The 52,468-nt window shown below is 77.4% G+C and carries 46 protein-coding genes and 1 pseudogene (1 of these 47 running past the window's edge); 23 read left to right on the forward strand and 24 right to left on the reverse strand.

What is annotated here, in order from left to right:
* On the forward strand, positions 1 to 110 hold the final stretch of the coding sequence (locus tag WDV85_RS12385; RefSeq protein WP_339570910.1) for a hypothetical protein. The gene continues 190 nt to the left of window position 1, outside the view; 110 of the gene's 300 nt are visible here — the last part of the coding sequence; the start codon falls outside the window, past its left edge; its stop codon occupies positions 108 to 110.
* A 135-nt stretch (positions 111 to 245) separates the two neighbouring features.
* Here WDV85_RS12385 and WDV85_RS12390 read toward each other — a convergent pair whose 3' ends face one another.
* The 5 genes from WDV85_RS12390 to WDV85_RS12410 form a co-directional block, all read right to left on the reverse strand.
* A complete protein-coding gene (locus tag WDV85_RS12390; RefSeq protein WP_339570911.1) occupies positions 246 to 1,151 on the reverse strand; it encodes a metal ABC transporter permease in 906 nt (301 codons plus the stop codon).
* Positions 1,144 to 1,878 carry a metal ABC transporter ATP-binding protein gene (locus tag WDV85_RS12395; RefSeq protein ID WP_339570912.1) on the reverse strand — a complete coding sequence of 245 codons (735 nt, stop codon included), beginning with the start codon at positions 1,876 to 1,878 and terminating at the stop codon, positions 1,144 to 1,146. Before WDV85_RS12395 ends, WDV85_RS12390 begins: the two co-directional genes overlap by 8 nt.
* Positions 1,875 to 2,786 (reverse strand): metal ABC transporter solute-binding protein, Zn/Mn family, encoded by a 912-nt coding sequence (locus WDV85_RS12400; RefSeq protein ID WP_339570913.1) that lies wholly within the window; start codon positions 2,784 to 2,786, stop codon positions 1,875 to 1,877. The genes WDV85_RS12395 and WDV85_RS12400 overlap by 4 nt, the downstream gene beginning before the upstream one ends.
* 144 nt (positions 2,787 to 2,930) lie before the next feature.
* Entirely contained in the window at positions 2,931 to 4,046 is a 1,116-nt protein-coding gene (locus WDV85_RS12405) for a GTP-binding protein (protein ID WP_339570914.1), read from the reverse strand.
* A gap of 38 nt (positions 4,047 to 4,084) precedes the next feature.
* Entirely contained in the window at positions 4,085 to 4,345 is a 261-nt protein-coding gene (locus WDV85_RS12410) for a type B 50S ribosomal protein L31 (RefSeq protein WP_339570915.1), read from the reverse strand.
* Between the two features lie 105 nt (positions 4,346 to 4,450).
* On the opposite strand from WDV85_RS12410, the gene rpmB reads away from it, so the two are divergent.
* The 7 genes from rpmB to WDV85_RS12445 all read left to right on the forward strand — a co-directional run bounded on the left by rpmB (position 4,451) and on the right by WDV85_RS12445 (position 8,482).
* Positions 4,451 to 4,687: a 50S ribosomal protein L28 gene (gene rpmB / locus WDV85_RS12415; RefSeq protein ID WP_339570916.1), complete on the forward strand. Its 237-nt coding sequence runs from the start codon at positions 4,451 to 4,453 to the stop codon at positions 4,685 to 4,687.
* Positions 4,687 to 4,854 carry a 50S ribosomal protein L33 gene (gene rpmG, locus WDV85_RS12420; protein WP_339570917.1) on the forward strand — a complete coding sequence of 56 codons (168 nt, stop codon included), beginning with the start codon at positions 4,687 to 4,689 and terminating at the stop codon, positions 4,852 to 4,854. Before rpmB ends, rpmG begins: the two co-directional genes overlap by 1 nt.
* Positions 4,854 to 5,159 (forward strand): 30S ribosomal protein S14, encoded by a 306-nt coding sequence (gene rpsN, locus WDV85_RS12425; protein WP_339570918.1) that lies wholly within the window; start codon positions 4,854 to 4,856, stop codon positions 5,157 to 5,159. The genes rpmG and rpsN overlap by 1 nt, the downstream gene beginning before the upstream one ends.
* A gap of 115 nt (positions 5,160 to 5,274) precedes the next feature.
* The gene (locus WDV85_RS12430) at positions 5,275 to 5,541 is read left to right on the forward strand and encodes a DUF2277 domain-containing protein (RefSeq protein WP_339570919.1); all 267 of its coding nucleotides are present in this window, start codon (positions 5,275 to 5,277) and stop codon (positions 5,539 to 5,541) included.
* 147 nt (positions 5,542 to 5,688) lie between these two features.
* Positions 5,689 to 6,723 carry an LCP family protein gene (locus tag WDV85_RS12435; protein ID WP_339570920.1) on the forward strand — a complete coding sequence of 345 codons (1,035 nt, stop codon included), beginning with the start codon at positions 5,689 to 5,691 and terminating at the stop codon, positions 6,721 to 6,723.
* Between the two features lie 47 nt (positions 6,724 to 6,770).
* Entirely contained in the window at positions 6,771 to 7,178 is a 408-nt protein-coding gene (locus WDV85_RS12440) for a YchJ family protein (protein WP_339570921.1), read from the forward strand.
* A complete protein-coding gene (locus WDV85_RS12445; protein ID WP_339570922.1) occupies positions 7,175 to 8,482 on the forward strand; it encodes a glycosyltransferase in 1,308 nt (435 codons plus the stop codon). Before WDV85_RS12440 ends, WDV85_RS12445 begins: the two co-directional genes overlap by 4 nt.
* A gap of 7 nt (positions 8,483 to 8,489) precedes the next feature.
* On the opposite strand, the gene WDV85_RS12450 is transcribed toward WDV85_RS12445, so the two are convergent.
* From WDV85_RS12450 to WDV85_RS12465, 4 genes are all read right to left on the reverse strand, one after another.
* Positions 8,490 to 9,317 (reverse strand): alpha/beta fold hydrolase, encoded by an 828-nt coding sequence (locus tag WDV85_RS12450; RefSeq protein ID WP_339570923.1) that lies wholly within the window; start codon positions 9,315 to 9,317, stop codon positions 8,490 to 8,492.
* Positions 9,318 to 9,519: 202 nt separating this feature from the next.
* Positions 9,520 to 10,491: a glycoside hydrolase family 26 protein gene (locus WDV85_RS12455; protein WP_339570924.1), complete on the reverse strand. Its 972-nt coding sequence runs from the start codon at positions 10,489 to 10,491 to the stop codon at positions 9,520 to 9,522.
* A 31-nt stretch (positions 10,492 to 10,522) separates the two neighbouring features.
* Positions 10,523 to 10,687 carry a hypothetical protein gene (locus WDV85_RS12460; protein ID WP_298806886.1) on the reverse strand — a complete coding sequence of 55 codons (165 nt, stop codon included), beginning with the start codon at positions 10,685 to 10,687 and terminating at the stop codon, positions 10,523 to 10,525.
* Between the two features lie 115 nt (positions 10,688 to 10,802).
* Positions 10,803 to 11,918: a glycosyltransferase family 2 protein gene (locus WDV85_RS12465; protein WP_339570925.1), complete on the reverse strand. Its 1,116-nt coding sequence runs from the start codon at positions 11,916 to 11,918 to the stop codon at positions 10,803 to 10,805.
* A 300-nt stretch (positions 11,919 to 12,218) separates the two neighbouring features.
* On the opposite strand from WDV85_RS12465, the gene WDV85_RS12470 reads away from it, so the two are divergent.
* Positions 12,219 to 14,246, forward strand: a complete 2,028-nt coding sequence (locus tag WDV85_RS12470; RefSeq protein ID WP_339570926.1) for a beta-galactosidase — start codon at positions 12,219 to 12,221, stop codon at positions 14,244 to 14,246.
* A gap of 86 nt (positions 14,247 to 14,332) precedes the next feature.
* On the opposite strand, the gene WDV85_RS12475 is transcribed toward WDV85_RS12470, so the two are convergent.
* Positions 14,333 to 15,511, reverse strand: a complete 1,179-nt coding sequence (locus tag WDV85_RS12475) for a Gfo/Idh/MocA family protein (RefSeq protein WP_339570927.1) — start codon at positions 15,509 to 15,511, stop codon at positions 14,333 to 14,335.
* Positions 15,512 to 15,735: 224 nt separating this feature from the next.
* Between WDV85_RS12475 and WDV85_RS12480 the strand changes: the two genes are divergently transcribed.
* From WDV85_RS12480 to WDV85_RS12510, 7 genes are all read left to right on the forward strand, one after another.
* Positions 15,736 to 18,051 (forward strand): diguanylate cyclase domain-containing protein, encoded by a 2,316-nt coding sequence (locus tag WDV85_RS12480; RefSeq protein WP_339570928.1) that lies wholly within the window; start codon positions 15,736 to 15,738, stop codon positions 18,049 to 18,051.
* 222 nt (positions 18,052 to 18,273) lie between these two features.
* Positions 18,274 to 19,665, forward strand: coding sequence for an ABC transporter substrate-binding protein (locus WDV85_RS12485; RefSeq protein ID WP_339570929.1), 1,392 nt, complete (start codon positions 18,274 to 18,276; stop codon positions 19,663 to 19,665).
* 104 nt (positions 19,666 to 19,769) lie between these two features.
* The gene (locus WDV85_RS12490; RefSeq protein ID WP_339570930.1) at positions 19,770 to 20,753 is read left to right on the forward strand and encodes a carbohydrate ABC transporter permease; all 984 of its coding nucleotides are present in this window, start codon (positions 19,770 to 19,772) and stop codon (positions 20,751 to 20,753) included.
* On the forward strand, positions 20,750 to 21,691 hold the full coding sequence (locus tag WDV85_RS12495; RefSeq protein ID WP_339570931.1) for a carbohydrate ABC transporter permease: 942 nt from the start codon (positions 20,750 to 20,752) through the stop codon (positions 21,689 to 21,691). The genes WDV85_RS12490 and WDV85_RS12495 overlap by 4 nt, the downstream gene beginning before the upstream one ends.
* A 108-nt stretch (positions 21,692 to 21,799) precedes the next feature.
* On the forward strand, positions 21,800 to 22,855 hold the full coding sequence (locus WDV85_RS12500; RefSeq protein ID WP_339570932.1) for a LacI family DNA-binding transcriptional regulator: 1,056 nt from the start codon (positions 21,800 to 21,802) through the stop codon (positions 22,853 to 22,855).
* A gap of 120 nt (positions 22,856 to 22,975) precedes the next feature.
* Positions 22,976 to 26,215 carry a TIM-barrel domain-containing protein gene (locus WDV85_RS12505; RefSeq protein WP_339570933.1) on the forward strand — a complete coding sequence of 1,080 codons (3,240 nt, stop codon included), beginning with the start codon at positions 22,976 to 22,978 and terminating at the stop codon, positions 26,213 to 26,215.
* Between the two features lie 157 nt (positions 26,216 to 26,372).
* The gene (locus tag WDV85_RS12510; RefSeq protein WP_339570934.1) at positions 26,373 to 27,803 is read left to right on the forward strand and encodes a GH1 family beta-glucosidase; all 1,431 of its coding nucleotides are present in this window, start codon (positions 26,373 to 26,375) and stop codon (positions 27,801 to 27,803) included.
* A 130-nt stretch (positions 27,804 to 27,933) separates the two neighbouring features.
* Here the strand turns inward: WDV85_RS12510 and WDV85_RS12515 are convergent.
* The 3 genes and pseudogenes from WDV85_RS12515 to WDV85_RS12525 form a co-directional block, all read right to left on the reverse strand.
* Positions 27,934 to 28,140, reverse strand: a pseudogene (locus tag WDV85_RS12515) (nucleoside hydrolase); the annotation flags it as partial.
* 181 nt (positions 28,141 to 28,321) lie between these two features.
* Positions 28,322 to 29,575 carry an aspartate aminotransferase family protein gene (locus tag WDV85_RS12520; protein ID WP_445263313.1) on the reverse strand — a complete coding sequence of 418 codons (1,254 nt, stop codon included), beginning with the start codon at positions 29,573 to 29,575 and terminating at the stop codon, positions 28,322 to 28,324.
* 173 nt (positions 29,576 to 29,748) lie between these two features.
* Positions 29,749 to 30,357, reverse strand: a complete 609-nt coding sequence (locus tag WDV85_RS12525) for a DivIVA domain-containing protein (protein ID WP_339570937.1) — start codon at positions 30,355 to 30,357, stop codon at positions 29,749 to 29,751.
* A gap of 159 nt (positions 30,358 to 30,516) precedes the next feature.
* On the opposite strand from WDV85_RS12525, the gene WDV85_RS12530 reads away from it, so the two are divergent.
* A complete protein-coding gene (locus WDV85_RS12530) occupies positions 30,517 to 31,338 on the forward strand; it encodes an SDR family oxidoreductase (RefSeq protein WP_339570938.1) in 822 nt (273 codons plus the stop codon).
* Between the two features lie 93 nt (positions 31,339 to 31,431).
* Here the strand turns inward: WDV85_RS12530 and WDV85_RS12535 are convergent, their stop codons facing one another.
* A complete protein-coding gene (locus WDV85_RS12535) occupies positions 31,432 to 31,782 on the reverse strand; it encodes a hypothetical protein (protein WP_339570939.1) in 351 nt (116 codons plus the stop codon).
* Between the two features lie 81 nt (positions 31,783 to 31,863).
* The gene (locus WDV85_RS12540; protein WP_445263302.1) at positions 31,864 to 33,453 is read right to left on the reverse strand and encodes an amidohydrolase; all 1,590 of its coding nucleotides are present in this window, start codon (positions 33,451 to 33,453) and stop codon (positions 31,864 to 31,866) included.
* 202 nt (positions 33,454 to 33,655) lie between these two features.
* Here WDV85_RS12540 and WDV85_RS12545 point away from each other — a divergent pair, with 202 nt between their 5' ends.
* Both WDV85_RS12545 and WDV85_RS12550 read left to right on the forward strand, forming a co-directional pair.
* The gene (locus WDV85_RS12545) at positions 33,656 to 35,047 is read left to right on the forward strand and encodes an ATP-binding protein (protein ID WP_339570940.1); all 1,392 of its coding nucleotides are present in this window, start codon (positions 33,656 to 33,658) and stop codon (positions 35,045 to 35,047) included.
* A gap of 108 nt (positions 35,048 to 35,155) precedes the next feature.
* Positions 35,156 to 36,238, forward strand: coding sequence for a sensor domain-containing diguanylate cyclase (locus tag WDV85_RS12550; RefSeq protein ID WP_339570941.1), 1,083 nt, complete (start codon positions 35,156 to 35,158; stop codon positions 36,236 to 36,238).
* Positions 36,239 to 36,277: 39 nt separating this feature from the next.
* Here the strand turns inward: WDV85_RS12550 and WDV85_RS12555 are convergent, their stop codons facing one another.
* Positions 36,278 to 37,195, reverse strand: coding sequence for an NADP-dependent oxidoreductase (locus tag WDV85_RS12555; RefSeq protein WP_339570942.1), 918 nt, complete (start codon positions 37,193 to 37,195; stop codon positions 36,278 to 36,280).
* A 134-nt stretch (positions 37,196 to 37,329) separates the two neighbouring features.
* On the opposite strand from WDV85_RS12555, the gene WDV85_RS12560 reads away from it, so the two are divergent.
* Positions 37,330 to 37,848 (forward strand): GNAT family N-acetyltransferase, encoded by a 519-nt coding sequence (locus WDV85_RS12560; RefSeq protein WP_339570943.1) that lies wholly within the window; start codon positions 37,330 to 37,332, stop codon positions 37,846 to 37,848.
* Entirely contained in the window at positions 37,845 to 38,666 is an 822-nt protein-coding gene (locus tag WDV85_RS12565; protein ID WP_339570944.1) for a hypothetical protein, read from the forward strand. Before WDV85_RS12560 ends, WDV85_RS12565 begins: the two co-directional genes overlap by 4 nt.
* A 42-nt stretch (positions 38,667 to 38,708) precedes the next feature.
* Here WDV85_RS12565 and WDV85_RS12570 read toward each other — a convergent pair whose 3' ends face one another.
* Both WDV85_RS12570 and WDV85_RS12575 read right to left on the reverse strand, forming a co-directional pair.
* The gene (locus WDV85_RS12570) at positions 38,709 to 39,893 is read right to left on the reverse strand and encodes a serine hydrolase (protein WP_339570945.1); all 1,185 of its coding nucleotides are present in this window, start codon (positions 39,891 to 39,893) and stop codon (positions 38,709 to 38,711) included.
* 45 nt (positions 39,894 to 39,938) lie between these two features.
* Positions 39,939 to 41,078: an App1 family protein gene (locus tag WDV85_RS12575; RefSeq protein WP_339570946.1), complete on the reverse strand. Its 1,140-nt coding sequence runs from the start codon at positions 41,076 to 41,078 to the stop codon at positions 39,939 to 39,941.
* Between the two features lie 166 nt (positions 41,079 to 41,244).
* Here WDV85_RS12575 and WDV85_RS12580 point away from each other — a divergent pair, with 166 nt between their 5' ends.
* The gene (locus WDV85_RS12580; RefSeq protein ID WP_339570947.1) at positions 41,245 to 43,647 is read left to right on the forward strand and encodes a putative bifunctional diguanylate cyclase/phosphodiesterase; all 2,403 of its coding nucleotides are present in this window, start codon (positions 41,245 to 41,247) and stop codon (positions 43,645 to 43,647) included.
* Here WDV85_RS12580 and WDV85_RS12585 read toward each other — a convergent pair.
* The 3 genes from WDV85_RS12585 to WDV85_RS12595 all read right to left on the reverse strand — a co-directional run bounded on the left by WDV85_RS12585 (position 43,640) and on the right by WDV85_RS12595 (position 47,752).
* The gene (locus tag WDV85_RS12585) at positions 43,640 to 44,266 is read right to left on the reverse strand and encodes a CBS domain-containing protein (RefSeq protein ID WP_339570948.1); all 627 of its coding nucleotides are present in this window, start codon (positions 44,264 to 44,266) and stop codon (positions 43,640 to 43,642) included. The genes WDV85_RS12580 and WDV85_RS12585 overlap by 8 nt on opposite strands.
* Before the next feature lies 1 nt (position 44,267).
* A complete protein-coding gene (locus WDV85_RS12590; protein WP_339570949.1) occupies positions 44,268 to 45,269 on the reverse strand; it encodes a universal stress protein in 1,002 nt (333 codons plus the stop codon).
* 62 nt (positions 45,270 to 45,331) lie between these two features.
* Positions 45,332 to 47,752: a phosphoketolase family protein gene (locus WDV85_RS12595; RefSeq protein ID WP_445263314.1), complete on the reverse strand. Its 2,421-nt coding sequence runs from the start codon at positions 47,750 to 47,752 to the stop codon at positions 45,332 to 45,334.
* 274 nt (positions 47,753 to 48,026) lie between these two features.
* Between WDV85_RS12595 and WDV85_RS12600 the strand changes: the two genes are divergently transcribed.
* Entirely contained in the window at positions 48,027 to 48,500 is a 474-nt protein-coding gene (locus tag WDV85_RS12600; RefSeq protein WP_339570951.1) for a universal stress protein, read from the forward strand.
* A 53-nt stretch (positions 48,501 to 48,553) separates the two neighbouring features.
* Here the strand turns inward: WDV85_RS12600 and WDV85_RS12605 are convergent, their stop codons facing one another.
* The 3 genes from WDV85_RS12605 to WDV85_RS12615 all read right to left on the reverse strand — a co-directional run bounded on the left by WDV85_RS12605 (position 48,554) and on the right by WDV85_RS12615 (position 52,442).
* Complete coding sequence (locus tag WDV85_RS12605; RefSeq protein WP_339570952.1) at positions 48,554 to 49,198, reverse strand: response regulator transcription factor; 645 nt, start codon at positions 49,196 to 49,198, stop codon at positions 48,554 to 48,556.
* Positions 49,199 to 49,296: 98 nt separating this feature from the next.
* On the reverse strand, positions 49,297 to 51,045 hold the full coding sequence (locus tag WDV85_RS12610; RefSeq protein WP_339570953.1) for a GAF domain-containing sensor histidine kinase: 1,749 nt from the start codon (positions 51,043 to 51,045) through the stop codon (positions 49,297 to 49,299).
* A 140-nt stretch (positions 51,046 to 51,185) separates the two neighbouring features.
* Complete coding sequence (locus WDV85_RS12615; protein WP_339570954.1) at positions 51,186 to 52,442, reverse strand: amidase family protein; 1,257 nt, start codon at positions 52,440 to 52,442, stop codon at positions 51,186 to 51,188.
* Positions 52,443 to 52,468 lie beyond the last annotated feature (26 nt).

Genomic DNA, 52,468 nt, shown 5'->3' on the forward strand with positions numbered 1-52,468 from the left:
CGCACGGCGAGGGCTGCGGCCACGAGACCGTCGAGCACGGCGACCACGTGGACTACGTCCACGGCGCGCACCGCCACGCGGCCCACGACGGGCACTACGACGAGCACTGAGCCCGTCACGGGCCCCGGGGCGAAGACGTCCACGAGCGTGACCGTGCACGGTCACGCTCGTGGACGTCTCTCGGCGGTGCGCCGACCGGCGGGGGGTCTCGCCGTCCGTCCGCCACCGCAGCCGCCTCGCTCGCGTCAGCCGGGCGACGCCGCGCCGACGTGCTCGTGCGGCCGTCGCGGGTCCCCACCGGGGGCGGCTCCGGCGTGCGCGGGTGCCGCGCCGGCCCGGCGGTAGGCGCGCCCCACGACGGCGGTGGTCGCGACGACGAGCAGGTACGCGGCGGCGGTGACCCCGACGACGGCGGGCCCGGAGGTGACGTCGGCGCGGTAGGAGACGACGAGCCCGGCCATCGTGCAGAGCGCAGCCACGGCGCCGGCCAGGGCCATCGTCGCGCCGACCGTCCGGGTCAGGCGCCCCGCCAGCGCGGCGGGCAGCGTGAGCATCGCGATGAGCAGCACCAGGCCGGTCACCCGCATGAGCACGACGACGGTGAGCGCCACCAGCAGCAGCGTCAGCAGGTCCAGCACCATCGACGGCAGACCGCGGGCGCGGACGAACACCGGGTCGAAGGCCTGCGCGACGAGCAGCCGGTGCCCGACGACGGCGATGGCGACGATCACGACGTCGAGCACCGCGATGAGCACGAGGTCCGACGTCGGCACCGTGAGCAGGCTGCCGAACAGGAAGCTGCGGGCGTTCGCCGTGTACCCGGGCGTGAGGTCGACCAGCAGCACGCCCGACGCCATGCCGATCGCCCACATCGCCCCGATGAGGGTGTCGGTGCGCTGGGAGGAGACGCGTCGCACGAGGCCCATCGCCATCGCGAGCGCGACGCCGACGACCATCGCCATGAGCGAGGGGTCGAGGGACAGGAAGAAGCCCAGCCCCACGCCCCCGTAGGAGGCGTGGGCGATGCCCGCGCTGACGAAGACCTCGCGCTTGACGACGACGAGCGTGCCCACGACCCCGAGCGCGACGGCGGCGAGCAGCCCGGCGGCGACGGCGTGCTGGACGAACTGGAGCGAGAGGACGTCAAGCACGCGCCACCCCCGCGCCCGCCGGGCTCCCCTCGCGGGCGCCCCGCTCCTCGAGCCCGCCGTCCACCCGGACGGTGCGCGGGCACAGGTCCTCGACCTCCTCGAGGTCGTGGCTGACGACGAGCGCCGCCACCTCGCCGGCGTCGCGCAGGCCGACGAGCTGGGCGTGCAGCATCGAGGCGGCCTGCGGGTCGAGGCCGGTGGTCGGCTCGTCGAGCACCAGGAGCGCAGGCCGGGAGACGAGCGCGCGCAGCAGGAGCACGCGCTCGCGCTGCCCCCCGGACAGCTGGCCGAGCCGGGAGCCCGCGACGTCCTCGAGCCCCGCCTCCCCGAGGGCGTCGTCGACGGCGCGACGGCGCTCCCGCCGGCCGCCGGGCAGCCAGTCGCGGGGGCTCGGGCTCAGGAGCCCCATGCCGACGACGTCGCGCACCGTCACGGGGAAGGCCGGGTCGTGGTCCGGCGTCTGGGGCAGGTAGCCCACCTCGTGCCGGGCCCGCGACGGCGTCCGCCCGAGCACCCGGACCGTGCCGGCCGAGGGGCTCAGCAGCCCGAGGACGACCTTGAGCAGCGTGGACTTGCCCCCGCCGTTGGGGCCGACGACCCCGCAGAACTCCCCGGGGGCGACCCTCAGGTGGACCCCCTCCACGACGGTGCGGCCGTCGTAGCCGGCGGCGACGCCGCTCAGCTCGAGCGCGAGGTCCGACGGGGGCGGCGCGGCGGCGCCGCTCACGCGCCCTGCTCGAGGGCGCCCGCCAGGGTGTCGCCGATGTCGCGCATGTTCGACGCCCAGTCCTGCGACAGGGGGTCGACCTCCTCGACCGGGACGCCCAGCTGGTCGGCGATGGTGCGTGCGGAGGTCTGGGAGAACTGCGGCTCGACGAGGACCGCGGAGACCCCGGCCTCCCGGCCCGCCTCCACGAGGCGCCGCAGGTCGGAGGCGCTGGGCTCGTCCCCGCCGGCCTCGATGTTGATCGGCTGGAGGTCGTACTCCTCGGCGAAGTAGTCCAGCACCGGGTGGAAGATCATGAAGGACTCGCCCGCGTAGGGGGCCAGCTCCTCGCCCAGCTCGGCGTCGACCTCCTCGACCGTCCCGGTGAAGTCCGCGAGGCCCTGCTCGTAGTCCTCGGCGTTCTCCGGGTCGACCTCGGCGAGGGCGTCGGCGTAGGCCTGCGCCTGCTCCTCCACCAGGTCGGGGGCGAGCCAGATGTGCGGGTCGGGCTGGCCGCCGTCCAGCTCCTCGCGGTCGACGCCCGCGGTCGTGTCGACGACCTCGAGGTCGCCCGCGGCCTCGCGGAAGCGGGGCAGCCAGGCGCGCTCGAAGGGCACGTCGATGCTGAAGTACACCTCGCTCTCCGACAGCGCGGCCACCTGCTGGGCCGTGGGCTCGTACGTCGCCGGCTCGCTGCCGGAGGGGACCATCACGGTGACGTCCACGTGGTCGCCGCCGATGGCCTCCACGAAGGCCGCCTGCGGGGCGATGCTCACGGTGACGGGGACGGCGCCCGTCGCCGCGGTGCCCTCCTCGTCGCCCGCCCCGCCGGAGCAGCCGGCGACGAGGGCCCCGAGGGCGAGGGTGAGGGTGAGGGCGGCGGTGCGGGAGGGGCTGCGGACGCGGGTCGATGTCGTGGCTCGAGGCATACGACCACCGTAAGCGGGAACGGTTCTCACATGCACGCCAGGAGGTGCTCAGGGACGCCGTGCTCGCGGTCGCGACGGACCACCCGGGGCGAGGGCGGTGGACCGTCCGCCGAGGAGGAGCGGGGTGGCGGGGGCGCACCGCGGTCACGTCGTGCGGCCGCGCCCGCCGTCGGGTGCGCCGGTGCTCCCGGTCTCCGGGCGCACCTCGCCGAGCCAGGCGGAGAAGCCGTCCTCCTCGGCCCCGGGCCACCCGCCCCGGGCCATCTCGGCCGGCGTCGCGAGCGCCTCGGCGAAGGCGCGCTCCACCCGCGCCGCGCCGCCGTCGCCCCGCCCGGTGACGAGCAGCCGGGTCCGGCGGTCGCCGTCGCCCCAGGCGCCCAGGCGGCCGACGGCGAGCTGCCCGCCGCCCGCGTCCCAGGCGCAGGCCGTGGTGGGGCGCGTGGGCAGCCAGAAGCTCCCCCGCGCGCGGAGCGGGCTGCCGCCCAGCTCCGCGGTCCGCTCGAGCAGGCGCTCCGGGTGGAGGGGCAGGGGGGAGTCGAGCAGCGTCGTCCACACGCCGTGCTCGTCCTGCGCCCCGGGGTGCTGGAGCCCGAGCAGCCCGGCGCTGCGGGCGCCGCCGGCGGCCGCGGGACGGCGGCGGCGGAGCACCTCGAGCCCGGAGGTCTCGTGCAGCGGCAGCTGCTCCGTGCGCGGGCCGGCGAGGTGCCGGACGGCGGCGGCCCCCGCGGCGCTCGGCGCTCCGCCGAGGAGGACGGCGTCCGCCTCCTCGAGCTGGCGCGCCACCGTCTCGCCCACCGACCGGGCGTCCGCCTCGTCCAGGCCCTGCCCGCGCTCGACCCACAGGTCGTCGCCGAAGAGGTCCTCCTCGAGCGCGGGGCCGTGCGCGACGGCGACGACCCCGTCGACGTGGGCCCACGCCGAGACGGGCCGCCCGCCCACCGCGCCCGAGGTGAGCGCCTGGACGGCCGCGACGGGCTCCGCCGTCACGGGCAGCGCCAGCACGACGCGGCGCCACCGCCCCGACGCCGCGGCGGCCACCACGGCGGGCAGGGCGTCCTCGCGGAGGGCGCAGCCGAGGCAGGAGCGGTCGAGGCGCAGCCGCGCGTCCTCGACGACCCCGCCGGCGTCGAGCACCGTGCGGCGCAGGCCGTCGTCGCGCCGCGGCCCGAGGGCGTGGCGGACGACGACGACGCCCGGCTCGTCGCAGAGGACGCCCGCGAGCGCCGCGTCCCGCAGGACGGCGTCGCAGGAGCTGACCACCGTGACCGGGGTGGTCGGCCGCCGGGGCCGCAGGGTCCTCACGACCCGTTGCGGCCGTAGCGCCGGCGGAACTTCTCCACGCGCCCCTCGGTGTCGAGCACGCGGGCGTTGCCCGTCCAGAAGGGGTGGCTCGCGGCCGAGACGTCGACGTCGACGACGGGGTAGGTGGCGCCGTCCTCCCACTCGACCGTCGGGCCGCCGCGACGACCCGACAGCGTGGAGCGGGACAGGAACGACACGCCGGCGCCGCGGTCGCGGAAGACCACGGGGCCGTACTCGGGGTGGACGTCGGGCTTCACGGCAGCTCCTCGGACGAAGGTGAGAACGGTTCCCGTTACGCTACCGTCTCGACGTCCACCGGTCGACGCCCCGCTGCGCCGACCGCCCTGCCGAGGAGGAGCGCCATGCCCGCCCGCTGCCAGGTGACCGGAGCCGTGCCCGGCTTCGGCCACTCCATCTCGCACTCGCACCGCAAGACCAAGCGTCGGTGGGACCCGAACGTCCAGCGGCGCCGGTACTTCGTGCCCAGCCTCGGCCGGACGGTCCGCCTCGACGTCAGCACGAAGGGCATCAAGACCATCGACCGCCGCGGCATCGACGCGGTGGTCGCGGAGATCCAGCGGCGCGGGGAGAAGGTCTGATGGCGAAGGCGCAGGACGTCCGCCCGATCATCAAGCTGAGGTCCACGGCGGGGACGGGCTACACCTACGTCACCCGCAAGAACCGCCGCAACGACCCGGACCGCCTGGTGCTGAGGAAGTTCGACCCGGTCCTCCGCCAGCACGTCGACTTCCGCGAGGAGCGCTGATGGCCAAGAAGAGCAAGATCGCGAAGGACGCGCAGCGGCGCGAGGTCGTCGCCCGGCACGCCGAGCGGCGCGCGGAGCTCAAGCGCACCGCCGTGTCGCCGCACGTGGGCGCCGACGAGCGGGCCGCCGCGCAGCTCGCGCTCCAGCGCATGCCGCGCGACGCGAGCCCCACGCGCCTGCGCAACCGCGACGCCGTCGACGGCCGTCCCCGCGGGCACCTGCGCACCTTCGGGCTCTCGCGCGTCCGCTTCCGGGAGCTGGCCCTCGACGGGCAGCTGCCCGGCATCACCAAGTCGAGCTGGTAGCCCGGCGCCCTCCGGCGCGCCGTCGCGGGGCGGCGGGGTCTTGACCCCCCGCCCCCGGCGGCGGAGCCTGGCGCCACCCGAGCGGCCCGCCGCCGGCTCGGTGGAGGGAGGGGCCGTGTGCCGCAACATCCGCCCGCTGCAGAACCTGGCGCCGCCCGCGACAGCGGGTGAGGTGCACGAGGCCGCGCTGCAGTACGTGCGCAAGATCGCGGGGACGACGAGGCCCTCGCGCGCCAACGAGGAGGCCTTCGCCCGCGCCGTCGCGGAGGTCGAGGCGGCCACCGCGCGCCTGCTCGAGGAGCTCGTGACGAGCGCGCCCCCGCGCGACCGCGCGGTCGAGGCGGAGAAGGCCCGGCAGCGGAGCCTCGCCCGCTTCGGGTGAGCCCCGGCGGCTCCCCGGCTGACCCGGGCGCGTGACGGCGCCGAGGCGCGCCTCCCGTCCCGGCGCGGGCGCCTACCCTCGAGGGTCCCCGCGCGCGGGCGCCCGAGCCGGCGCCCGGTGAGCGCGGCCCCCTCCCGGAGGTAGCCCGTGCCGTCCCACCCCCGCCGCCGCGCCGCCGTCGCGCTCGGCGCCGCCGCCCTGCTCGTGCTCGGTGCCGGAGGCCTGGCCGCCACCGTGGGTCGCGACGCCCTGGCCTCGGCCGCGCGCGGCGGCATCAGCGGCGTCGACGTGGCGCTGGACGAGCCCACGGCCGCGCCGGCGGAGGCGAGCGGGACCACGGCGCCCTCGCCCGGCGACGGCGCGGACGACGCCGCGGCGAGCCTCGCCGACGGCCGGGCGTTCCTGCTCGTCGGCTCCGACGCCCGCGGCGAGGCGCAGCAGCCCGGGGACGGCGACTGGGTCGAGGGCGCCCAGCGCAGCGACGTCATGATGCTCGGGCGCGTCACCCCCGAGGGCGAGGTCCTCGTCGTCTCCCTGCCCCGCGACCTGTGGGTCGACGTCCCGGGGCGCGGTCCGGCCAAGCTCAACGCCGCCTACTCCTGGGGCGGGCCCGACCTCCTCGTCGAGACGCTGCGCCAGGAGACGGGCGTGCGCGTCGGCCGCTTCGCCGCGCTCGACTTCGCCGGCGTCGTCGCCCTCACCGACGCGGTCGGCGGGGTCACCGTCGAGTCGCCGTACGCCTTCACCTCCCGCGGCGTCGACGTGGTGGCCGGGGAGAACACGCTCGACGGCGCGGAGGCTCTCGCCTTCCTGCGCGAGCGGAAGAGCCTGCCCCGCGGCGACCTCGACCGGGTGGCGAACCAGCAGCGCTACCTGCTCGCCATGTTCGACGACGTCCTGTCCCAGCAGACGTTCTCCGACCCCCGTCGCGCCGCCCGCGTGCTGTCCGCGGTGCGCGAGCACGTCGCCGTGGACTCCGGGACGTCCTTCGGCGACCTCGAGGCCATCGCCCGGGCCCTCGGCGGCACCCGGCCCGACGCCGTCGTGGCGGGCACCGTGCCGGTCGCCGGCGACGGCACCGAGGACGGCCAGTCCGTCCTCTACGTCGACGCGCCGGCGGCCGACGCCGTCTGGGCCGCCTTCCGCGACGGGGACGCCGACCGGCTGCGCGAGCTGCTCTGACCCCGGCGTCGCCCGCCGGCCGGTCCCGTGCGGGGGACACTGCGGGCGTGGAGGTCCTCGACGGCGCAGCGCCCTGCCCGTGCGGGCGGGGCGAGCCGTACGCCGCGTGCTGCCGCCCGCTGCACCGCCGCGAGCGGGAGGCGCCGACCGCCGAGGCGCTCATGCGCTCGCGGTACAGCGCCTTCGCCGTCGGCGACGCCGCGCACCTGCTGCGCACGTGGCACCCGAGCACCGCCCCCTCCGGTCCCGGGGGCGGGCTCGACCTCGACGACGACGTCCGCTGGCTCCACCTCGCCGTCACGGAGGTCGAGCGCGGCGGCCCCTTCGACGACGAGGGCGTCGTGGCCTTCGAGGCCGTCGCCCGCGCCGGTGGGCGCCGGCACGTCCAGCGCGAGCGCAGCGCCTTCGTCCGGGAGGGCGGCCGCTGGCTCTACGTCGGCGAGGCGGCGCGGTGAGCACGGTCCGGGTGCTGCTGGCGACCATCCCCATGGCGGGGCACGCGTCGCCCGCCCTCCCCGTCGCCGCGGAGCTCGCCGCCCGAGAGCACGACGTCCGCTGGATGACGGGCGCCCACCTCGCCGGGGCGGTCGCCGCGACGGGCGCGCGGCACGTCCCGCTGCGGTCCGCCCACGACTACGCCGACACCGCCTGGCTCGAGGCGCTGCCGGGCCGCCGCCCGCCGGGCCCGCGGCGCCTCGCGCAGGACTTCGAGCACCTCTTCCTGCGCTCGATGCCCGGCTGGGTCGCCGACCTCGAGGCGGAGCTCGCCGCCGCGCCCGCCGACGTCCTGCTCGTCGACGTCGGGCTCGTGGAGGCCGCGCGGGCCGTGCACGAGCGCGGGGGGCCGCCCTTCGCCGTCTTCGGGGTCTCGCCCCTGCTGCTGCGCGACGACGACACCGCCCCCTACGGGCTCGGGCTGCCGCCCGCGCTCGGCCGGCTGGGCCGCGCCCGCAACCGCCTGCTGCAGGAGGCGGTCTGGCGCACGCTCCTGCGCCCGGCCGTCGTCGCCCTGCGCGAGGAGCGCACCGGGCTCGGCCTGCCGGCGGACTCCCCAGCCCAGGCCGTCGGACCGGTCTCGCCCTTCCTCCACCTGCAGTCCGGCGTCCCGTCGCTGGAGTACCCGCGGCGGGCCATGCCGGCGTCGGTGCGCTTCGTCGGCCACCTCGCCCCGCCGCTGGGGGACGCGCCCCGGCCGCCGTGGTGGGACGACGTCCACCGGGCGCGGGCGGACCGCCGTCGGGTGGTCGTCGTCACGCAGGGCACGGTCGCCACCGAGCCCGAGGACCTGCTGCTGCCCGCGGTCCGCGGGCTCACCGGCGCGGGGCACCTCGTCGTCGTCGCGACCGGACGGCGGGACGCGCCGGCGCTGCCGGCCGGCGCGCTGCCCGGCGGAGCGGTGCCCGCGGACGTGCGCGTCGGCGGCTTCCTCCCCTTCGGCGAGCTGCTGCCGCTGGCCGACGCCGTCGTCACCAACGGCGGCTACGGCGCGGTGCAGACGGCGCTCGCCGCGGGCGTGCCCCTCGTCGTCGCGGGCCGCACGGAGGAGAAGCCCGAGGTCGCCGCCCGGGTCGCCTGGTCCGGCGCCGGCGTCGACCTCCGCGTGCAGCGCCCGACCCCGGAGCGGGTGCGCCGCGGCGTCGACGCCGTGCTCCACGAGCCGCGGTACCGCGCGGCGGCCCGGCGGCTCGCGGCGGAGTACGCGGGGCTCGACGCGCCGGTGCTGTGCGCGGACCTGCTCGAGGAGCTCGTCGGAGCCTGAGGTGCCGTCACGGGGGAGGCTCGTCCGGGCGCCACGTGCGCAGGAGGGGGCTCGCCACGTCGTCGGGGTGGGTGAGCGCCACGTCGTGCCCGGCGCCGTCGACGACCGTCGTCCGCACGTGCGGCAGCCAGCGGGCGACCGTGGCGGAGACGCCGGCGAAGAGGGGTCCCGAGGCGCCGCCGGCCACGAGCAGCGCGGGGGCGCGCACCTCGCGCAGCCGTCCGACGTCCGGCCGCCAGCTCAGGAGGGCGGGCACGTCGCGGTCGAAGAAGGTCGGGGCGTCGCGCTCGACGCGGTCGACGGCGCCGGGCAGCAGGGCCTCGAGCTCCGCGCGCCAGCGCGCGCCGGCCAGGTCGGTCTGGAAGCGCTCGAGCGCGGCGGGCACCCCGACCCGCTGCCGGAGCGCCAGGAGCTCCGCGTTGAGCTCGCGGAAGCGGACGTCCGTCGGGCCGCCGAGCGGCGGGGGCTCCACGAGCCCCAGGGACCGCACGCGGTCCGGTGCGACGACCGCGAGGTCCAGGACGACCAGGGCGCTCCAGGAGGCACCGACGACGTGGGCCCCGGGGGCGTCGGCCGCGTCGAGGACGGCGAGCGCGTCTCGCACCTCGTCGACGACCGCCCAGCCCTCGGGGGACGCGGAGCTGGAGCCGTAGCCGCGCCGTCGCGGGTGGAGCACGCGGTGGCCCGCGTCCGCGAGGCGGCGCGCGAGCGGGAGGAGCTCGTCAGCGACGAGCGCCGTGGGCACCACGAGGACCGCGTCACCGGCGGGGTCGCCCAGCTCCTGCAGCCCGAGGTGGCCGCCGGTCACCTCGACCCGTCGCTCCGTCGACCGCACCCGGTGCCCCCTGCCCTCGACCTCCGCGTGGGACGGGGCGCGGCCCTCGCGGGCGTCCCCGCTCTCGAGTGTGCTCCTCGGCGTCCGGCGTCCGGCGTCCGGCGTCCGGCGTCCGGCGTCCGGCGTCCGGGGAAGGTGCTCGCCCGGACCTCACGGGCGGACCGGGGACGTCGACCGTCGGGCGGGGCGTCCCGGCCCGCGGTCAGCGCTCCCCGAAGCGCTCCGGCACCGGCAGCGGCGCCGTCCCGACCTCGGCGACCGCCGCGCCCAGCGCCTCCTCGGCCTCGGGCGAGCTCGCGACGCGCCAGTCGGCCTCCTTGTCGAGGTCGAACCACACGACGCCGGCGAGCCCGCGGTCGGAGGCGAGGTCGAGCAGGTCGCCGACCCACGCCGCCTTGTCGCCGCCCTGCTCCGCGCTCGCGACCTCGGTGAGCAGGACGGGCCGGTCCGTGAGCTCCTCGAGGTCGTCCAGGCTCGGCCCGAGCAGCTCCTCGGGGCTGCGCCACCCGCCCCAGGGCAGCGCGTCACCGGCGTTGTAGCCGTCGAGGCCGACCCAGTCGACCGCGTCGTCGCCCGGGTGCAGCGGGGCGTAGGCGGCGCTGCCCGGCGCGTGGACGTTGACCGACCACACCCACACGACGTCCGCGCCCTCCTCGGCGAAGACCCCGCGGAGGTGGTGCCAGGCGGCGACGAGGTCCTCGGCCGTCGTGCCGCCGACCCCGACGCCCCACGGGTAGTGGTCGGCGTCCTGCTCGTGGAAGGGGCGCAGGGCGAGGACGCCGCCCCACGCCCGCACCTGCCGGGCGAAGGCGCGCAGGTAGGCGTCGTGGTCGCCGCGGGCGACGGCGGCCGGCGCGTAGGCCGGCTGCACCGCCCCGCCGGCCGGGTCCCACGGCTCCCACGTGAGCATCGGCACCGCGCCGCGGGCCACGGCGGCGTCGGCGCGGGCGGCGTCGAAGGCGGGCTCGCCGGCCCACGCCTGGTACCAGCCCACGAGCGCGGGCGCGGCACCCGCGGCCTCGGCGAAGGCGTCGACGGCGGCGGGGGCGTCCGCGACGACGCCGACGGCCACGGGACCGCCGCCGGCGCACGCGGTCGCGCCGGCGACGAGGCAGGTCGCGGCGAGGACGGCGCCCGCGGCCCGTCGCGGGCGCGGGGGGCGGGCGGGGGTCACCTCGCCAGGATGACCGACGCGCCGGACGTCGTCAGGGGCGGTGCGCCCGCGCCGGGCGCACGAGCTGCACGACGGCGGAGAGCGCGAACAGCACGGTGATGGCGGCGAACACGACCCAGACGCCGGCGCCCGTGGCCATGGTCGTGCCCGTGGCGCCGGCGCTGGCGGTGGCGAGGGTGGTCTTGGCTCCGTACACGGGGGTCCTCCGGGAGGGCAGGGGTGGGAGCGCCACCGGGCGGTGGCGCAGGAGGTGCAGGGGGGACGGGGGGCTCGCCGGCTCAGGCGGCGACGGCGGACGGGGGCTCGCCGGCTCAGGCGGCGACGGCGGTCTCCGCGGCGTACTGGGCGGCCCAGCGGTCCTTCTTGCGGCCCGTGACGTACCGGGAGACGAGGCACTCGACCCAGGCGCGCGTGAACCAGGCCGCCCGCATCCAGGCGAAGAGCTCCTGGGGGACGAGCAGGGCGGCGAGGAGGACATCGATGCGGTCGCGGTGCGGCACCCGCAGCGACTGCTTGACGTCGTTGGCGATGAACAGCAGCGGCACGACGAACCAGACCCAGTGGAAGGACAGCACGCCGAGGACCGCGTAGAGCGCCGTCGTCGCGACCCAGCCGACGCGGACGGCGGCGGCGAGGAGGCCGAGGGCCTGCTGGCCCCAGTCACGCAGCGTGAGGCGGGTGACGCCGATCGAGAGGAGGTCCTCGACCGTGCCGCCCTGCCACTTCATGCGCTGGGCCCACAGCGCGCGCAGGCTCGTCATGGCGTCCGTGTAGGCGCGCACGGTGAAGGAGACCTTGGTCTCGAAGCCGAGGCGGCGCAGGCGGTAGGTGAGCTCGAAGTCCTCGACGTCGGAGGCGTAGCTCCACGGGCCGGTGGTGACGCCCTCGGCGCAGCGCTCGGCGTGGAGCACCTCGAGCGCGCTCATGCGGAGCATGCAGGCCGTGCCGGCGAGCACGCTGGTGCGGCCCCCGCGGTTCAGCGCGGTGTCGGTCCAGCGGGCGAACTCGGCCTTCTGCAGCCGGGCGAGGAGGTTGCCCCAGCGGGTGTTCCCGGGAGCGGGCTGCATGGTGAAGCGGGCGCTGATGCCGGCGGTCCCGGGCTCGGAGTCCATCTGGGCCACCCACTGCGCCACCGACTCCGGCGGGATGATCGTGTCGGCGTCGAGGCAGGCGACGTGGTCGACCCGCCCGCGCAGCAGCTGCCAGGCCTCGTTGAGGGCGCCGGCCTTCTTGTGCCGGTTGCCGACCGTCTCGATGACGGTCACGCCGGGGAAGCTGCGGGCGATCTCGACCGTGCGGTCCGTGCAGTTGTCCGCCATCACGACGACCGCCGCGAGCGGGTGCGTCTGGGCGGTGGCGGCGGCGAGGGTCGGACCGATGCAGTCCTCCTCGTCGTGCGCGGCGATGAGGATCGCGACCTCAGCCACGGGGTGACGTGACCACGCGGGCTGCCTCCTGACGGTGTCGGCGGGACCTCGTGGCCCCGGCTCCGGCGGGCGGACCGAGCGGCCGCCCCGGAGGAGAGCATCACCCCGGGATGTCACTGCCCGTGACCACCGCGGGCCACAATGACTCTGATGGCCCAGTGACATGACACCGAGTGACTACGGCCGTCCGGGCGTCGAGGGAAGTTCCGGCGGGTGCGCCCGGTCCGGGCGCCGCGCCCGCCAGGTCGCCTGCTCTACGGTGAGCAACCGCTTTCCGACACCGTCGTCCGAGGAGACCGCATGCCGTCCACCGTGGTGCCGACGCTCGACCGCCTGGCCTTCGGCGGCGACTACAACCCCGAGCAGTGGCCGGAGGAGGTGCAGGCGGAGGACGTCCGCCTCATGGTCGAGGCCGGGGTCACGATGGTGACGGTCGGCGTCTTCTCCTGGGCGCTGCTCGAGCCGGAGGAGGGGCGGTACGAGACCGCCTGGCTGCGGCGCGTCCTGGACCGCCTGCACGAGGCGGGCGTCCGGGTCGACCTGGCGACGCCGTCCGCCTCGCCCCCGCCGTGGTTCGCGCACCGGTACCCCGAGTCGCTGCCGATGACGCGCGCCGGCGTCCGGCTGGGGATCGGTGCGCGAGAGCACTACTGCGCCAGCAACCTCGACTACCGGAGGGCCGCGCAGGCCCTCGCCTCCCACCTCGCGGGCGAGCTGGGCGACCACCCGGCGCTCGCGCTGTGGCACATCGGCAACGAGTTCGGCGCGCAGGTGGGCCAGTGCTTCTGCCCGGTCAGCGAGGAGGCGTTCCGCCGCTGGCTGCAGGAGCGGTACGGCGACCTCGACGCCCTCAACCGGGCCTGGGGCACCGCCTTCTGGAGCCAGCGCTACGGCGCCTGGGAGCACGTGCGGGCGCCCCGGGTCGCCCCCATGCCGGTGAACCCGGCGCAGCAGCTGGACTACCGGCGCTTCTCCTCCGACGAGCACCTCGCGTGCTACCGCGGCGAGCGCGACGCCGTCCGGGCGCACGCCACGGGCGCGCCGGTGACGACGAACTTCATGGCGACGACGAGCGACGACCTCGACTACTGGCGGTGGGCGCCCGAGGTGGACGTCGTCACGAACGACCACTACCTGACGGCGGAGGCCGAGCGCCCGCACGTGGGCCTCGCGCTGTCCGCCGACGTGACGCGGGGGCTGGCCGGCGGGGGCCCGTGGCTGCTGCTCGAGCACTCGACGAGCGCGGTCAACTGGCAGCCGCGCAACGTCGCCAAGCGGCCGGGGGAGATGCGGCGCAACGCGCTCGCGCACGTGGCCCGCGGCTCGGACGGCGCGATGTTCTTCCAGTGGAGGGCCTCCCGCTCCGGCGCGGAGAAGTTCCACTCGGCGATGGTCCCGCACGCCGGCGAGGACTCCGACCTGTTCCGCGACGTCGTGGCGCTCGGCGCCGACCTCGGCCGGCTCGCCGAGGTGGCGGGCAGCGTGGTCGTCGAGGACGTCGCGATGGTCTGGGACTGGCCGTCGCGGTGGGCCCTCGAGCTCGAGTTCCGCCCCACGGTCGACCTCCGGTACGCCGAGCGCGCGGAGGCCACCTACGAGGCGCTGCACGACCTGCACCGGACCGTCGCCGTCGTGCCGCCCGACGCCGGCCCGGAGCGCCTCGCCCGCTTCCCGGTCCTCGTCCTGCCGCAGCTCTACCTCGTCACCGACGAGGCCGCGGCGGGTCTGCGCGCCTACGTCGAGGGCGGGGGGCACCTCGTCGTGCCCTTCTTCTCCGGCGTCGTCGACGCGACCGACCGCGTGCCGGACGGCCCCTACCCCGGGCAGCTGCGCGACGTCCTCGGGCTCGACGTCGAGGAGTGGCACCCCCTGCGCGCGGGCGAGCGGGTCGCCCTGTCGGGCGACGGCGAGGGCCTCCGGGGCCCGGTCGGCGACGTCTGGTCCGAGCGCGTGCGCCTGCGCGGCGCCGAGGTGCTGCGGACCTTCGCCGAGGGCCCGGACGCCGGGCACCCCGCCGTCACCCGCCACGACCTCGGCGCCGGTGCGGCCTGGTACGTCGCCACGCGCCTGGGCGCCCCCGACCTGCGCGCGCTCCTCGCCGAGGTGGGGGCCGCGGCGGGGCTGCCCCCGCGGGACCTCCCGCACGACCTCGAGGTGGTCCGCCGCCGGGGCGACGGCGTCGACTTCGTCGTCGCGCTCAACCACGCCGCCGCGCCGGCCCGCCTGCCGGAGGGCGGCACCGACCTCCTGACGGGCGCGCACCACGACGGCGCGGTGGACGTGCCCGCCGGAGGGGCGGTCGTGCTGCGCGTGGAGCACGCCTCCTGACGCGCCGACGCCGCCCCCGTGCCGTGCGCCGGGGGCGGCGTCCGCGCCCGCGGCCCCGCCGGGGACCGCCCGCGCCGCGGGCCGGGCTAGAGGGCCTGCCAGGCGCACCCCTGGGCCGACGACGCCTCGACGGCCGCCATGACCCGCTGCACCTGCAGGCCGTCGGCGAAGGTGGGCTCGGGGTCGCGGCCCTCGGCCAGGGCGCCCAGGAGGTCGACGACCTGGTGGGTGAAGGCGTGCTCGTAGCCGAGGCCGTGGCCGGCCGGCCACCACGCGCCGCCGTAGGGGTGGTCGGGCTCGGTGACGTAGATGCGGCGGAAGCCGGCGACGACGGGGTCCTCGGTCGCGTCGTAGTGGTGGAGGACGTTCATGTCCTCGAAGTCGAAGGCCAGCGAGCCCCGCGAGCCGTTGACCTCGAGCCGGATGGCGTTCTTGCGGCCGTGGGCGAAGCGGGTCGCCTCGAAGGTCGCGAGGCCGCCCCCGGCCAGGCGGGCGGTGAAGACGGCCGCGTCGTCGACCGTCACGCGCCCCGTGCCCTCGCCGGCCGTGCCGCGCAGGTCGCCGCCGCCGTCGCCGGGCAGGGGGCGCTCGTGGACGAAGGTCTCGAGGAGCCCGCTGACGCCCGTGAGCAGCTCGCCGGTGACGTGCTGGGCGAGGTCGACGACGTGGGCGCCGATGTCGCCCAGGGCGCCCGACCCGGCGCGCTCCTTGTCGAGCCGCCAGGACATGGGGGCGCTCTCGTCGGCGATCCAGTCCTGCAGGTACTGCGCGCGGACGTGCCGCACCGTCCCGATGCGCCCGTCGGCGACGAGCCGGCGGGCGAGGGCGATGGCCGGCACGCGCCGGTAGGTGAAGCCGACCGTCGCCCGGACGCCGCGGGCCGCCGCGCGCTCGGCGGCCGCGACCATGGTCTCGGCCTCCTCGACGGAGTTGGCGAGGGGCTTCTCGCACAGCACGTGCTTGCCGGCGTCGAGCGCGGCCACGGCGATCTCCGCGTGCGTGTCGCCCGGGGTGCAGACGTCGACGAGGTCGACGTCGTCGCGCGTCAGGACGGAGCGCCAGTCGGCGGTGCTCGCGGCCCAGCCGTACCGGCGCGCGGCGGCCTCGGCCGCGTCGGGGCGCCGGCCGGCGACGACGACCATCCGCGGGGCCAGCGGGAGGTCGAAGAAGCGCGGCGCGACCGACCACGCCTGGGAGTGGGCGGCGCCCATGAAGGAGTGGCCGACCATCGCCACGCCCAGCGGGGGAGTGCTCTCAGCTGCCATGCCGGGATCCTGCCGCCTCTCGGCCCGCGGCGGTGGTCACGGGCGACCCGCCCGCCGCCCGCCGCCCGCCGCCCGCGGGCGCCGCGCACGTGCCGGCCCGGGCGTGCGCCGATCGGGTGATCCCGCGGCGGCTCCCGCGGGACGCGGCGCCGACGGCCGACAGTCCCAGGGGACGCGTCCAGCCGGTGGCGCACCCGGACGAGCGGTGCGAGGCGGAGGACGGCATGACGGTGGACGAGGGTGCGGGGCCGGTCGAGCTGCGCGAGGTGCTCGACGGCGGGGTCCGCAGCGTCTTCCAGCCGATCGTGGACCTCGACAGCGGCCGGGTGGTCGCCTACGAGGCGCTCGCGCGCGGCCCGCGGGGCAGTGAGCTCGAGCGCCCGGACCACCTCTTCGCCGCGGCCCGCGCGCAGGGCCTGCTCGCCGAGCTCGACGCCGCCTGCCGCGAGGCCGCCTTCCGCGGCGCGCTCGAGCAGCAGCTGCTGGCGCCGCTGACCCTCTTCGTCAACGTCGAGCCCGAGGTGCTCGACAGCGCACCGCTCGACGACCTCCTCGCCATCGCCGCCGACGCTCCGGGAGACCTCCGCGTGGTCGTGGAGATCACCGAGCGGGCGCTCGCCCACCGGCCGGCGGAGCTCCTGCGCACGGTCGACCGGGTCCGGGAGATCGGCTGGGGGATCGCGCTCGACGACGTCGGCGCGGACGCGCTCTCCCTGGCCTTCATGCCGCTGCTGCGCCCCGACGTCGTCAAGCTGGACCTGCGCCTCGTGCAGGAGCGCCCCGGGCCCGCCGTGGCGCAGATCATGAACGCCGTCAACGCCTACGCCGAGTCCTCGGGCGCCCTCGTCCTCGCCGAGGGCATCGAGGACGAGCGGCACCTGCGGGTCGGCCGCGCCCTCGGGGCGCGCCTCGGCCAGGGCTGGCTCTTCGGGCGGCCCGCGCCGGGCCCGGCCCCCGCCTTCGAGGTCGGCGAGCTCGTGCTGCCGCCCCGCGCGGCCGTCGACCTCGCCGCGACGTCGCCCTTCGCCCTGCTGCAGGCGCACCACGAGCTGCGCCGCTCGCCCAAGCAGCTGCTCATCGAGCTGAGCAAGCAGCTCGAGCGGGAGGCGCTGCGCCTCGGCGAGACCGCCGTCGTCGCCTCGACCTTCCAGGAGGCCAAGCACTTCACGCCCGCCACGGCCGCCCGCTACCGCGACCTCGTCGAGCGCACGGGCTTCGTGTGCGCGCTGGGGGAGGGCCTGCCCGAGGAGCCCATCCCGGGCCTGCGGGGCACGACGCTCGCGGCGGACGACGCGGTCCGCGGCGAGTGGGACGTCGTCGTCCTCGGCCCGCACTTCAGCGCGGCCCTGCTCGCCCGCGACCTCGGGGACACCGGCCCCGACGCGCAGCGCACCTTCGAGTACGCGCTCACCTACGAGCGCGCCACCGTCGTCGACGCCGCGCGGTGCCTGCTCTCGCGGGTGGTCCCGCGCGAGGCCGTCCCCGTGCCCACCGGTGCCGAGCAGCGCGCCTCCGTGGCCGCCGACGCCGGCACGGCGGGGCCCGCGCGCTCGCCCGGCGAGGTCCGCACCACCCCCGCCGGCGAGGCGCTCCTGCACCGCGCGCTCGCCGCCACGACGAGCGGCGTGACCATCGCGGACATGCGGCGCCCCGACCAGCCGCTCGTCTACGCCAACAAGGCCTTCGAGCAGCTCTCCGGCATCGCCGTCGAGGACGTCCTGGGCCGCAACTGCCGCTTCCTCCAGGGCGAGGACACCGACCCGGGGGTCGTCGACGCCATCCGCGCCGCCATCCGCGCCGGCCAGGAGTGGCGGGGGACGCTGCTCAACCACCGGGGTCCGGAGCGGGCGCCGTGGTGGAACGAGATCTACCTCGCTCCCGTCCTCGGCGCGGACGGGAAGGTGCTCCAGTACATCGGGGTCCAGAACGACGTCACGGCGCGGGTCGAGGCCCAGCGGGCGCTCGAGACCGAGCGCGACCGCGCCCGGGCCCTCGTCGAGCAGGTCGAGCGCCTCGCCTACACCGACCCGCTGACGGGGCTCAAGAACCGCCGGCGGCTCGAGGAGCGCGTGGAGGCGGCGCTGTGGGACGCGCGCCTGGCCGGCCACGCGGTCGCGCTGCTCTTCTGCGACCTCGACGGGTTCAAGGCCGTCAACGACGAGCACGGCCACGCGGTGGGCGACGAGCTGCTCGTCGCCCTCGCGCGGCGCATCCGGGAGGCGATCCGGCGCACCGACCTGCTGGCGCGCCTCGGCGGGGACGAGTTCCTCGTCGCGCTGCCGGCGCTCGACCCGGAGACCGCCGAGGAGGACGCGCGGCGCGTGGCCGCGGCCGTCTCGGCGGCCGTGGTCCGGCCGGTCGACCTGGGCGGCCGGGAGGTCGCCGTCGGCGCCAGCATCGGCATCGGCCTCACCCCGCGCGACGGGACGACCTTCGGCGAGCTGCTCCACGAGGCCGACCAGCGCATGTACGCCGCCAAGCGGGGACGGCGCGCCGCGGCGCTCCGCGAGCCCGGCGACGAGCCGGCGCCGGTGGCCTGAGCGCCCCCGGGGTGGGCGGGACGCCCGCCCGGAGCAGCGCCGCCGCGCCGCGCCGCGGGTGCGACGAGACGTGTCAGCGCTCACATGCCGGATTCCGGCCCGTGCGTCGCTGTACCGGTTCACCTCGTCGCCCGATCGTTATCGTCGCGGCTTGATGCGGACGCCCCCGGGTGCTGTCATCTCGGAGCGCGCGGCACCGGTGCCGCCGGCGAGAGGAGAACCATGTCCACCCGTACGCGGAAGAGCAGCAGGGCGGCCGTCGCCGCCGGGCTGGGCGCCGTCGTCGCCCTGGCGGGCTGCGCCTCGCAGGAGGAGGCCGGCGTCAGCTCCGGCGGCAGCACCGCCGGTGCCGAGGTCGCCAGCAGCGAGATCGACTGTTCGCAGTTCGAGCAGTTCGGTGACGTCGACGGCTCCGAGGTCGAGGTCTACACGACCATCGTCGACCCGGAGTCGCAGTCGTTCATCGACGCCTTCGGGCCGTTCGAGGAGTGCACCGGCATCTCCGTCAACTACAACGGCTCGCGCCAGTTCGAGGCGCAGCTGCCCGTCCGCGTGAACGCGGGCAACGCCCCCGACATCGCTTTCCTGCCACAGCCGGGCCTCCTCGCGCAGATGGTCGCCACGGGCCAGGTCGCGGAGCCCGCCCAGGCCGTCGTCGACAACGTCGACCAGTACTGGAGCGAGGACTGGAAGGGCTACGGCACCGTCGACGGCACGTTCTACGCCCCGCCGCTCGGCGCCAACGTCAAGTCCTTCGTCTGGTACTCGCCCGGCGCCTTCGAGGAGGCCGGCTACGAGGTCCCGGAGACCTGGGACGACATGCTCGCCCTGTCGGACCAGATCGTCGCCGACCACCCCGACAGCAAGCCGTGGTGCGCGGGCATCGGCTCGGGCGAGGCCACCGGCTGGCCGGCCACCGACTTCCTCGAGGACGTCGTGCTGCACCAGCAGGGCCCCGACGTCTACGACCAGTGGATCTCCCACGAGATCCCCTTCAACGACCCGCAGATCGCCGAGTCCCTGGCGCTGGCCGGCGGCATCCTCAAGAACCCCGACTACGTCAACGGCGGGCTGGGCGACGTGCGCTCCATCGCCTCGACGGAGTTCCAGGACGCGGGCCTGCCGATCCTCGACGGCCAGTGCTGGATGCACCGCCAGGCGAGCTTCTACCAGGCCAACTGGCCGGCGGGCACCGACGTCTCCGAGGACGGTGACGTCTTCGCCTTCCCGACCCCGGTGATCGACGAGGGCGTCGGCAACGCCATCGTCGGCGGCGGCGAGTTCGTGGCCGCCTTCAACGACGACCCGGCGACCCAGGCCGTCCAGTACTGGCTGTCCACGGGCGACTGGGCCAACCTCAAGGCCCAGGCCTCGCAGCCCGGCTGGTTCTCGGCGAACCTCGAGCTCGACCCGAGCAACCTGCAGAGCCCGATCGACCAGCTGGCGGTGGAGCAGCTGCAGGACCCGGAGTCGACCTTCCGCTTCGACGCCTCCGACCTCATGCCGGCCCAGGTCGGCGCGGACGCCGAGTGGCAGCAGCTGACGGACTGGATCGCGAGCGACCAGTCCGACCAGCAGACGCTCGACAACATCGAGGCCGCCTGGCCCCAGTGACGCACCGCTGACCCGCGCCCGGCGGCGCCCCCCCACGGGGCGTCGCCGGGCGCGGCGACCGCGGGCGCCCTGGGCCGGGCCGATGACGTCTCGGAGGAGACCTCGTGGACTGGTTGCTCGACGCGGAGACCACCGCGCACAAGCTCGCGCTGATGGTCCTGGCCATCGCGCTCTTCGCCCTCGTGATGGGCGGGATCCTCTTCGCCGTCGACAAGCCCAAGCGCGTGCCGCAGTGGGTGGTCGTCCTCGGCTTCCTCGGACCCCCGATCCTCCTGCTGCTGCTCGGGCTCGTGTACCCGGCCATCGGCACGCTGGTCAACAGCTTCAAGAACAACGACGGCAGCGAGTTCGTCGGCGTCGACAACTACGCCGCCGTCTTCAGCAACAGCGAGCTGCTCATCGTGCTGCGCAACACCGTGCTGTGGGTGGTGCTCGTGCCGCTGGTCGCGACGACCTTCGGCATGGTCTACGCCTACCTCGTCGACCGCACGCGCTTCGAGAACCTCGCCAAGGCGCTCGTCTTCCTGCCGATGGCCATCTCCGGCGTCGCGGCCGGCATCATCTGGCAGTTCGTCTACGAGTACCGCCCCGCGGGGCAGAACCAGATCGGCCTGCTCAACCAGGTGCTCGTCTGGCTCGGGGCCGAGCCCCGCCAGTTCCTGCTCAACGCGCCGCAGAACACCTTCTTCATCATCGCGGTGATGATCTGGATCAACGCGGGCTTCGCCATGACGGTGCTCTCGGCGTCCATCAAGGCCATCCCCGACGACGTCACCGAGGCGGCCCGCCTCGACGGGGTCTCGGGCTTCGGCATGTTCCGCTACGTGACGGTGCCGAGCATCCGCCCGGCGCTCGTCGTCGTGCTGACGACCGTGGCGATCTCGACGCTCAAGGTCTTCGACATCGTCTACACGATGACGGGCGGGCAGTTCAGCACCTCGGTGATCGCCAACGAGTTCTACTCGCAGACCTTCCGGCAGTTCAACCAGGGCCTGGGCGCGGCGCTCGCCGTGCTCCTGTTCATCCTGGTCGTGCCGATCATCGCCTACAACGTCCGCCAGCTGCGCCTGTCCGAGGAGATCCGGTGACCGCGAGCGACGTCAGCCAGGAGGTCGTCACCCAGGCCACGGGCAAGGTCGACGCGCCCGTCACGGACTCGTGGCGCCAGCGGCGGCGCCAGCGCCGCGCCGAGGCGGCCGCCGACCGGCTGTCGAAGCCGGCGGCGTCGACCATCGCCATCGTCATCGCCGTGCTCTGGAGCATCCCGACCCTGGGGCTCTTCGTCACGTCCTTCCGGACGGTCGACGACATCCAGAGCTCGGGCTGGTGGACGGCCATCACCAACCCGCTGTTCTCGCAGTACAACTACCAGGCGGCGCTCGTCGACAGCGGCCTGGCGTCGAACTTCGTCAACAGCTTCGTCATCACGCTGCCGGCCGTCCTCATCCCCATCACCCTGGCGCTGCTCGCGGCCTACGCGTTCGCGTGGATCCCCTTCCGGGGGCGCAACACGCTGTTCGTGGCGGTGTTCGCGCTGCAGATCGTGCCGATCCAGGTGACCCTCGTCCCGCTGCTCAGCCTCTACGTGGACGTGGGCGTCGCCGGCTCCTTCTGGACGGTGTGGCTGTCGCACTCGATGTTCGCGCTGCCGCTCGCGATCTTCCTGCTGCACAACTTCATGAAGGACGTGCCGCCCTCGCTCGTCGAGGCGGCGCGCATGGACGGCGCGGGGCACGTCACCATCTTCTTCAAGGTGCTGTTCCCGCTGCTCGTGCCGGCCATCGCGGCCTTCGGCGTCTTCCAGTTCCTCTGGGTCTGGAACGACCTCCTCGTGGCGCTGACGTTCGCCTCGAACGACGCGACGCCGCTCACGGCGGCGGTGGCCGACCTCGCGGGCACCCGCGGCAACGCGTGGTACCTGCTGTCGGCCGGCGCCTTCATCACGATGGTCGTGCCGCTCGTCGTGTTCGTCTCCCTGCAGCGCTTCTTCGTCCGCGGCCTCCTGGCCGGGTCGGTCAAGGGCTGAGGTGGACGGGTCCGGGGGGCGGGCGCCACGGCGCCCGCCCTCCCGGTCCGTGCGTCGCACGCCGCTGGCGGGCGCCGCGCGCGTGCCCTCCCCGCGCGGGAGGTGCTCGTGGCCCGCGTGACGATCAAGGAGATCGCCCGGCGGGCCGGCGTGTCCAAGGGCGCCGTCTCCTACGCGCTCAACGGCCGGCCCGGGGTCTCCGAGGCCACGCGCGCCCGGGTCCTCCAGGTCGCCGCCGAGCTGGACTGGGCGCCCAACAGCGCGGCACGGTCCCTGTCGGGCGCCCGCTCGCGGACGGTCGGCCTCGTCGTCACGCGCCCCGCCGAGACGCTGGGCGCCGAGACCTTCTTCGCCCGCTTCGTCGCGGGCGTCGAGAGCGTCCTCGGCCCTCGCGGGCACGGCCTGCTGCTGCAGGTGGTCCCGGCCGCCGAGACCGAGGAGGCCACGCTCCGGGCCTGGGCCCGCGAGCGGCGCGTCGACGGCGTCGTCCTCCTCGACCCGCGGCGCGAGGACCCGCGGGTCGGCCTCGTCGCCGCGCTCGGCCTCCCCGCCGTCGTCGTGGGCGACCCGACGCTGGCCGGCGGCCTCCCCTGCGTGTGGAAGGACGACGCGGCCGCCGTGGCCGCGGCCGCCGACCACCTCGTCGCGCGGGGGCGCAGGCGGATCGGTCGCGTCGCCGGCCCCGAGGAGCTGGGGCACACCGGCATCCGCGACGCGGCGCTCGTCGCGGCGGCGGCCCGGTGCGGCGCCACCGCCGTGGTGCGCCACACCGACTTCGGGGCCGCGGCGGCCGCGGCCGCGACCCTGGAGCTCGTGCGCGGCGCCGACCGCGTCGACGGGCTGCTCTTCGACACCGACCTCATGGCGGTCGCCGGGCTCTCGGCCCTCCTCGGCGCGGGCCTGCGCGTGCCCGAGGACGTCGCCGTCGTCGCGTGGGACGACTCCGTGCTGTGCACGGTCACCCACCCGCAGCTGACCGCCGTCGGGCACGACCTCCTCGCCTACGGCGCGGCCGTGGCCGACCTGCTCGTGCGCCAGACCGCGTCGGAGCCGGTGGTCGACGTGGAGGTCGAGGCGCCCGACCTGCGGGTGCGCGCCAGCACGGGCGGGACCGGCTGCGGCGTCCCGCGGAGGAGCGGGTGCGCGGGGACGGGCGCCGCCTGAGCGGCCGGGGTCTTGACACGGCCCCTCTGACAGCGATGACATCTCCTCGCCGGTGGCCTCGGGCAACCGGCAGCGGTCGACGTCCGCCCGGACGCCGGCCGTCCACGAGGAGGTGGAGCCATGGCCCTGCGGACCGCTCGGCGCATCAGGGGCGCCCTGGCGGCGGCCGTCGCCGCCGCCGTCGTCACGGGGGCGCCGACCCCGGTGCTGGCGGCGCCACCGCCACCGCCGAGCCCGACGCCGGGCTCGGCGGCCGACCGCGCCGTCGTCGTGGGGGACGCGCGCTTCGAGGTGCTCTCGCCGACGCTCGTGCGCACCGAGCACGCCGAGGACGGCCGGTTCGAGGACCGCCCCTCCTCCAACGCCGTCGGGCGGGACGCCATGGACGGCGCGGACTTCACGACCTCCACCGAGGACGGCTGGTTCGAGCTGCGCACGTCCGCGCTGACGCTCCGCTACCGCCTCGGGTCGGGCTCCTTCGGCCCCGACGACCTCGTCGTCTCCGAGCGCGCCGGGGAGCAGGCTGTGACGGCGAGCCCGTGGCCCGGGCCGCCGACGTGCGAGCCCGGCGCGCGCTGCGAGGCGGAGGACGCCGCCCTCGACGGGCCGGGCACGGCCACCGACCACAGCGGGTACTCGGGGTCGGGCTTCGTCGCGGGCTTCACGGCCGAGGGCGACAGCCTCACCACGAGCGTCACCGTGGCCGAGGGGGGCGTCCGGGAGCTGGCCGTCCGCTACGCCAACGACCGCGGTGGTGACGGCCAGGTCGTCGAGCGCACGCTCAGCGCCTCCGTCGACGGCGGGGCGCCCGTGCGGCTGGCCCTGCCGCCCACCGGGTCGTGGGACACCTGGGCCGTCGCCCGCGTGCCGCTGGACCTCCCGGCGGGCGAGCACGACGTCGTCCTGCTCCGCGGGGCCGACGACTCCGGCAACGTCAACGTCGACAGCCTCGCCGTCCTCGAGCCGGGCGCCGCCTTCCCGGAGCCGGTGGCGCCGGCCCCCGAGCCCTGCGCCTTCGGCGCCCTCTGCGAGGCGGACGCGGGCGCGCTCTCCGGCGCCGCGCGGACGGCGAGCGACCACGACGGGGCCTCCGGCGACGCCTTCCTCGCGGGGCTCGAGCACGTCGGCGACGCGGTGGCCCTGACGGTCACGGGCGTCCCCGCGGCCGGCGACTACGACCTGCAGGTCCGGTACGCGAACCACCGGGCGGACACCCCGCAGGTCCGCGACCGCGACCTGCTCGTGCAGGCCGGCGGCGCGGCGCCCACGACGACGACGCTCGCCCCGACGAGCGGGTGGGGGTACTGGCGCACGGTGCGCACTCCCCTCCACCTCCCGGCGGGGGAGTCCGTCGTCACGCTCGGCTGCCCGGACGACGACGGCTGCCACGTCAACCTCGACACGGTCGCGGTCACCGCGGCCGGTGCCCCGCTGCTGGCGCCGCACGCGCCCCTCGGCGGCTACCGCCGCGGCCTCGACGGCGTGGACGGCGAGGCGCGCACGGAGCCGGGCGTCCTCCACGCGGACGGCTGGACGCTCCTCGACGACACCGCGTCCGCGCTGGTCCCCGCCGACGGCGGGACGCCCGTCCCCCGGCCCGAGCGCGAGGGGGACTACCAGGACGGCTACGTCTTCGGCTACGGCCAGGACTACGCCGCGGCCCTCGCGGACCTCTCGGCGCTCACCGGGCCGACGGCGCTGCTGCCGCGGTGGGCGTACGGCGTCTGGTACTCCGAGTACTACGACCGCACGCAGTCCGAGCTGCTCGCGATCAACGAGCGGGCGCGGGCCGAGGGCGTGCCGATGGACGTCCTCGTCGTCGACACCGACTGGAAGGCCGGCAACGCCTGGGACGGCTGGGAGGTCGACACCGGCCGGTTCCCCGACGCGCACGGCTTCGTCGAGGAGCTGCACTCCCGCGACGTGCGCACCTCCTTCAACATCCACCCCAGCATCAGCGGGCAGGACCCGCGCTTCCCCGAGGCCCAGGCCACGGCCGGCGGCGCCCTCGCTCCCGGGAGCTGCGGCGGCGGGGCGCCCGACTGCCACGTCTTCGACTGGGGCGACCCGGCCCAGCTGCAGGCCTACCTCGACCTGCACCAGCCGCTCGACCAGGACGTCGACTTCTGGTGGCTGGACTGGTGCTGCGACAGCTCGGGCTCCTCGCTGCCGGGCGTGACGCCCGACGCCTGGATCAACGAGCAGTACGCGACGCGCACGGCGCCGTCGACCGAGCGCGGCTTCGCCTTCTCCCGCGCCTACGGCTCGCTGCAGGCCGGGGGGTACTCGAACCCGAGCGCCGTCCCGACCGGCCCCTGGGCCGACAAGCGCACGACGCTGCACTTCACGGGCGACACCACCTCGGACTGGGAGACGCTCCACTACGAGGTCGGGTACACGCCCGGCGAGTCGGTGGCCACGGGGAACGCGTCCGTGACCCACGACATCGGGGGCCACACCGGCGGGCTGCAGGTGCCGGGCACCGAGCCCGGCGCGACGCAGCTGCCGGCGGACCTCTACGCCCGGTGGGTGCAGATGGGCACCTTCCAGCCCGTCGACCGGCTGCACTCCAACCACAGCGACCGGCTGCCGTGGCAGTACCCGGAGGCCGCGCGCGCGTCGGCGACGGCGTCGTTGCGGCTGCGCGAGCGGCTCGTGCCCCTCACCTACACGCTCGCCCGCGAGGCGACGGCGACGGGGACGCCGGTCGTGCGCCCGCTGTACCTGCAGTACCCGCAGGAGCAGGAGGCCTACGCCCGCGCCGGCGCCGAGTACCTCTACGGCCCCGACGTCCTCGTCGCCCCCGTGACGACGCCGGGGGAGAGCGCCACGACCCCGGTGTGGTTCCCGCCGGGCAGCAGCTGGACGGACTGGTACACCGGCGAGACCCACGAGGGCGGCACGACGGCCGACGTGACGACCGACCTGTCGACCATGCCGGTCTTCGTGCGCTCGGGCGGCGTCGTCACGACGAGGACGGACGACGCGCTCACGGCGTCGGCGCCCCTGGACGCCGTCACGGTCGTCCTGGGCGGTGACGGCGACGCGCGGGGCTCCCTCCACGAGGACGACGGCGAGTCCGCCGACCTCACCCGCAGCCGCACGACGGAGATCACCGCGTCGACGACCGGTCGGCTGCACCGGGTCACGGTCGCCCCCGCCGTCGGGTCCTTCCCGGGGGAGGTGGAGCGCCGGACGTGGACGGTGCGGGTGCTCGACGTCGACGAGCCGGAGGACGTCCGCCTGCTCGGCGGGCGGCTCGCCCCGGGCGCCTGGTCCTACGACGCGGCGACCCGCACGCTGGAGGTGACGACGCCCGAGCGGCCGGTCGACCGCCGCACGGTCGTCAGCTACCGCTGAGCGACGGGCCGGCGGGCGCCGCGGGGGTCCGCCGGCCCGGCCGCGGCGCACCGGGACGCATTGGCGCGGCGGGTGCGGGGCGCGGCAGGATGCCGAGCACGAGCCGCGCCCGCCCGCAGGCGGTCCCGCGGCGCCGCGCTGCGACGAAGGAGCCCCCGTGCCCCAGGACACGCCCCGGACCACCCGCTTCCCCGACGGCTTCCTCTGGGGCTCGGCGACCGCCAGCTACCAGATCGAGGGCGCCGTCGACGAGGACGGGCGCACGCCGTCGGTCTGGGACACGTTCTCCCACACGCCCGGCAAGACCCTCGACGGCGACACCGGTGACGTGGCGGACGACCACTACCACCGCTTCCGCGAGGACGTGGCCCTCATGAAGGAGCTGGGGCTGCAGACGTACCGCTTCTCGGTGGCGTGGCCGCGCATCACGCCGCAGGTGACGGCGGACGCGCTGGGCCCGGTGGAGCAGCGGGGCCTCGACTTCTACTCCGCGCTCGTCGACGAGCTCGTCGCCGCGGGCATCACCCCCGCCGTGACGCTCTACCACTGGGACCTCCCGCAGGCGCTGGAGGACGAGGGCGGCTGGACCGACCGCCGCACGGCGGAGCGCTTCGGCGAGTACGCCGCCGTCGTCGCGGGCGCCCTGGGGGACCGGGTGCGGACCTTCATCACGCTCAACGAGCCGTGGTGCGCGGCCTACCTCGGCTACGCCGCCGGCGTCCACGCGCCCGGGCGCACCGAGCCCGCGGCGGCGCTGGCCGCCGTCCACCACCTCAACCTCGGCCACGGGCTCGCCGCCCGCGCCGTCCGGGAGCACGCGCCGGGCGCGGAGGTCGCCGTCACGCTGAACCTCGGCTGGTTCCGCCCCGACGACGAGTCCTCCGAGGGCGACCGCGACGCCGTCCGCCGCGTCGACGGCCTGCAGAACCGCGTCTTCCTCGGCCCGATGCTGCGCGGGGAGTACCCCGCGGACGTCCTCGAGGACACCGCCGCCGTCACCGACTGGTCCTTCGTGCGCGACGGCGACGTCGAGACGATCCGCCAGCCGCTCGACGCCCTCGGGCTCAACTACTACTCCCCGACCGTCGTGCGCCGCTGGAGCGGCGAGGGCGCCAAGGAGACGGCCGACGGCCACGGCGACGGCGCCTCCCCGTGGGTGGCGTGCGACGACGTCGAGTTCGTCGAGCTGCCCGGCCCGCGCACCGAGATGGGCTGGTCGATCGACCCGCGCGGCATGAGCGAGCTGCTGCTGCGCTTGGCCGCCGAGGCGCCCGGCGTCGACCTCTACGTCACCGAGAACGGCATGGCGGCACCGGACGTCGTCGGCGACGACGGCGTCGTCCACGACGACGACCGCGTCGCCTACCTCCACGACCACCTCGCCGCCGTGCTCGACGCCGTCGAGGGCGGGGCCCCGGTCAAGGGCTACTTCGTGTGGTCGCTGCTCGACAACTTCGAGTGGGCCTACGGCTACAGCAAGCGCTTCGGCGTCGTGCACGTGGACTACGCGACGCAGGTCCGCACCCCGAAGGACAGCGCGCGCTGGTACTCCCGCGCCGCCGCGGAGAACGCCCTCCCCGCCCGCTGACACCTCGGCGGCGGCCCCCCGCACTTCGTCGTCACTCTGACGTCGAGAGGGGCCTTCCGGAGGCACTTCGTCGTCATAGTGCCGCCAGCCCCCGCGCCGGAGGGCGTCATGTCGACGAAGTGCGGGGGAGGGGCGCCCCGGCGAGGGCGACCACGCAGGCGGCGTTCGCCGTCACGACGTCGAGCGAGGCGTTGCCGGCGGTCGTCGTGACGGCGCGCACGTCCAGCTCGGGTGCGGCGAGGGCGAGGAGCAGCGCGACGGCGTCGTCGACGCCCGGGTCGCAGTCGACGACGACGGGCACCGGGTCGTCGGCGCGCGCGGGCGCGAGCGGGGGCAGCGGGCGGGGCTCGTCGACGTCGTCCACCGGCCCACCGTGCCCCATGCCCTTCGCCTCCTCCGGCGATGTGCCGACGAAGTGCCCGGAGAAGGGGCCACTCGACGGCGAATTGCCGACGGAGTGCCCGGTGGAGGGGCCGGTCGACAGCGATGTGTCGACGAAGTGCGGGGGGCTGGGCGGGTCAGCGGGGGCGGGCGGCGTCGACTTCGCGGAGGGCGTCGACGAGGAGGGCGAGGCCCTCCTGCGCCTCCGCCTCGGTGAGGGTCAGCGGGGGCGCGACGCGCAGGACGTTGCCGTGCAGCCCGCCGCCGCCGACGAGCAGCCCGCGCGCCTTCGTCGCCTCGAGGACGGCGGCCGCGGCGGCGGGGTCGGGCGCGTACCCGTCGGGGCCGACGAGCTCGACCCCCACCATGAGCCCGACGCCGCGGACCTCGCCGACCACCGCCAGGTCGGCGCTCGCCGAGCGCAGCCCGTCGATGAGCAGGCGCCCCAGCCGGTCGGCGTTGCCCTGCAGGTCGTGGTCGAGCACGTGGTCGAGGACGGCGTTCGCCGCGGCCGTGGCCACCGGGTTGCCGCCGAAGGTCGAGATGCCCTTCGCCGCGAGGCCGTCCATGACGTCGGCGCGCGCGACGACGCCGCCGATGGGGAAGCCGCCGCCCAGGCCCTTGGCGAACGTCAGGACGTCGGGGACGACGCCGGACGCCTCGATGCCGAAGAACGAGCGGCCCGTGCGGCCCCACGCCGTCTGCACCTCGTCGCTGACGAAGAGCGTGCCGGTCTCGTCGAGGACCTCCTTGTACGCGGCGAGCAGCCGCGGCGGCGGCACGGCGAAGCCGCCGACGCCCTGCACGGGCTCAGCGATGAGGCACGCGACGTCCCCGGTGACGGCGACGTCGAGCAGCTCGCGCAGGTCGGCCACGCACGCCGCCACGTAGGCGTCGTCGTCGAGGTCGCGGAAGCTGCTGCGGAACCGGTACCCGCCCTGCAGGTACGTCGTCTGCAGCGGCGAGAAGCTCGACGCCGACCACGACCGGTTCCCCGTGACGCCGACGGTCGCGAAGCTCCGCCCGTGGTAGCTGTTGCGCAGCGCCAGCACCTGGTTGGAGCGGCGGTGCGACATCGCGAGGAGCAGCGCCGCCTCGTTGGCCTCGGTCCCCGACGTCGTGAAGAAGACCTTGGCGTCGGGGATGCGCGACAGGCGCGCGATCTTCTCGGCCAGCTCGACCTGGCTGCGGAGCAGGTACAGCGTCGAGGTGTGGACGACGCCGCGCGCCAGCTGCTCGGTGACGGCCTCGCGGACGGCGGGCAGGTCGTGGCCGACCATCGTCACGAGGATGCCGCCGAAGAAGTCGAGGTAGGTGCGCCCGCGGCTGTCCGTGACCCGCGCGCCCGACGCGCCGACGAGCTCGAGCGGCTCGTCGTAGTAGAGCCCCATCCACGCCGGCGAGACGCGGCGGTGGCGGGCGAGGAGGTCGTCGTCCGGCCCGGCGCCCGGGGGCGCGTCGGCGGGCGTGGTGCGGTCGGTCGTGGTCACGGGCTCCTCCTCCGAGCGGTCCGGCGAGCGTAGGTCGCCGGACCGGGGCAGGAGGTCGTCAGGCCCCCAGGGGCTCAGCCCGTCCGGTGCTCTCCTCGCCCGGCCGCGGCGAGCGCCGCGACGACGTCGTCGAGCAGGGCGTCGACGGCGCCCTGGTCGTAGCCCCGCCGGCGGGTCCGGAAGACCGCCTCGGTGACCTCCTCCGCCGAGAGCCGCGGCCGGTCCGCGCCGCGGCGCTCGAGGGCGTCCGCCGCGCGCTCCAGCAGCGCGTCGACCTCGTCGCGCGCGTACCCGCGCCGCAGCAGCGGCGCCCCCGGCAGGGCGACGGCGCGCAGGTCGGCGGCCGTGGGGCGGTGTCCGCGGCCACCGGTCGCCGTCCCCGCACCGGCACGGGGGTCGACCGCGTCCGTGCGCGCGTGGCGCCCGAGCGCCGGGGCCGGGCGCAGCGCGTCCGCGACGCGGTCGAGGAGGTCGTCCACCTCGTCGACGGCGTAGCCGCGGCGCCACGACTGCGTGAAGAGGACGGCGTGGACGTCGTCCGGCGCGAGGACGACGGCCCCCTCCAGGGCGGCCGCGGCCCGGTCCAGGAAGGCGTCGACCTCCTCGACGTCGTAGCCCGCGGAGAAGCGCGTCGTCCGCAGCGCGGTGCCGCGCAGCTCGGCGGCGGTGATGGGCGTGCTCACGAGGGCCCGATCGGCAGAGCCGGTCGCGGGGTGGAGGGGTCCGGGCGCGGCCCCGCCCGGTCGGACGACCGGCGCGCGACGGTGACGGGACAGGCGCCGGCGGCCGGGGGAGTCGGGCGCGGGGGGAAGAGGCGCGCCGGCGCGGGCGCTGGGTCGGGCATGGCGAAGACCTGGTTCATCACCGGCACCTCCCGCGGGTTCGGGCGCGAGTGGGCGACCGCGGCGCTCGAGCGCGGCGACTCCGTCGCCGCGACGGCGCGCGACTCCTCCACCCTGGGCGACCTCGTCGAGCGCTTCGGCGACCGCGTGCTCCCGCTCGACCTCGACGTCACCGACCGCGCGGCCGTCCAGCCGGCCGTCGACGCCGCCGTCGAGCGCTTCGGCCGCCTCGACGTCGTCGTCAACAACGCCGGCTACGGCCAGTTCGGCATGGTCGAGGAGCTCAGCGAGGACGACGCCCGCCAGCAGATGGAGGTCAACCTCTTCGGCGCCCTGTGGGTGACGCAGGCGGTGCTGCCCCAGCTGCGCGCCCAGGGCGGCGGGCACGTGCTGCAGGTGTCGTCGATCGGGGGCATCTCGGCGTTCCAGAACGTCGGGATGTACCACGCGAGCAAGTGGGCGCTGGAGGGGCTCAGCCAGTCGCTGGCGCAGGAGGTCGCGGGCTTCGGCATCTCCGTGACGCTCGTCGAGCCCGGCGGCTTCGACACCGACTGGGCCGGGTCGTCCGCGCGCCACGCCGAGCCGCTGCCCGCCTACGACGGCGTCCGGGAGGCCGCGCAGCAGGCCCGCTCCCAGCGGACCTCCTCGCCGGGGGACCCGAGGGCCTCGGCGGCCGCCGTGCTCGAGGTCGTCGACGCGGACGAGCCGCCCCTGCGCGTCTTCCTCGGCGCGGCGCCGCTCGCCATCGCCGAGGCGGACTACGCCTCCCGCCTCGAGACCTGGCGGGCCTGGCAGCCGGTCGCCGAGCGCGCCGGGGGCTGAGCCCGGGGCCGGGGCGGCGCGGCGCCAGCAGCGGTGGACGCAGGACGCGCGGGACGACGCCGTGCGTCCACCGCTGGGCGCCGCCGGGCGTCGTCAGCGGGTGGTGCTCCGCCGCTGCGCCGCGCGGTCCTGCCGCCGCGCCAGCGCCCACGACTGCGACACGGCGACGACGAGCGCGCCGCCGGCCACGGGCAGGCCGACGGGCCAGCTCTCGACGAGCGAGCGGTCGGTGAGCGGGGCCAGGACGAGGGCGACGAGGACGAGCGCCGCCGTCCCCGAGACGGCGGCGGCGCGCCACCAGGCTCCGCCGTGGTCGACGACGTGGCCGGCCGCGGCCCCGCACAGCGAGCCGAGCAGGGCCCCCAGCGCGACGAAGAGCCCGAGGAAGGCCGCGAGGTGCAGGTCGGCCTCCCCGAGCATCACGGGCACGACGACGAGGCCCACGACCGCGGCGCCGCCGGGGGAGCGGTGCGCCCACGCGGTGCACCGCGACGTGAGCGCACCGCTCCCGCCGCTCGGACCCGCTCAGCCGCGCAGCGCCGTCGCGCGGTGGGTCCAGCGGCCGCCGACGAGCGTCCCGAGCACCTCGGGCTCGCGCAGCGCCGCCGGGCCCCGCTCCGCGAGGACGTCGGCCGGGTCCTCGGCGAGGAGCACGAGGTCGGCGACGTCGCCCACCCGCACGTGCGGGCGACCGCCGCAGGAGGCCGCCAGCGCCTGCGCCAGCGTGAGGTGCTGCTCGGGGTGCCAGGCGCCGCGCTCGTCGAGGGTGCGGTGCAGCGCGCTGGCGAGGGCGTCCCACGGGTCGAGCGGCGCGACGGGCGCGTCCGAGCCGAGCACGAGGTCGGCGCCCGCGGCCAGCAGGGCGGCGTAGGGGAAGGCGCGGTCGGTGGCGCCCGCCCAGTGCAGGTCGGCGAGGTCGCGGTCGTCGACGGCGTGCCGCGGCTGGACGCTCGCCGTCACCCCGAGCGCCGCGAAGCGCGGGAGGTCCTCGGCCAGCACCTGCTGGGCGTGCTCGACCCGGCCCCGGCAGCCGGCGGCCTCGTACGCGTCGAGGGCCGCCCGCACGCCCGCGTCGCCGATGGCGTGCACCGCCGTCACGAGGCCCGCGGACGTCGCGCGGCGCAGCAGCGCCTCGAGCTCGTCCGGCGGCAGCAGCAGCATCCCGTGGTGGTCCCGCGGCTCGACGCCGCCCAGACCGGTCTTCGCGTACGCGCACGAGCACCACGCCGTCCGCGTGCCGAGCGACCCGTCGACGAAGAGCTTCAGCGGCCCGAGGCGCACGCGGTCGGCCGCCACCGGGTCGCCCACGCCGGGCAAGGGGTCGCCGCTGCGCAGCCCCGCGGCGAGGACGCCGTCGAGGTGCTCGCGCCAGACGCCCACGGCGACGCGCAGCGCCGGCCCGACGCCGGGCTCCGCGCCGTCCGCGGCGGGGCGGGCGACGCCGGCCCGCCGCGCCCAGTCCTCGACGGGCGCGCGCTGGAGGTCGACCAGCGCCGTCGTGCCCCGCGCCGCCGCGTCCTGCGCCGCCCCGAGCACCCACGCGTCGCCGACCTCCGGCGGCACGGCGCCGGCGTCGCCGAGCAGCGCCATCGCGGCGCCCTCGACGAGCAGCCCCGAGCAGTCCTCGCCGAGCCCGAGGCGGCGGGCGGCCTCCGTGCTGCACCACGCGCTGTGGAGGTCCTGGCTGGCGACGACGACGGCGCGGCCCGGCAGGGCGGCGTCGAGGTGGTGCGCGCGCGGCGACGTCGGCCACAGGCCGTCGCGGAAGCCGCGCCCGACGAGGACGTCGTCGCGCCGCCCCCGCTCGGCGTCCGCGGCGGCGAGCAGCGCGGCCGCCTCCTCAGGGGAGCGCGCCCCGGAGACGTCCGGCCGGCGGCGGTCGGCCGCCCAGTCCGCGAGGTGCACGTGCGCGTCCACGAGCCCCGGCAGCAGCGCGGCGCCCGCGCCGTCGAGCACCGGCAGCGCCGCGCCGTCGAGCCCGCGCGGGTCGAGCGCGCCGGCGTCCGCGACGGCGGCCACTCGCCCGCCGAGGAGGAGCACGTCGCGCGCGCGGCGCGGGTCGGGGGCGCCGACCAGGCGCACCGAGCGCAGGAGCATCCCGTCCACGCCGCGCATCCTGCCCGCCGAGCGGGAGGGCGTGGGCCGGTCGACGTGGCTGCGCGTCGCCTCCGGGACTGCGGGCGGAGGGCGACATGGCCGCACGTCGCCTCTGGGTGTGCGGCTGAGGGGCGACACGGCCACATGTCGCCCCGTGGAGGCGTGCGGTCGGGGTGACATGGCCGCACGTCGCCGTCACGGGGCTCGGCAGACTGGCCGCGTGCCGACCGACGACGCCCCCGCCGCCCCGCCTGCCGCTGCGACCGCGACCTCGGCCCCCGACGCCCCTGCCACGACGGCCGCCCTCGACGGCGAGCACCCGCTCGTGCGGCGCTCGCTCGAGGTCCTCGGGGAGCTGCTCACCGGCGCCGGCGGCAGCAGCAGCACGGCGGGCGGCTTCGTCGAGGCCCACCTCGGGCAGCCGCACACGTCGCTCGTGCTCGAGCGGGTGGCGCTCACCCACACGCGGTCGGTCTCCGTGGGCGCCGTCGTCGCGGACCTCCTGGCCGCCCACCCGAGCGCCGTCCTCGGCCCCGTCGAGGACGGCGAGGCCCCGACGTGGACGCGCATCGACCTCGACGGCGACCACGTCTCCGTGCCGACGTCGGCCGCCGTCGCCTTCCCGGCCGGCACGGCGGCGGACGTCGACGTCGTCGTGCAGCTCTCGCGCAGCGAGTTCGACCCCGACCCGGCGTCGCTGCGCGTGCTCGCGCGCCCCGCCGACCACGCGGCCGCCCGGGCGCTCGTCGACGACGTCCTCGCGACGGCGCGACGCGACAAGGGCTTCTTCCGCGGTCGGGTGCTCCACGCGGGGGCGCGGCTGCCGCTCGAGCTGCAGCCGACGTCGCTCGGCCCCGGCGGCCGCGAGGACCTCGTGCTGCCCGCCGCCGTCTGGGCCGAGGTCGACGCCGCCACGTCGGCGCTGACGACGCGCGCGGACGTGCTGCGCGAGATGGGCCTCGGCACGAACCGCGGCGTGCTCCTCGCGGGGCCGCCCGGGGTGGGCAAGAGCGCGCTGTCGCGCGTCGTCGCCCGCGAGATGGCGGGCGCGTTCACGGTCGTCGTCGTGGACGCCGCCGCGGCCAGCAGCGTCCTGCGCCAGGTGTACCGGGAGACGGCCGACCTCGGCCCGTGCGTCGTCGTCCTCGAGGACGTCGACCTCTACCTCGGGGACCGGCGCGCGGGCGCGCGCGGCACGGCCCTCGCCGACTTCCTCGCCGTCCTCGACGGCACGGAGGTCTACACGGACGTCCTCACCCTCGCGTCCACGAACGACCCCGCGGCCCTCGACGCCGCCGTGACCCGCTCGGCGCGCTTCGACAGCACCATCACCCTCGCCCCGCCGGACCGGGCGGCGAGCGCCCGCATCCTCGACCGCTACCTCGGGCGGCTCCCCGCTGCGGGTGCCGGCGACGACGGCGAGCAGCGGCCCCGCGTCGACACCACGGCCGTCGCCGCGGCGCTGCCCGCGGGCGCCACCGGAGCGGACCTGCGCGAGGTCGTGCGCCGCGCCGTCCTCGACCACGGGCGGGACCTCACCACCGAGCGCCTCCTGCGGGTCGTCGCCGACGGCCGCTGGAGGGCCGAGCCGCTCACGGGCACCTACCTCTGAGGGCGGCCGACCGCCGATGACGCGGGCGGAGCGGCGGCTCAAGCCCGGCGACCCCCGTGCCGATGCTCCGGCGAGCCGCAGGACGCGGCGCTGCTGGAAGGGGTGGCCGTGGACGGTGCCGGGCGCGTCCCCGCCCTGCTCACTTTCGAGCAGGCGTGCCGGGTCGTCCTCGACCACCTCGCCACCGCGCTGCCCCTCGGCCTGTGGGCGGTGACGCGGCGCGACGACGACGACCAGGTCTTCCTCGGCGTCCGCGACGTCGCCTACGGCCTGCCGGAGGGCGCCGTCGTGCCCTGGGCCGCGTCGCTGTGCCGGCGGATGGCCTCCTGCGAGTCCCCGCAGGTCGTCGTGGACGTCGAGGCCGACGCGCCGATGGCCGGCGCCGCGGCGCGCGACGCCTTCCCCATCGGCGGGTACGTGGGCGCCCCGATCCGCTCGAGCGGCGGCGAGCTCTTCGGGACGCTCTGCGGCTACCACCCCGAGCCCCTGCCGGACGGCGCCGAGGAGCACCGCGGCCTCCTCGACGTCCTCGCCGGGCTGCTCTCGCAGATCCTCCACGCCGAGGCCCTCGCCGAGCGGGCCGACGCCCGCGAGGCCGAGCTGGTGCGCCTCGCCACGACGGACGACCTCACCGGTCTCGCGACCCGCGCCGTGCTCCTCGACCGGCTCGAGCACGCCCTCGCCCTGCACCGGCGCGACCCGCGCTCGCTCGCCGTCGTCGTGCTGGACCTCGACGACTTCAAGGACGTCAACGACACCCTGGGGCACGCGGCGGGCGACGAGCTCCTCGTCCACCTGGCGCAGGAGTGGGCCCCGCTCGTGCGGCCGGGGGACACCCTCGCCCGCCTGGGCGGGGACGAGTTCGCCCTCCTCATCGAGGGCTCGTCGAGCGCGGCGTCCGTCGTCCGTCGGCTCGAAGAGGTGCTCGCCGGCACCTACGCGCTCACCGGGACGGACCTGCGGGTGGGCGTGAGCACGGGCGTCGCCCACGTCGGTGCGGACGACCCGACGCCGACGGCCGACGAGCTCCTCGCCCGCGCCGACGCCGCCATGTACGCCGCCAAGCGCGCGGGCAAGGGGGTCGTGGTCAGCCACGACGCGACCGTCGCGGAGGCCGTCGCGCACCTGCCGCGGCCCACCGGCGTCGCCCGCGCCGCCGAGCCCGCGGTCGTCGCCGCGGCCGCTCCGTGAGGCGTCCGCCGGGCGCCGGGTCGAGCCCCGGGCCGGGTCTCAGCCCTCGCTGACCCGCAGGGCGACCTTGCCGCGCACGTGCCCCTCCTGCGAGAGGCGCACCGCGTCGGCGACGTCCTCGAGCGGGAAGCTCCGCTGCACCTCGACCCGCAGCTGGCCGCGCTCGACGAGGGCGGTCAGCCGCGCGAGGGCTGCGCCGTCCGGGCGCACCCAGACCCACCGGCCGCCGTGCTCCTCGACCGAGGGGTCCGTGATGGAGGCGTGGCGGCCCTCGGGGGCGAGGACGGCGAGCGTCTGCTCGAGCACGCCGCCGACGGCGTCCAGCACGACCGTCGCGCCCCCGGGCGCCAGCGCGCGCACGCGCTCGGGCAGGCCGTCGCCGTAGACGACCGGCTCGGCGCCGAGGTCGCGCAGGAAGTCGTGGTTGCGCTCGCTCGCCGTGCCGATGACGCGGGCGCCGCGGGCGTGGGCGACCTGCACCGCCAGGTGCCCCACGCCGCCCGAGGCGCCGTGGACGAGGACGACGTCGTCGGAGCCGACGTCGAGCAGCTCGACCATGCGCAGGGCGGTCAGACCCGCCAGGGGCAGGCTGGCGGCCTCGTCCCAGGACATCGCGGCGGGCTTGCGGGCGACGCTCACCGCCGGGACGGCGACCTGCTCGGCGTACGTGCCGCCGTGGACGAGGTCCTTGCGGGCGTAGGTGAGGACCTCGTCGCCGACCGCGAGCTCGGGGACGTCGGGGCCCGTGCGGACGACGACGCCCGCGGCGTCCCACCCCGGGACGACGGGGAAGACGACGTCCATGAGCCCGTCCAGGCCCCCGGCCATGAGCTTCCAGTCGACGGGGTTGACCGACGCCGACCGGACCTCGACGAGGACCGCGCCCGGGGCCAGCTTCGGCTCGGGCAGCTCGGAGGCGTGCAGGACGTCGAGGTCGCCGTAGGTGTCGTAGCTCATCGCGCGCATGTCCGGGGCAACGGCGCGGGGGCCCGGCGCCTTCCCGCCGGGCGGCGTCCCGCCCGACGACGAGGCGCCCCGGGACGGCCCGCCGGTGCGGGCCCGGCGCGCGCGGTGCGGCAGGCTCTCCCCCCGTGGTGGTGCGCGAGCGGACGGAGGCGGACGTCGGGGCGGCGGCGGAGGTGCTGGCCCGGGTGCACGCCGCGGACGGCTACCCGTCGCGGTGGCCGGCGGACCCGGAGGGGTGGCTGCGGCCCGACGGCGCCCGCGGCGCCTGGGTCGCCGTCGAGGGGGCGGCGCTGCTCGGGCACGCCCTCCTCGTCGACCGGGCGCCCGGCCGCGGGCTGCCGACCAACGCCCCCCTGGAGGTCGTGCGGCTCTTCGTCGACCCGGCCGCCCGTGGCCGCGGGCTCGCGGCGGCCCTGCTCGGGGCGGCCCTCGGGCGGGCGGAGGAGCTGGGCCTGGACGTCGACCTCCAGGTGGTGGCGGCCAGCCCGGCCGTCGGCGCCTACGAGCACCTGGGCTGGCGGGCCGTCCGCCGTCACCTCGCGTCGTGGACCGAGGCCGACGGCACGCGGCCCGAGGTCGTGCGGATGGCGCCCCCGGGCGCGGCCGTCCCCTCCGGGGGCGCGCGGGTCGGGGGCGCGGCGTGACGGTCGTCGCGCTCCTCGTCGCCGTCGTGGCGATGCTCGTCAACACGGCCGCGACGCTCCTCGAGGCGGCGGGAAGCCGCCGGGCCACCTCCGACCGCCCGCTGTGGCGCCAGCCCGCCTACCTCGTCGGCCTCGTCCTCGACGCCCTCGGGTGGGTGCTCGCCGTCGTCGCGCTGCGGTACCTGCCCGTCATCACCGTCCAGTCGGTCCTGACCTCCTCGGTCGCCCTGACGGCCCTCGCCGCCCACCGCTTCCGGGTGCGGCGGATGCCGCGCTCCCAGCTGGCCGGGGTCGCCGGCGTCGTCCTCGCGCTCGTCCTCGTGGCGGGAGCCACGACCGGGCAGCGGTCCGAGGGCACGCTCCCGTCCGCCGCCGCCCCCGTGCTCCTCGTCGTCGCCCTCGCCCTGGCCGCGACGGGCGTGCCGCTCGCCCGGGCGGGGCGGCCGCTCGTCCTCGCGGCCGCCGCGGGGACGGCGTACGGGGGCGCGGCGCTGGGCGTGCGGGCGCTGCACCTCTCGCCCGACGTCCGCGTCGACGCCGACCTGCTCGGCCGCCCGCTCGTGTGGGCCGTCGTCGTCTTCGGCGTCACCGGCGTCCTGCTCGTCGCGGCGGCCCTGCGCCACGGCCAGCCGGGCCCCGTCGTCGGCGTCGTGTCGGTCACCGAGGTGGTGCTGCCGGGCTCGGCGGGGCTCGTGCTGCTCGGCGACGCGGTGCGGCCGGGGTGGACGCCGGTCCTCGTCGTCGGCGTCCTCGCGGTGGCGGCGTCGGTGGCGCTCCTGTCGCGCTCCGGCTCCCGCGTCCCCTCCCGCGCGGTCTGACGGCCCCGGGAGCACCGCCGGGCCGGGCGGGGCCCGCCCGGGTCAGCCCCGGCGCGCGCGCCGACGCCGCCGGCGCAGGAGCACCCGCGCCCGCAGGGCCACCACGGCCAGCGCGAGCGCCGCGAGGACGCCCAGCAGCGCGGTGCCGACCGCGGGCAGCGCCGACCCGCTCTCCTCCAGGGGCTCCTCGAGCGCGGTGCGGACGGCGTCCCCCACCGCGGCGTCGCGCGGCGCCGCGGTGGCGGTCGGCGCGGGCGCCGGAGCCGGTGGCGCGGCGGCCACCTGCGCCGCGACCTCCTCGGCGACCTCGGCGAGGTAGGGGTCGGCGGCCGCCGTCGGCGAGCGGCCGTCCTCGGTCTCGCTGAGGACGACGAGCACGGTCTCGCGCCCCTCCTCGAGCAGGTAGGCGCCGTCGTGGCTCACCCGGGAGGTGTCGCCCGTCTTGCTCGCCAGCGGCACGCCCTCGAGCACGGGCGCGAACTTCGTGTCGAGCTGCTGGTCGCGCATCCAGCCGAGCAGCAGGTCGCGCGAGGCGGCGCTGAGCACCTCGCCCTCGTGCACCGCGCGCAGCAGCTCGACCGTGCTCGCGGTGTCGAGGTCGTTGCTCTCGCCGGCCGGCCCGTCCGAGAAGAAGAGCCGGCCCATGTGCGTCGGCTCGAGGTCGAGGTCGTCCACGAGGCGGTCCACGGCGTCCAGGCCCACGGTCTCGGCGAGCACGTTGCTCGCCGTGTTGTCGCTGACGGTGACAGCCAGTTCGGCGAGCTCGGCCACCGTCGCGGGGTAGGGGGAGGAGTAGCCGGCGATGACGCCGGACCCCGGGACGTCGTCGCTGTTCGTCACCTCGACGACCTGGTCGAGCTGCAGGGACCCCTCGTCGACGGCCCGCAGCGCCGCCACGACGAGGGCCACCTTGATGAGGCTGGCGGAGGAGTACGGCTCGCGGGACCCCACGACGACGGGGCCCTCGGTGAGGGTCGCGCCGCCGAGCGACTGCACGCCGACCGACAGCCGCACGTCGTCCTCGGCGGCCTCGTCGACGAGCGCCTGCAGCGGCGCGACGTCGAGGCGGCCGGCGCCGACCGGCGGCGACGGCGAGGGGGTGGCGCCCCCCTCGACCGCGGTCGTGGCCGTCGACGAGGTGCTCGCCGTCGCCGGTGCGACCCCGGGCAGCTCGACGGCGGCGACCGCCACGAGGGCGGTCAGCAGGGCGGTCAGCGGGGGGCGCACCCGTCGACTATCTCCCGGGACCGCGTCGAGCGGGCCGGTCGGGGCTCAGCCGGTCGACGAGGGTCGCGGGCTCCTGAGGTGCGGCTCCAGGGCCTCGAGCAGGGCCCGCCCGTCCGGCGCGGACACGACCGGGACGTCGCCCTCGGCGTCGACGACGGGCCGGCTGCCCGGCGCGACCTGCCGGACCGCCACCGCCTCCACCGCGTCCGGGTGCCGTCGGGCGAGGTCCCGGTAGACGGCCGGGTCGTGCTCGCCGTCGTCCCCGACGAGGACCCAGCGGACGTGCGGCAGCTCGCGCACGAGCCGGTCCAGGGTGTCGCGCTTGTGCTGGCGGCCGTCGCGGAACCACCGCTCGGGCGTGACGCCCCAGTCCGTCATGAGCACGGGCCCGGCGGGGAAGCGGTGGCGCCGCAGGAAGCGGACGACCGGCCCGTTGAGGTTCCAGGCCCCGTTCGACAGGTAGACGACGGGGGCGTGCGGCTCGTCGCGGACGAGCGCGCGCAGCAGGCCGGCGACGCCGGGCACGGGGTGGCGCTGGGCGCTGGAGCGGGCGACCGTGCGCCAGAAGGCGACGAGCGGGCGGGACAGCCCGGTGATCCAGACGGTGTCGTCGACGTCGCAGACGACGCCGCGGACGGGTCGGGCGGGGGCCGTGTGGACGACGCCGCGGACGTCGGGGCGCCCGGGGACGCCGGGGACGCGGAGCCGGACGTCCGTCGGGCCCGGCGGGAGCGCGGCGTCGACCACCACGTCGAGGAGGCCGGAGCCGTCGCTCACCGCCGTCACGGCCGTGCCGGGCAGGTGCACCTCCACCGCCTGGTCGGGCAGCTCGAGGGTGAGGAAGCGCCGCCACCCCGGCAGGCCGCGCCGGCGGGAGGGCTCGACGCCCGGCGGTGCGAGGAGCACCCGGCCGAGGACCCGGGCGCCCCCGGGGCCGGCGTAGCCCGGGTAGGAGAGCAGGGCGGGCGTCCAGCCGAGGCGCCGGGCGCCCGCGGCGAGGGCGTCGCGCCCGGCCGTCAGCGCGGCGTAGGCCAGGCGGACGCCGCGCGGCGCGTCCGCGGGGGCGTGCCCGGGGCCGCGGCCCGGCTCGTCGGCCGAGTCGCGGGCCGTCCCGTCCGCCCGCGACGGGCCGGGGCCGGGCCGGTCAGGTCGGTCGTCGGAGGGGTGCTGGGGGAGGCGGGCCACCGCGCCACCCTGCCGCAGCGCGCCGTCGGGCGCGGGTCGGGGCCGGCGGCGGACGACTTCCCGCGTTCACCGGACGGTCTCCCCGTCGGGGGAGCACCCTCAGGGCGGGCCGCCCGACGCCGATGGAGGGGGGAGCCGCGGACGCGGGAGAGCACGAGGGGGGCGCGTGGTCGGGACGAGAGGGCTGCTCGGCTACGGCGCGGCGGCGGTGGCGCTCTGCGCGACCTACGCGCTCCTGCCGTCCGGGGCCGCCCGCAGCGTCGTCTTCGTGCTGGCCTCGGTCGTCGGCGCCCTCGGCGTCCTCGCGAGCGCGGGCCGCCGCGGCCGCCCCGGCCGCGCCGGGTGGGCGCTCGTCGCCGCCGCCGTCCTCTCCTGGGGGCTGGGCGACCTCGTCTACCAGCTCTACGCCGAGCTGCTCGACCGTGACCCGTACCCCTCGCCCGCCGACGCGCTGTACCTCCTCGCCTACCCGCTCTTCGCCGCCGGCCTCGTGGTCCACCTGCGCCGCCGGGCGCGGGGCGCGGAGCCCGCGGCGCTGCTCGACGTCGCCGTCGTCGTCGTGGGCCTGGCCCTGCCGTGCTGGGTGGGCGTCGTGGAGCCGGTGCTGCGCGCCGAGCACGCCAGCTCGCTGGCCCAGGCCGTCAGCCTCGCCTACCCCCTCGGCGACGTCCTGCTGCTCGGCCTGCTCGTCCCCCTCCTCGGGCTGCCGGGCGGACGGGCGACGTCGACGCGCCTGCTCGGCGCCTCCCTCGGGCTCATGCTCGTGGCCGACGTCCTGTACTCCTCCCTGTCGGCGTCCACCGACGTCGTCGAGGGGGCGGTGAACGTCGTCTACATGGCCTCCTACCTCACGGCCGGCGCCGCGGCCCTGCACCCGAGCGCCGCGGTCGACCCGGCGCCCGCGGCGGCGCGCGCGGCGGGGGTGCCCGGCCGCCGGCGGGCGGCCGCGCTCGCGGCGGCGCTGCTCGTGGCCCCGGGCGTGCTCGCGCTCCAGCTCGTGAGCGGCGCGCCGCTCTCGGGCTGGGCGGTGGTGGTGGCCGCGGCGGCGATGGCGCTCCTCGTGGTCACGCGGCTCGACCGCGCCACCGCCGAGGTGTCCTCCGCCGCCCGGGAGCGCGAGTCCCTCGTCGCCCGCGTCGCGCACCAGGCCTCCCACGACGCCCTCACGGGCCTGCCGAGCCGGACGCGGTCGCTCGCGGCGCTCGAGGTGGCCCTGCACTCCCAGCACCACCAGCACGCGCACCCGCGGGCCGACGACCGCCTCGTCGGCCTGCTGCGCGTCGACCTCGACCGTTTCACCCAGGTCAACGACCGGTACGGGCCCGGCGTCGGCGACGAGGTGCTGCGCGGCGCCGCCGACCGCCTGCGGGCCCTCGTGCGCGCGGACGACCACGTCGGGCGGCTCGGCGCCGACGAGTTCCTCGTCGTCCTCGGGCGGCGCACGGCGCTCGAGCTGCGCGAGGTCGCCGACCTCGTCGTCGTCGCCCTCTCCGCGCCGCTGCCCGCGGGCGACCGGGACGTCGCCGTCGGCGTCAGCGTCGGTGCGGCGCTGGCGTGCGGGCGCGGGACGACGGCCGACTCCCTGCTGGCCGACGGCGGCGTCGCCCTGGCCCGGGCCAAGGAGGGCGGGCGCGGTCGCGCCGTCGTGGTGGACGCCGACCTGCGCCGCGACCTCGAGGAGCAGGCGGCCGTCGAGGCCGCCCTCGTGCACGGCCTCGCGGCCGGCGAGCTCGTCCTCCGCTACCAGCCCGTGCACGAGCTGGCCGGGGGCGCCGTCACCGGCTACGAGGCGCTCGTGCGCTGGGAGCGGCCCGGTGTCGGCCTCGTGCCCCCGGACCTCTTCATCCCCGTCGCGGAGCGCTCCGACCTCGTGTGCGACCTCGACCGCTGGGTGCTGGAGGAGGCCACGCGGCAGATGGCGGCCTGGACGGCGGCCGACCCCGGCGCCTTCGCGGGCCGCCACGTCGCCGTCAACCTCTCCGGCCGCCACCTCGCGCGCCGCGTCGTCGTCGAGCACGTGGCCGGCGCGCTGGAGCGCTCGGGCCTCGACCCGAGCCAGCTCGTCGTCGAGATCACCGAGACGGTCCTCGTCGACGCCTCCACCGCCGGCGAGCACCTGGCGGCTCTCCGGGCGCTCGGGGTGCGCGCCAGCATCGACGACTTCGGCACCGGCTACACGTCCGTGGCGCAGCTGCGCCAGCTGCCCGCCGACGCGCTCAAGGTGGACCGCTCCTTCGTCTCCGGCACCGCCGCCGACACCGGGCTGCTCGCCCTCGTCGTCCAGGCCGGCCAGGCGGCGGGCCTGCGCGTCGTCGCCGAGGGCGTCGAGCACGTCGGCCAGCTCGCCCAGCTGCGGGCGCTCGGCTGCGACGAGGCGCAGGGCTACCTCCTGGCCCGCCCCCTCGAGCCGGAGCAGGTGCCCGGGCACGGGCCCGCGGCCGTGCCCCTCGTCCCGCTGCAGCCGCAGCCGGTGCAGGAGCCGGCGGGCACCGCCGCAGCCGGCGCCGCCGGCGTCCTCCCGGCACCGGGCCGCGGCGGGGCCGGCACCCGCCGGCGCGGGCTCACCTGACGACGGCGTCCTGCGGCGCCGGGTCGTCGACGACCACGCGCAGGACGCCGGGCACCGTCCGGGCGAGCGTGGCCGCCAGCCGGTGCGAGGCCTCCGTGCGCTCCCGGCCCCGGAGCCGGACGACGCCGTCGACGACCTCCACCGCCCACGACGCCGGCGCCCCGTAGTCGGCCAGGACCGTCCGGACGTCCCGCGCCACGTCGTCGTCGGGACGCGTGGCGGCGAGGAGCAGGTCGCGGCGCCCGACGACGCCCACGACGCGGGAGCCGCTGAGGACGGGGAGCGTCCGGTGGCCCAGGTCGACGAGCAGCTCGGCGGCGCGCGCCACGTCCGACCCGGCGCGCACGGCGACCACCTCGGTGGTCATGAGGTCGGCCACCGTCCGCGCGGGCGGCTCCTCGTCGGCGAGCGGGCCCCGGCGCAGCGACGAGCGCGGGTCCGGCCCGACGCGGTGCCGCAGCAGGTCGGCGTCCGACAGCACGCCGACGAGACGCCCCTCCTCGTCCACGACGGGGGCGGCGGACAGGTGGCGGCCGAGGAGGACCTCGGCCGCCCAGCGCACCTCGTCGTCCGGGGCGAGCACCACCGGTGGGCTGCTCATGACCTCGCGGACCAGCACGTCACGCCTCCCCGCCGTCGGAGCCGGCGTCGGAGCCGGGCTCGGGCGGGACGGGCTCGGCGGGGACGACCTCGACGGGGCAGCGGCAGTCGTGGACGGCGCTCTGGCTCACCGACCCCAGCACCGCCGAGAGGACGCGCCCGTGGCCGTGGGTGCCGACGACCACGCGCCCCGCGCCGCGGGAGGCGTCGCGCAGCGCCCAGACCGGGTCCGCGCGCACGACACGGGCCTCCACGTCGAGGTCCCCCTGCCGGGCGCGGACGCGCACCAGCGCCTCCGCGCTGACCTGCTCGGCGTGCTCGCGCAGGTGCGGCAGGTACTGCTCCGAGATCGCGCCGTAGGCGCCCGTGCCCCCGGCGGCGGGCACCGACCACGCGGTGAGCACCTGCAGGGGCGCCCCCGTGCGCGCCGCCACGTCGGCCGCGACGGCGAGGGCTCGCGCCGAGCTCGGCGAGCCGTCCGCGCCGACGACGACGGGGTGGTCGGCGTCGGGGGTGCGCGCCGTGCCGGAGCGGACCACGAGGACCGGGCACGCGGCGTGGGCGCTGGTGCCGAAGGCCGTGGACCCGAGGAGCGCCGCGCGCAGCGTCCCCCGGCCGCGGTTGCCGACGACGACGACCGACGCCTCCTCCGAGGCGTCGACCAGTGCGCGCACCGGGTCGACCAGGCGCCACAGGGCGAGCACCGGGGTCGGCGTCATGTCGCGCGCCACGGCGGCGCCCTCCTCGGCGACGCGGCGGGCCTGCCCCGCGACCTGCAGGTCGAGGTCGTGCATCGAGAGGTCGGCGAGGAGCCGCTCGTTGCTGTCGTAGAAGTCCTCGGCGTGCAGGACGGTCAGCGGCGCCCCCAGGGAGCGCGCCTCGACGGCCGCCCAGGTCAGCGCCTCGACGGCGGCGGGCGAGCCGTCGTAGCCGACGACGACGGAGCCGCGCGGCGACGTCCGGTGCTCCCCGGCGGGTGCCGTCGACGTCCGACGGTGCGAGCGGGGTGCGGTGGTGGTCATGTCGCTCCTCCTCGGCGGTGCGGGTGGGGTGCCCGGGACGTGCGGGGGGCCGTCCCGGGCGGTCAGCGGACGCCGGACGAGCCGGCGGGGCCCGGCCCGGAGGCGGGCGGTCGGTGGGCCGGCGCCCGCAGGAGGCGCCAGTCGCGGACCTCGGGGAGGTCCTCGAGGTGCTCACGGATGTGGGCGTGGTGCCGCTCGAGCTGCTCACGGCACCACTGCACGAGGTCGGCGGCGCCGTGGGGCAGGTGGCGGCTGACGCGCACGGCGTCCATGGCCAGGTGGTAGCGGGACACCCGGCCCCGCACGGTCATGTCGAACGGCGTCGTCGTCGTGCCGCGCTCGACGAAGCCCCGCACGTGGAAGCGCTCGGCGCGCGGGCGCCCGTGGAGGAGCTGGTGGACGGTGCCGGGATGGCCGTGGAAGGCCATGACCACGTCCGTGGTGGCGGTGAAGAGCTCGAGGAAGCGGACCTCGTCCATGCCGTGGGAGTGCTCGAGCGGGGGGCGCAGGGACTGCAGGTCGACGACGTTGACCACGCGCACCCGCAGGGCGGGCAGGCGGTCGCGCAGCAGCTGGGCGGCCGCGACCGCCTCCATCGTCATGACGTCGCCCGCGCACGCGAGCACGACGTCGGGGGCTCGCAGGTCGTCGCCGTCCTCGGAGCCGGCCCAGGCCCAGGTGCTGGCGCCGTGCGCGCAGTGCTCCGCCGCCTGCGAGGCGGTCAGCCACTGCAGCTGCGGCTGCTCGTCGATGGCGACGACGTTGACGAGGCCGCGCGAGCGCAGGCAGTGGTCGGCGACGGCGAGGAGGGTGTTGCCGTCGGGCGGCAGGTACACCCGGGCGACCTGCGGGTCCTGCGCGAGGACGACGTCGATGAGACCGGGGCCCTGGTGGGAGAACCCGTTGTGGTCGCCCCGCCACGCCGTCGACGTGAGCAGCACGTTGAGGCTCGGCACCGGCTCCCGCCACGGCAGCGCTCGCGCCTCGGCGAGCCACGTGGCGTGCTGGACGGTCTGCGAGGCGCTCACCATGCCGAAGGCCTCGTACGTGGCGAAGAGGCCGTGCCGGCCGGTCAGCGTGTACCCCTCGAGCCAGCCGTGGCAGGTGTGCTCGGACAGGACCTCCATGACCCGGCCGCTCGCCGAGGTGTGCTCGTCGTCAGGCTCGACCCGCTCCGCGAAGGCGCGGTCGGAGACGCCGAAGACGGCGTCGAGCCGGTTGCTCGCCGTCTCGTCGGGGCTGAAGAGCCGGAAGGTCGTCGGGTTGCCCGCGTAGGTCAGCCGCAGCAGCTCGCCGAGCAGGCGCGTCGACTCGGCGCGCTGCAGCCCGGGCGAGGCGACGGGCAGCGCGAGACGACGCCAGTCGGGCAGCTGCAGCGGGCGGCTGCGTCGGCCGTGCGCGCGGGGCGAGGCGGACAGCACGAGGTCCTCCGGCGGCTGGTTCGCCAGCACGAGCGGCGTCGGCCGGCCGGCGTCGTCGAAGAGGTCCTCGGGGCGGTACGAGCGCATCCAGGCCTCGAGGGCGCGGCGGTGCTCGGCGTCGGTCCGCGCCCGCGGCAGGGGCACCTGGTGGGCGCGGTGCGTGCCGGCCACCCGGCGCCCGTCGACGACGTCCGGGCCCGTCCAGCCCTTCGGGGTGCGCAGGACGAGCACCGGCCAGCGGGGTCGCGCGCCGTCCCAGCGGCCGGAGCGGGCGTCCTGCTGGATGGCCCGGATGCGCTGGTGCGCGCTGGCGAGCGCGGCGGCGAAGCGGTGGTGCACGCCCGGGAGGTCGTCACCGGCGACCTCGACGACCTCGTAGCCGTGCCCCGCCAGCAGGTCGCGCAGCTCGGCGTCGCGCTTGCGCGCCAGCACGGTCGGCCCGGACAGCTTCGCCCCGTTGAGGTGGAGCACGGGCAGGACCGCGCCGTCCCGCCGCGGGTCCAGGAAGGAGACCCCCTTCCAGGACCCCTCGAGCGGGGCGGTCTCCGCCTCCCCGTCCCCGACGACCGCCACGGCCAGGAGCCGGGGGTCGTCCATGACGGCGCCGAAGGCGTGCAGCAGGACGTACCCGAGCTCGCCGCCCTCGTGGATGGAGCCGGGCGTGCTCGCCGAGACGTGGGAGGGCACGCCCCCGGGCGCCGAGAAGTCCCGGAAGAGGCGGCGCATGCCCGCCTCGTCCCGCGTCGCCGCGGGGTGGGCGCCCGTCCAGGTGCCCTCGAGCCAGCTGGCCGCGGCCAGCGCCGGCCCGCCGTGGCCGGGGCCGGTGAGGAACAGCGTCTCCTGCCCGGTCCAGCGCACGAGCCGGCTCACGTGGGCGTGGACGAAGGTGAGCCCCGGGCAGGTCCCCCAGTGGCCCAGCAGGCGCGGCTTCACGTCCTCGGCGACGAGGGGCCGGCGCAGGAGCGGGTTCATCTGCAGGTGCACCTGGCCCACGGCCAGGTACGTCGCGGCGCGCCACCAGGCGTCGACGCGCGCCAGCTCCTCCGCGTCGAGGTGCGGCAGGGAGCCGCCGGGGCGGCGCTCGCCCTCTCCCGCCGCCGGCGGGGTCGCCGCCGCCTCCGGGGCGGTCCGCTCGGGTGCTGTCGTGTCCACGGCCCGAGCCTCCGCGCGGTGCTCGCCCTCCCCCAGGGGCGAAGGGCCCGGCGGGCGGGACCACCGGCAGGGCCCTTCGCCCCCTGTGCCGCCGCCGCGCCGCTGGTGGACTGCTCGCGGCCGTCGACCGCTGCCACCCGCCGACCACCGGCGCCGGCCGGCGACGGCTCCCGGAGGAGGACCCGTGCCCGGATGGCAGCAGCAGGTGGTGCGCCACGTCGTCGTCGACGGCGGGGTGCTCGTCGGTGACGACGGCTCCGAGGGCGCCGGCGCGGCGCTCCGGTACGCCGCCGAGGAGGCGGTCCGCCGTCGGGGGCTGCTCCACGTCCTCCGGGCGTGGAGCCTGGCCACGGGCGAGGACCCGCCCGACGCCGAGCGCGGCTACGTCCCGCCGCTGGAGGACGTCGAGGCCGCGACGCGCGAGGTCGTGCGCCGCCGCGCCACCGCGCTGGTGGAGGTCTCGCGGCTGCCGGTGGACGACCTCCGCGTGCACGTGGCGCACGCGGCGCCGGCCCGCGCCCTCGTCGAGGCCTCGTCCGGGGCCGACGTCCTCGTCGTCGGCACGCGGGGGCGCGGCGGGTTCGCGCGGCTCCTGCTCGGCTCGACGGCCGACCAGTGCGTCCGCCACGCGGCCTGCCCCGTCGTGGTGGTCCGCTGAGGGCGGTCCTCCGGTGACCCGCCGACGGTCCGCCGGGGGTCCCGCAGGGCGCCTCAGCGGGCGCCGGCGAGCAGCAGCGCGGCCTGCGTCCGGCTCGAGACCCCGAGCCGCACGAGCAGGTGGCTCACGTAGTTCTTCACCGTCTTCTCCGCCAGCCCCATGGAGGTCGCGATCTGCCGGTTCGTCCGCCCCTCGGCGAGCAGCTGGAGGACCCGGCGCTGCTGCCGAGTGAGGTCGGCGAGCCGCTCGTCCGCCGCGAGGGGGTCCTCGAGGCGCCGGCGGACCTCGGCGACCCGCTCGACGTCGACGAGGTCACCGCCGCGGTGGACGTGGCGGACGGCTCCGAGGAGGTCGGCCGTGCCGATCTCCTTGAGCAGGTAGCCGGCGGCGCCCGCCAGGACCGAGGCCAGGAGGGCGCGGTCGTCGTCGTAGGACGTGAGCACGAGGCACCGCGTGCCGGGGGACGTCGAGCGGACCGTGCGGCAGACCTCCACGCCCGAGCCGTCGGGGAGGCGGGCGTCGACGAGGGCCACGTCGGGACGCGACACGGTGATCTCCCGCACCGCGTCGGCCACGGTGCCGGCCTCGGCGACGACGTGGAGGTCACCGGCCGAGTCCAGCAGGGCGCGCAGCCCGGCCCGGACCACCGCGTGGTCGTCCACGACCACCACGCGGGTCACCGTCGCTGCTCCGTCCACGGCGGCCTCCTCGTCGTCGACCCGTCCACGGGCACCGCTCGCAGGATGCCCCGTCCCGGCGGGGACGGGCAGGGACCAAGGTCCCGCGGGGCGGGCGTTCACCGGCCGACTCCGCCGTCGGTGGAGCGAGCGCTGCCGCGCACGCCCGCGGGCAGGGGCACCGACCACGACACCCGCGTCCCCCGCTCGCCGTCCACCGGCGACGCGACGGCGCACCGCCCGCCCAGCTCCTGGGCGCGCTGCTCGAGGTTGCGCAGCCCGCTGCGGCGCTGGGCGGTGGCCGTGCCGACGCCGTCGTCCGCGACGATGACCTCGAGCCGGCCCGAGGGCGCGGCCAGGTGCACCGAGGCGCGCGAGGCGCCCGCGTGGCGGGCGACGTTGCTCAGCAGCTCGCGCAGCGCCGCCCTGGCTCCGGCGGCCAGCGCCGGGGGCAGCTCGTCCGCCGGGAACGGCTCGTCGACGGCCAGGGAGGGCCGGAAGCCGAGGACGCCGGCGTACTCGCGGACGAGCTCCCGCGCCGCCGCGAGGAGGTCGTCCGGCGGCGTCTCGTGCTCGAGGGCGAAGATCGCCGCCCGCAGCGCGCGGATCGTCTCGTCGCCCTCGGCCACGACGTCCCGCAGCTCGGCGACGACCGCGGGGTCGGACGAGCGCCCGGCCAGCGCCGTCAGCCGCAGGCCCGCGGCGAACACCTGCTGGATGACGTGGTCGTGGAGGTCGCGGGCGATGCGCTCCCGCTCGTCGAGGAGGGCCAGCCGGCGCCGCGTCACCACGGCGCTCTGCATCTCGAGGGCGAGGCCGACGTGCCGCGCGAAGTCGGAGGCCATGGCGCGGTCCTCCTCGTCGAAGGCGGGCGCGCCGCGCCGGCGCAGGAGGACCAGCGCCCCGGGACGGGCGGCCGCGCCCACCCGGGGCAGGCGCACGACGAGCGCGGGCCCGTCGGGCATGCCCGGGACCTCGGCGACGAGCCCCTCGGCGACCAGTCCGGACGCCACGAGGTCGTCCACGAGGACGTCCTCGTCGACGTCGAGCACCCGGCCGACGAGGGTGCCCGCCCGCGGCCAGGCCGTGCCGAGCAGGTGGTCGCCGGCGCCGCCGTCGGCGGCCACGAGCTGCAGGCCCCCGGGGTCGTCGGGGTCGACGACGAGCACCGTGCCGAGGTCGGCGCCCGCCGCCCGCCGCGCGTGCCGGGCGACCTGCGCGAGGGACGCCGCCTCCTCCAGCAGCAGGTCCTGGACGACGTCGGCGGACGCGCGCAGCCACCGCTGGCGGCGCTCCGCGGCGTCGAGGGAGCGGGCGTCGGCGATGACGACGCCGGCGGCCGACGCCATGGCGACGAGCAGCTCCTTGTCCTCGGCCGTGAAGGGGACGGGCCGGCCGCCGTCCTGCTTGTCGGTGAGGTAGAGGTTGCCGAAGACCTCGCCGCGCACCCGGACGGGGGCGCCGAGGAAGGTGCGCATCGGGGGGTGGCCGGGCGGCAGGCCGATGGAGGACGGGTGCGCCGTGAGGTCCGGCAGGCGCAGCGGCCGGGGGTGGTCGACGAGATGCCCGAGGAGACCCTCACCGCGGGGGAGGTGCCCGATGCGCGCCGCCGTCCGCTCGTCGACGCCCACCGTCACGAACTGGACGAGGCGCTGGCCGGCCCCGACCACGCCGAGGGCCCCGTACCGCGCGCCGACGAGCTCGCACGCGACCTCGACGAGCCGCCGGAGCAGCTCGGGCAGGGGGACGTCGGCGCCCAGGTCGCGCAGCGAGACGAGCAGCCGGCGCAGGCGGTCGTCGGCGCTGGCCGGCGCGGGGCGCGGCCACGCCCGGCCGGCGTCCTGCGCCGTGCGGTCCGTCGTCGTCACGGACGTCCTCCCTCCACCGCCTCGACCCGTCGGCCTCGCGACCGACGCCACGGCCGTCCGCCGGGTCGTGGGGGCATCCTGGCGCGGCCGCGGCCCCGTGGGGAGGGGGCGACCGGTGGTCCTCCGCTCCCGGCGAGGCGTCAGACGGGCAGCTCGCGAGCGGGGACGAGCCGGTCGAGCAGCGCCAGGAGGACGACGTCCGCCCCCGGCGCGGCGAGGACCTGCAGCCCGACGGGCAGGTCCTCGGCGCGCCCCCACGGCAGTCCGAGGGCGGGCAGGCCGGCGACCGACGCCGGCGCGACCAGCCGGTCGTCGGCGGCGCCCGCGCCCCCGTCGGCGACACCGGCGGCCTCGCCGGGGACGGCGGTGGGCGCCGGCCCGGCGGTCGCCGGGGCGGGCCCGGCGGTGGCGGGCAGGCACAGGAGCCGCCCGCCGGCGAGCAGGGAGCCGAGCCGTGCCCGTGCGGCGTCGAGGTCCGCCCGGGCGCGCGCCAGCTCGTCGGGCCCGACCTCGCCGCCCGCGCGCAGGCGCCGCTCCACCTCGGGACCCAGCGCGCCCGGGTGGTCGAGGAGGAAGCGCCCGTGGCAGCGCCAGAGCTCGGCGTCCGCCACGACCCCGGCGGCCCGCGCCCAGCGCGCCAGGTCCTCGGCGTCGAGCGCGGAGGGAGGCACCTCCTCGACCGGCAGGCCCGTCGTGACGGCGAGCGCGAGGACCGCGGCGTCCACGGCGGTGGCGGTGGCCGGCTCGGCGAGGCCGGTCAGACGGCCGCTGCGGAGCAGCGTGGTCGGCTCGTCGCCGGACCCGTCCCGGGCCACGGCCGGTCCGCCGAGGAGGGCGCGCGCCGTCGCGTGCAGGAGGCGCCCGTCGCGGGCCAGGACGCCCACGGCGTCGGTCGAGGGGCTCACCGGCAGCACGCCCTCGACGGGCACGGCCCCGTGCGTGGGTCGGAAGACGTGCAGCCCGCACCGGGAGGCGGGCACCCGCAGCGCCGCGCCGGCGTCGGAGCCGAGGGCGACGTCCGCAGCCCCCGACGCGACGGCGGCCGCGGCCCCGCCGCCCGCCCCGCCGGTCGTGCGCCCCGGCGCCGCGGGGTCGGCGGGAGCGCCGTAGTGGGGGTTGCGCCCGTCGCGGGCGGCGCCGAGCTCGCCCGTCTGCGCGACGCCGACGACGTCGGCACCCGCGTCGAGGAGGCGCTGCAGCGCGGGGGCGCAGGTCCGCTCGAGCGGCGCCTGCGCCAGCCAGGCGGGGACGCCGGCGCCGACGCGGTGCCCGGCGACGGCGACGACGTCCTGCACCGCGACGCGCACCCACGCCAGCGGCCCCTCGAGGGCCCCGCCGAGCAGGGCGCCCGTCGTCGGCGGGGCCACGCTCCAGACGGCGTCGTCGAGGAGCGGCACCGGGGGGGGGGGGGGGGGGGGGGGGG

This window comes from Pseudokineococcus sp. 5B2Z-1 (assembly GCF_037482305.1).
GTDB lineage: Bacteria > Actinomycetota > Actinomycetes > Actinomycetales > Quadrisphaeraceae > Pseudokineococcus.

Coding starts and splice junctions, on each gene's coding strand:
- WDV85_RS12485 (WP_339570929.1), top strand. CDS start 18,274: ATGTCCACCCGTACGCGGAAGAGCAGCAGGGCGGCCGTCGCCGCCGGG.
- rpmG (WP_339570917.1), top strand. CDS start 4,687: ATGGCGAAGGCGCAGGACGTCCGCCCGATCATCAAGCTGAGGTCCACG.
- WDV85_RS12480 (WP_339570928.1), top strand. CDS start 15,736: ATGACGGTGGACGAGGGTGCGGGGCCGGTCGAGCTGCGCGAGGTGCTC.
- WDV85_RS12470 (WP_339570926.1), top strand. CDS start 12,219: ATGCCGTCCACCGTGGTGCCGACGCTCGACCGCCTGGCCTTCGGCGGC.
- WDV85_RS12400 (WP_339570913.1), bottom strand. CDS start 2,786: ATGCCTCGAGCCACGACATCGACCCGCGTCCGCAGCCCCTCCCGCACC.
- WDV85_RS12505 (WP_339570933.1), top strand. CDS start 22,976: ATGGCCCTGCGGACCGCTCGGCGCATCAGGGGCGCCCTGGCGGCGGCC.
- WDV85_RS12590 (WP_339570949.1), bottom strand. CDS start 45,269: ATGACCACCACCGCACCCCGCTCGCACCGTCGGACGTCGACGGCACCC.
- WDV85_RS12475 (WP_339570927.1), bottom strand. CDS start 15,511: ATGGCAGCTGAGAGCACTCCCCCGCTGGGCGTGGCGATGGTCGGCCAC.
- WDV85_RS12520 (WP_445263313.1), bottom strand. CDS start 29,575: ATGGGGCTCTACTACGACGAGCCGCTCGAGCTCGTCGGCGCGTCGGGC.
- rpmB (WP_339570916.1), top strand. CDS start 4,451: ATGCCCGCCCGCTGCCAGGTGACCGGAGCCGTGCCCGGCTTCGGCCAC.
- WDV85_RS12530 (WP_339570938.1), top strand. CDS start 30,517: ATGGCGAAGACCTGGTTCATCACCGGCACCTCCCGCGGGTTCGGGCGC.
- WDV85_RS12540 (WP_445263302.1), bottom strand. CDS start 33,453: ATGCGCGGCGTGGACGGGATGCTCCTGCGCTCGGTGCGCCTGGTCGGC.
- rpsN (WP_339570918.1), top strand. CDS start 4,854: ATGGCCAAGAAGAGCAAGATCGCGAAGGACGCGCAGCGGCGCGAGGTC.
- WDV85_RS12555 (WP_339570942.1), bottom strand. CDS start 37,195: ATGAGCTACGACACCTACGGCGACCTCGACGTCCTGCACGCCTCCGAG.